The organism is Fodinicola feengrottensis (assembly GCF_010993775.1).
GTDB lineage: Bacteria > Actinomycetota > Actinomycetes > Mycobacteriales > HKI-0501 > Fodinicola > Fodinicola feengrottensis.
The window spans coordinates 1-56008 of record NZ_WOTO01000029.1; the positions used below are offsets into that span (position 1 = coordinate 1).

A 56008-nucleotide genomic window follows, 5' to 3' on the forward strand; every position below is an offset into this window, starting at 1 on the left:
GCGAAAGCATCGTGGCCTCTGGTTGCGATAATATGGCACGCAGATCTCCGCCCTCACGTGCTAGCATCATTAAGGAGTTACCAGGATGCGGGCGCACCTGCGTAGCTGGACCTGGCAGCGATGACCAACCGGTGTCGATTGACACTAGTTTCGTGGCTATCAGTCGCATGTGGAATTGCTCCGGGTTTTCCCGTCTAACCTCAAAATTCACGATAGGGCTTTGTGTTCCCGTGATTTGTCTGTCCATTGTGGACATCGTTTGCGGGATGGGGGTGATGGGCTTTTTGTGGTTTGGGTGTGCCGGGGCGGAGCCGTTGTCGCTGGCCGGACACCGAAACCTACTAACCGAACACGCCAGAAACACCGTTCGTGTTAGGGACCCCTCCTGGCAGGAGGGAATGACCTGGGCAGGATGGTCCGGATCGCCGCTGAACCCGTCGAACGGTTACTGAACGCTCCCGCCGGACCTGGCGAAGTCTTCGAGGTCGAGATCCTCTGCATCCAAGAACCGCGAGTGGATTCTTCGGCCGGGCAACGGTGGGCGACATGGTCGGACCGGCTGCGATGCGAGTGCGAGTTGGCGCCGTCAGTGTCCGTCCGGTCGTTCTGCGCCACCACGTCAACAGCGCGACCGGCCGTCCAGACACTTCGAATCTGACGGGCCGCAGAGACGTCGGACACCGGGTCGCCGGTGACCAGAAGCAGGTCGGCGCGCAGGCCGGGGCGGATGCGGCCGCGGTCATGGAGGGCGAACGCGGTGGCGGGAACGCTAGTCGCGGACCGCAGTGCCTGACGTGGGCTCAGACCGGCTTCCACCAGCAGGTCCAGTTCGTCGTGCAGGCTGCTGCCATGAGGTACCGCAGCGGGAACTCCGGGAGCGTTGTTGGCGTCCGTGCCAGCGATGATGGTGGCACCGGCCCGGTGCAGCGCTGTGACCGTGTTGCGCGCGTGATCGTAGGACAGGGCTGGGTTGCCGAGGTTGTGGGCGCTGCCGCGCATCATGATCAGTGTGGGCACCACGATGAGCTCCGTGTCGGTGATTGCCCGTACGAGATCCTCGTGGAGGACGGCGTCGAGTGGGGCGTGGGTGAGGACGTCGACTCCAGCCTGGAGGCCAAGGGCCACGGCGCCGGTGTGGCTGGCATGCGCCACTACCCGCAGCCCGGCCGCGTGGGCCGCCTCGACGCGCAGCGGTCGCGGTGTCCAGGCGGGGGGGCCTCCCGCCCCGGGCCGCTCGAGAACCAGCTTGCTGTAGTCGACTCCTTCGGCGGCTTGCTGGGCGACGCAGCGGCGGGCCTGTTCCGGGGTCGCGACCAGGTTCTCGGCGGGAAAGCCCGGGATCCGAGAGTGTGGGCCGCCCACACCGGCCAGCGGTGCGCCGCTGCTGCGAATGTCGGTGCCTTGTCCGGCTGTGCGCAGGGTGGCGACGAGGGTCGGGGGCCAGGTGCCCATGTCCAGAGCTGTAGTCACGCCGAATCGAGCGAGCGTTGAGAGCTCATCGGGGCCGCTGAAGTGCACGTGGGCGTCGAGCAGGCCGGGCAGCAGGGTCGCCCCGGCACCGTCGACGGTCGGTCCGGGGGGCGGGGCTGTGTCCGCCGGGCTGATGGCGGTGATCGTGGACTCTCCGATGGAGACGTTGTAGCGACCGTCGAGCAGGTCTGTCCCGTTGAAGACGGCGACGTCGGTCACCGTGGTGCCTGTCGTGACCATCACGCTTCCCCCTTTCGCAGCAGCCAATCCGTCGCTGATTGTTTGATGTCGCGCTCCAGTTCGCTGCCTTTGGTCGCGAAGGTGCGCTGGACCGGGAAATCGCTCACCTCCAACAGGTATCAGTGGCGAGATCGGCGCGGTACGAATCGGGTTCTCCGGTGTCACTGTCCTGCAGGGCGTCCTGACCGCGGACTTGCACCGTGTCCACCGGGCCCATCCACGCGTGGAACTGAACCTGGTCGAGCTTGCCCCAGCCGCGCAGCTCCAAGGCGTCCGCGAGGGCGCACTCGACGACATCGGCTACAGCCTCGACCTTGGCCTTGACCACACTGGCGACCTCGTGGTCACCTGTCGCGCGAGGACGACGCTGTCGATCGCCATGCGACCTGACCATGAGCTGGCCACCGGCGCGTCGGTGACCGTCGCCGACCTGGTCGACAGGAACCTCATTGTGTTCGCGTCCCGCGAGGACGACGAGACCGTACTCACCCGGCTCGGACCAGGCCTCCATGCGCACCGCTCTCGCGTCCACCTGGTGAGTGGCACCCTCGGCGTCCTCGCGCTCGCCTCGGCCGGAGTGGGCGTGGCCATCGTCCCCACCGCCACAGAACGCATCACCCTGCCCGACATCACTTACCGGCCCTGCGCGACAGCGCCACGGGGCCGAACGTGGTGACCATCAGCAGACCCGACGAACTGTCAGGACCCGTCCGCGCGTTCACCTCGCAGTGAACGCAGAAAATCGACAGCGACAAGACCATGCCTTCTATTACAGGTGCGCGAAACAGCGATGATGTCGTGGTGAACAACACAGGCTAGTACCAGGAGGTCTCACTTTGGCGGCTACCGGATCTATTCATGATTTGGTGACGACTTCCGCGAGGCGGCACGCACTTTCGGCGAGGTCGGCTTCGTCAGTGGCGGCGCCGAAGCCGATCCGAAGATACGCGGCGCTCGGTTCAGCAGGGAAGTAGCGAGTTCCAGCGCTGACGCCGACTCGCTGGCGACGGGCGACGGCCGTGATGTCAATGTCGCTGAGGCCAGCCGGTAGCTGGACCCAGAGGTGGAGTCCTCCGCCGGGAACATGGCGGACCGTCCACGTTGGCAGCTCAGTACGCAATGCCGTCACGAGCGCGGTGCATCGGTTGCGAAGCTGGGCGGACAGTGTCTTGAGGTGTCGTTCCCAGCCGGCCGAGCTCATCAGCTCCAGCGCCGCTTCCTGTAGCGGGCGGCTGACGAAGAAATCACTGACCCGACGCGTCGCTCGCAGCCGTTCCATCACAGGACCGCGCGCGACCATGGCAGCGATTCGGAAGCTCGGCGCGGCCGGTTTCGTCAATGAGGTGATGTAGACGACCGTGCCGTGGCGGTCATCATGGATCAACGGCGGCGGAACCGTCGGGGTGTGGCCGAGGAACCTAGCGAAGTCGTCCTCGATGACGAAAGCGCCGGCCGTACGGGCTATTTCAAGCACCCGTTGGCGGCGTTCGGATGACAATACGGCACCAGTCGGGTTGTGATAGGTGGGCTGGCAGTAAAGCAGCCGAGCGCCACTAAGCGCGAACGCCTCCTCGAGGAATTCCGGCGTCAGGCCATCATCATCGAGTGGCACCGGGACGGGGCGAAGACCGGCACTACGGATCGCGGCCAACGCGCCGTGATAGGTAGGAGACTCGACCAGTACGGCACTGCCCGGTACCGCTATCGCCCGGAATGCGATCGACAGGGCGTCCTGTCCGCCGGCAGTGATCAGCACATCGTCGGCTGACGCGCCCGTCAATGTCGCGAAAACCGAAACGCAATGCGGCGAGCCCGTTGATGGGTGCGCGATCCCAGGAACCTGGGCGACGTGCCGCCCGTACGAGTGCACCGGTGAGAAGGCTGGTCGGCTGCAACGCGGGGTGTAGGTAACCGCCGTCCAGCATGATCGTTCCATCCGTGGGCGGACCCAACTGGTCTGACAGTGAACGCGTGTCGACGACTCGATCCGCCAACGCCATGGCCTGCCAGCCGGTGTCGATGGGCCGATTCGGGGTGGCCTTGGTCGCCGACACGAAGGTCCCGCTGCCGGGCCGCGTAGTCAGCACGCCTTCCAGGGCCAATATGCCAATGGCGCGGCTCACCGTCCCGGGGCCGACATGGTGCTGTTCCATCAGCTCGCGGCTGGTCGGCAACTGATCACCAGGCGCGAGACCCGCAATCAATTGCCGCAGGTCCCGCGTAAGCCGCGATACGGCAGTGTTATTCCCACTCACGGTGTCTAACAATAGCGCTACCAGCTGCCCGTGGGCGTGAGACGGGAACGCCGAGCCCTTGGCCTGGGCTCAGACTGGTCTTGCGACCGATGTCGACCAATGGGGCCGATTCCTACCCGCACGTACCGCCGCAGTCAGCCTGTTCGACCGACTCAAACCGTTCAGGTCCGCGCGCTAGGTCAATGTCAACCGCGTAGGTGATCTGGTCAAGCAATTGGCGGCGTCGCCGTGCCTCTTCGTGCGTTAGGTCTCCTGCCATTATCTGCTTCTCAGTCCGACACCGGACTCGGGGCGAGATCCTCGACGAACCCGACGACCATGTCAACCTCTTCCTCGGTGTTGTAGTAGTGCGGGGACAGGCGCAGGCACCAGTCGACGTTCTTGTCGCCGAAGTCGTACTGCGCCAGGCCGCGGAAGCTGAGTGCGGAGTTCACTTTGCGCTCGTCCATGGCTCGTTTGAACGACTGTGGTCCCCACCCGGCAACGTCGAATGTGACCAGGGCCGCTGGGGTCGGACCGCGGTCGAGGGTGCGTACGCCGGGTATCGAGGCCAGTTGGTCACGTAGGTAGGCACCAAGCACCGGTGTGCGCGCCGCGATGCTGTCCAATCCCACGTGCAGCGCGTAGCGCGCGCGCGGCCGCGCACCCCAGGACCACCGAGTACGGGAACTCCCATTCTTCGAATCGCTGTGCGCTATTCACTGGCCGATATTGCCCGGGCGCCACCCAGCGCGCGCCGTACATGTCAATGAACAGCGGCTCGTAGCCATCGTTCAGGACGCGGTCGGACACATACAGGAAACCCGAGCCGCGCGGTCCGCGGAGAAACTTGCGGCAAGTCGCTGTCAGCAGGTCGCAGCCGATCTGGTGCACGTCAATCGGATACTGGCCTACCGACTGGCACGCGTCGACCAGGTAGAGCAGATCCAACTCGCGGACGTGTCGACCGATAGCCTCAACAGGTTGAACCAGACCTGAGTTAGTGGGTACATGGGTCACCGCGACCAGCCGCGGGCGCAGCTCTCGCATCAGTTTCACCATCGCTGCTACGTCGACACCACTGCCGTCGGGATGATCAGGCGCGTGCACGACATCCACGCCGAACCGTTTCCGCAGTGACAGGAACGCGATCTGGTTCGAGATGAAGTCGTTACGAGTGGTGAGGATGACATCCCCGCGCTGAAATGGAATCGCGGACAACGCGTTAGTGTACGCCTGGGTAGCGCTTCCGGCGAACGCGATGTTCCGAGCGTGGCAACCGATCAGCTCGGCGATCGACGCATGAAAGTCGCTAACGCGTTCCGCCTGTGCTGCGGCGGCTTCGTAACCGCCTATCCGCGACTCAAGGACGAGATGGTCAATCATAGCCTTGAGGACTGGACGTGCGAGCAGCCCGCACCCCGAGTTGTTGAAGTGGATCACCGATTCGCAGCCGGGAGTGTCCGCCCGCAACGCATTGACGTCCAGAAGTGCTTCCGACATTTGGTTGGTAGCGCTATTCAATGTATTCACGTTTCACAGTATCAGTTTCTAGGCGCCAGGAAAGCGTTCTGCATATTGTCGAGCGCCGCGAGAGGCTGGTAGAGCGCGGCGTAATGATGAACGTTATCCAGTAGGTGTGCAGTGTGGGCCACGAGAATGCCGCCAGGGTGGTTCCGGCGAGTTCGCCGACCACCGTGCTGGTCTGGCTCAGCGAGTTGGCCCGCCCCTGGTCCTTGGCATGCACGATCACCTGCAGCAGCGCCATGCCCGCCGGCTCGAAGAACGTGCCCACGGCCGCCTTGGGCAACGCGACGACGTAGATCACGGCTCGCGCGGTCGGATGCGCGGCGACGACGACCAGCGCGAGCAGCAACGCTCGCCATCGCACAGTCGCCGGTGCCCCCGCCGCTGGTGCCGGCGCCGGCCAGCCACCCTGTCGCGTTCAGGCCACGCGCCGCGTTGTCGGCGGTCGGGTCACTCCGGCTGTCGACCGCCGGCTGTCGGCCGACGGTCGCGCTCGTCAAGCGGCGGGCATCATGATTACCGGACTGCGTAGATTCTCAACGAGTCGGGGTGAATTTTGCGTAGCAGATAGCGACCGGGTTTTCTGCCGTCGACGTCTTGGACACCGCCACCTTTCCGTCGACCGTGACCGTGCATGTAGCCGCTTTTGTGCTCTGGACCAGCAACTGGACGACCTGCAGGGGCTGGTTGGCCGGCCACCTGTACTCGTCGTGCCAAGGTAGCGCGATGCTGTTTTCGCGGCGTACCAAGCCTGTTCCGGTGGTGTCGTACGCGATGGACACCGGGCCGCTGCCGGTCACGGTCAGCTGGATGTGCCGGGTCGGTGTCGACTTTGCCGCCGGCTGGCCACCTTTGGCCGCGGCGTGTCCGGCCTGCCCTTGCTGTTGTTCTGGATTTGCCGGCGCCTGTGCGGCAGCTGGGGAGTTGATCCACCGTGGGCGGTGGTGCCGAGCCATCCGGCGACTCCAGCGACGACCACTACTACTGCAGCGCCAGCCGCGATCAGAACCTTGTGCCGTTTAGTCAGGGTTGTCATGACCTCAGCAGACCGAGTCGGTGGGTTTTGGGTTGGTCAGGCCGAAAAGCGGCCGCAGTCGGAGGCCGGCGTAGGTGCCGGCGATGGCCAGCACACCCCAGAGCCAGCCGTGCAGGCTGAAAGATGCGATGCCAGAGAAGTACGCCCCGATGTTGCAGCCGCCCGCCAGCCTGGCGCCGTAGCCCATCAGAATCCCGCCGAGCACCGCGCCGAGCGCGAGTTTCCACGGGATCCGCCGGTGCAGGACAAAAGCGCCGGCAGCCGCGGACGCGATCAGGGCGCCGAGAATGATACCGAAATCCATCACGGAGGTTTTGTCCAGCAACACCGAGGAGTCCAGGGCTGCGGCGTTTTTCGGGACCATCCAGTATGCCCAGTGCGCCACATCGACGCCGAAGAGCTGCAGGATTTTTGAGCCCCACAAGGCGAAGGCGAAGGTGATTCCCCACGGGCTGCCGGAGAAGAACAGGGTGGCGCCGTTGAGTACGGCCAGCCCGATGGCGCCGACCCACAGTGGCCACGCGCCGCGGATCGCCCGGAGCAGGCCGTGGGTGGTGGGCGGTTCCTCGATGGCCGGCGGCTTCCGGCGCCGCTCGACCCGGAACGACACGGCGACAATCGCGGCCATCACTACCAGCGAAATGACCAGCGCGCCGGGATAGCCCAGTGGCGTCTTGGCCAGCGAAACGATCGGGCCGGGTGGGACTGTCTTGGTCCAGAAGGTAAAGTTCGCCGCGCCGAGCACCGAGCCGGCGACAAATCCGGTGAGCGTGATGAGGATCGCGCTCTGCCCGCTGCCGATCGCGAAACAACGTGCCGGACGCGCAGGAGCCACCAAGTTGCATGCCGACGCCGAAAAGAAAGGCGCCGACCACCACACCGGCGCCGACCGGCTGCAGCAGCGGCTGTGGGGTCACGCCGAACCCGATGCCGCCGCCGAGCAGGATCGCGAACAGCAGGCAGGCAATGGCCAGCATCAACATGTGCGCGCCAAAAAGCCCGCGGTTGACCGACCGCCACCAACTGCCGCCAGGCCGAGGTGAAACCGAAACGCGAATGGAAGAGTACGACGCCGAGCAGCAGCCCGAGAGCGTACAGAATCACCGTCTTCACGCCGCCAACCTGCGAAATCCAGGCGCCCAATGCGACCGTGAGGACGGCGCCGATCGCGACCACCGTCCATTTCACCGGTGGTGCCTGCGCGGCGGGCCTGGCCGCGCGGCTGGGCAACGTCGGTGCGGCGGGAAGTCCTTCGTCCGCGACCGCCATGGAAACCTCCGAAAGTAGGAAATGCTCAGGATTTTGCCGGCCCGGCGAGCGGGCCGCTGATCGGGACGACGGTGCCGTTCGGCAGCCAGCCGAGTGCCTGGCCGGCCATGTGCATGTCAAACTCCGCAGGTAAAAACGCCACCGGCGCGGCTGCGTAGAGTTGGGTCGGGTCGGTGTCCGTGCCGGTCTTGCCGGGCTGGCCACCGGCGGCCAGCCAGCTGAGATAGCCAGCAGTGGTAGGAAAGTCAGTGTTGAAGCCGTGCGCAAGCGCGGTGGCGTAACGTTCCGGCAGAGATTCGTGTGGGTTGAAGCGCAGCGGCAGGATCGAGCCGGCGTTCATGCTCAGGACCGGCGCTTCCAACAGCCACGGCGCCAGCCAGACGCCGGCCGTGTACGCCGTCGACCCCGCTTTTCCGGTGCCGGTCACCCGAAGTTTCTGGGCGGCCGGTGACCATCCGGATACGACAACCAGTGCGCCCGGCAGGTTTCCGGGCTTTTCCGGCGCAACAGGCAGTTGCAGAGCCGCGGCCGCCGATCGTACGAGCGATGAAGCGGCCGCCGCTCGTACCGAAGTGTCTGCGACTATCGTGATGGCTGGTACGTGCCGACTTGCCAGGAACGTCACCATCGATCGCAGGGAATCCGCGTCCGTGCTGGAAAGCTGGTTGGTTGGGCAAGCCGCGAGCGGCAAGTTTTTCGGCCGGTCATCAGGGTTCCCAGTGCCGCGCTAGCGCATTCGGCCGCGTCCGGACCGACCGAGCCGGCGATCGTGCGCTGGGAGAAGCCTGCGTCCGCTCGTACCGACGCCTGTTGGGTTTGGTACGAGAGTGTGACAGTGCTCCGGCCGGCGGGGAGTGTCAGGACCGCCCAGCCGCCAGCGGCACCCGGCTCAGCCTTTGCGTGTACTGGCGAGGAACCGTTCACCGCCACCGAAATCTGACCGGCGTGTTCGCCTCCCACGTGGACTATGTTCTTTCCCGGCAATCCAGGGGTTACCAGTACCGGCGTTGCGGAGCCTGCGAGATTTACCTCCCTGAGCAAGGGGGTTCCGGGAGTCGGCAACGGATCGGGCGCGGGCAAAGCCGCCAGGCTCGCCCAGGCCGCGATCGCCACAGCCAGGCCGATCGCCTGGTATTTCGCTAATTTTTCCGTTTGGAATTGCGCTGCCGTCCCGGCGACAACCAAGACGGTCTCGATGGTGATCGCCCAGCCGTACGATGTCCGTACCATTCGCTCGTCGAGGCCCAAACCGTTCAATACGGCCAAAGCCAGCGCGCTGACCAGCACGACGGCGGCCGCCACGGTGGACAAGACACTGGTCCGGGCGGCCACCTCCCGACGATCCGCGGCGGTGGCCGTAGCGGTCGCCGTGCCGAGCCACACCGCCAGCGCGGCGACGTGGGCAAATCCGACCCCACACCACCGCACCGCCGGCGTCGGCAACCGCCTCCCAAGCGATGACGGCGGCCAGTGCGGCACCGCCGAAAACGCTCCACCTTGACAGGTTTTCAATCGTGGGCAAGGAAGCGATCACCAGGGTGAAAGCAACCTGCGCCATCGCGATCGGCATGGCGGTGCCATCGCCAACCGAGGTGAGGCAGGCCAGCGCAGCCACTGCGGCCGCTGCCCATCCGATCCGTCGAGCCACCGGCGACGGTGGGCCGGCCAGTGGACGCACCAGTGCGCCACCGGCCACCGCTGCGGTGCCAAGGACAAGCAGCATCCGAGCGATAGCGGCCAAAGTGAACTCGCCGGCGCCGGTTGCGCCGGCGTGCGCCATTTCAGTGATCATCGGCTATTTCAGATCCGCATCCGCGACGACAAAGAGCTCCGAGTGCGGTTTTGCGTTGCCCAGCTTGCCGTGTGGCCACGACACTCGGTTGAAGTCGACGCAGGGCGTACCTTCGTTCTCGTCCCGGAAACTGGCGTCCAATGAGAGCGAGCCGGTCTTCGGGTTGGAGTTGACGATGCAGACCTTGTGGTTGCCGTCGATTCCGGTACGGGCCACAAAATAGTTCGACGTGGCGATCCGGGTGGTCTGGTCGGTCTCGTGGTAGTAACCGTCGCTGCCCAGTGTGAAGTTGTCGAGTGTGCCCCAGTGCGGCCCGCCGTCGATCTTCTGGATCCCGGCGATCGTGGGTGCGTCCGACTCGTTCCCGCCGCCGGTGATCTCGTCCGCGGTGTCGATGCTGACCTTCGGGTTGTTGCCAGAAGCCAGCAGCTTTTCGATGTTGAGCGAAACGACGTAACCGGGAGAGCCAGGATCGCTGGCGCCGTAGATCCCGGCCGGCCGGCCGATCACCGCGTGATACAGGTATTTGTCGTCGAGACTCGTCTGCACCCAGCCGCCGCCGTCGTTGCCGGCCGGGAACTGGGAAGATCCCAGTGCGGCCGCCGCCGTGGTGTCGTCGAAGACCTCGCGCCATTTCGGTTGCGGCGCGGTGATGTCCGGCGTATAGAAAATCGCGCCACCGGACATGGTCTCGGCAAAAGCTCCCTTGTGGTTCGGGAGATTGGTCACGGTCGTCTCCATGACCGCCCGGTTTTCGTTGCGCAGCGGGTCATCCGGATTGGACCGCGGTCCCTTGGGCAGGTAGTCCACGGATGTGACCCTCGGATGGTTGCGGTCACTGATGTCCCAGATGCGTACGGTCGGCCGGCGCAGGAACGGCGACGGCGCTTTCACCGGATCCAGAATGATGTTCCGAGGTTCGGCGTAGTCACTGGTGACCATCCGGTTCAGGTCCTCGCGTACCTGGATGCCGTGCGGATTGGCGCAGGTGGTGGTCACCGTGGTCGGCAGATCGAGGCACTGGCTGGCATCCTCGGACTGCCCGGTCGCGGCCGGCGCCTGGGTGAGCACCTTGCCCTGCTGGTCGAAATGCACGACCTCACCGGGGGAGCCGGCGAATCCGTTGCCTATCGCCGTTTTCCCGTTCGGATAGATGTACGGGCCAGGAACCACCGGCCCGCCCATGTAGGTCCCGTACGCCGTACCGTCCTTCAGCACCCAATAGGCGTCCGGCACCGAGCCACCCAGCGTCTGGGTCGGCAGGCTGATGCCACTGATGCTGACTTCCGGCAGCTTCTTCACGTCAAAAACATAGGTCGCCGCACTGAAAAGGCCGCCGGCGTAGATCTTGTCGCCCTTGTGCCAGATGTACTGCATGTGGTGCGGCTCGTTCTCCACCAGCGGCCCGACTGTCACCGTGTTGACCACCTTGCCGTAGCTTGGCGAGCCCTTGGTGGCGTCGATGACAGCCAGGAAATCCGGACCTGGCAAGGCATCCGTGACCGTCTTGCCGAGGCCGCCGAGGTCAACGGAAAGCCCGCCGGGGAGGCCTTTCACGGTTTTCACCGCGGTGTCAGCGATATTCTCGTCGCCGGCCCAGACCAGCAGCCATTCCTTGCGTTTGGCACCGCTGGTCGCGGTGTTCGCCAGCTGGCGGTCCAGATGGTTGGTGACCGAATAGGTCTTGCCGTCCGCGCCCGTCAGGCTCGAGACGAGTTGGTCGATACCGGCACCGGAAGCCGCCTGGGTGGCGGGAACAACCAGTGCCGCGACCGACAATCCGAGGACTGCCGCAAAAACAGCAGGCCTTCGTTGTCGGAGGCGAAAAGGTAGGGGCATGCCAGCTCCTCATGAGGGGAGAAAAGAAAAGGGGGCGTGGAAAGAAGCGCATTCGCAGCGCTGGCCCAAGCTGGTCCAGTCGAGGGCATGGCGAAGCCAAGGGTGGCTGCGACGCCGATGCACACGCGCGCCGGAAAGGACACGAGTTGGCACTCGGAAAGGAGGCCGTCCGTACGGACGGAGTCAGAAAATGACCGCCAGATTACCGGGGGTCAGAAAAGAAGGGTCAGCGCCGTCAACGCGCTCTACGAGCCCGGACAGACACTGCTGGCCTGCCGTACGAGATCGACGTATCGGCAGGCGACCAAGAGTAGGCGCCGTTCCACGGATAGGAGTATTCAGACGCGGACAAGTCTATGTCAAGTCAAGTCCGACCAAAACGCTCACTATGCGGGAACTTTTTCCATGTCACTTTCGATCAGGGCTCACACCGGGCTTGACCGGCCGCGGGAATGTTGTGAGAGTGCCGCACGGGTACGTCCGCGCGCAAGGAGAATGGCGATGCGGATCGGTGCTGCTCAGAGGTGGGTTTTCGGTAAGATGACAGTAGTCTGGTGATGCTTGCCGGCAACGTGCCCGGAACGGCCGCGATACGGCTCGATGCGACATGAATTTCGCAAGTTCCGAAGACTGAGCCGACTACTGGAAGACGAGTCGACCTCCTTGAGTACGTCGAGGCAGTCGAGACTGGTTCTTCTGGCATTCTGTCGCACTGAGGCGGCACGATCAGCCGAGGGTCACCGTCCACATTCCTCGCCCGTGGGTGGCTGCCAGCACGGCGTTACCGCCAGGCTGGGTCCGTACGTTGGTCACGGCGACGTTGGGCAGCACGCCAAGCCGGGACCAGCGGGTGGGCGATCGTCGGTCGGCGGTGAACAGGCCGATGTCGGTGCCAAGGACAAGTTTCCCGCCGGCGATCGCGAGGCCGTCGCCGGGGGCGTCTGGCAGGTTTGCGGTGATGTTGCGCCAGGTCGAGCCGCCGTCGACGGATTCGAACAGGACACCGATGCCGCCGCCGGGGATCCATCGGCGGGAGTAGCCGTTGTAGACGGCGTAAACGTGGGCGGGGTTGGCGGGGTCGACGGTGAGGCCGGCTGTAGCGGTTGGGAAGTACGGGTGAGCTGATCCGGTGCCAGCTGCCGCCGTAGTTGGTGTCGATTCCACTGGCGAACGACGGTGAGGGGTTGGCGCCGCTGTCGACCCATGCCGCGTACGTCACGACACCGCTGACGGCGACCGCGGTGCCGATGTTGTAGCCGCCGGCCGCGTCGGTGCCGAAACTGTGCACGGGGGTCCAGTCGCAGTTGGTCGCGCAGACTGTATTCCAGCCCTTGACCGTGTCCCAGACCTTGTTGCCCGCCGCCACCCAGTGATTGGCGTTGTGGATATCGGCTTGGAACGGCGCGATGAACCGGGCGGATGGGTCGCATGCGGTCGCATCTGTGTAGTAGCCGCATTCGGGGCTGATGGTGGTGAACGTGTGGCCGCCGTCGCTGGTGCGGTACATCGCCAGGTTGGTGTACTCGCCGACTGCCTGCTGACCGTTGGCGGGATTCACCAGGACCATCCCACCGTCCCCGTCCCCGCCCGCAGGCTCGATGTTCTTGGCGTTACCGGGGAAAAGGGCCGAGGTGCCGTTGTCCTGCAGGCCGCCCCAGTACGCCGTCCCGTGGCCGGATCGCCCGGCGGCGGCGTCGTAGTATTGCAGCGTCCGTACGGTGTCGTTCAGATCCACCCAGCTGCCGTATCCGGTCACCGACATCGGGCGCCGATAGGTGCCGCCGTCGTTGCCGATCACCACCTGCCGGTCGGCGGTCAGCGCCAGCGCGCGTGCTGGGTGGGGGGGGTGGGTGGCCGGCGGGCACGCTGCGGTGCCGCAGGTCAGGCCGTAGTTCCAGTATTGGCTGGCGGTCTGGAATGTGCTGCCGCCGTCGTTGGTCTGGAAGACCTCCTCCAGGCTGACGTAGGCGTGCATCGGGGTTTTTGGGGTCCACCGCGAGAACCTGGTTGTACCAGGACTGAATCCCGACGTGGTAGCCCGCCAGGTTCTGCAGTGCGGAGCCGGACGCCCCGAGTGAGTCCGAGTCGGCGATCCGGGTGTACGGACCCGCCGGATTTCCTGACGCGGAAGCGAAAACGCCTTGCAGGTTGGTGTCGTCGTTAGCCAGGAGCTTCTTTGGGGACTGGACGATCGCGTAAAGCCGCGACCCGTCCGCCGCGTACGCCAAGGTCGTACGACCGATGTCGGTGGCGTCAATGTCCCCGGCTGGGGTGACGCGCTGGAAGGACCCCGGTCCGCCGCCGGTGGTGGACAGGTAGAACCCGTTGTACGCGGTGCCGTTGCGCCACCCCAGCACGGCCAGTACGGACTGGCCGCCGGTTCCCGGCCGGATGGCCACGTCGGAAATGAACGAGGTGTCGTACGGGGAACCCGTCGGGTTCGGATCCGGCTTGAGCACTAGCGTCCAGCCACCGTTGCTGGTGTGGAGCGAATGCCGGTACAAGCCCTGATTGGTGGCCGCGTACACCTGCCCCTGACCATCGGCGACGAGCCGGAACGTCTGGTGATCCAGCAACTCGTCGCCGCCGACGCGGGTGAAACTGCTGCGGCCTCCGTTGGTTGAGCGGTACACACCCGTTCCGAGGTACGAGTCGCTGCTGGTGTTCGACTCGCCGGTTCCCACCCAGAGCGAATGATCCGGGCCGACCAGCAGCGCGCCGATCGACAGTGTGTTCTGGCCGTCCCAGATGGAATGCCAGGTCTGGCCGCGGTCGGTCGACTTCCACACGCCACCGTCAGCTGCGCCCTGGTAGTAGGTGTTCCCATCGACCGCAAGAGCTGTCGTACGTCCAGCGACCGTACGAAAACCCGCGCCGTCGTTGGACCAGGTGGGATCGGTGTATCCGGCCGGCTCAGCATCCAGCGGCTGCCCGGTGACCTCGCTCGCACGGCCACGTGCCAGCGGAAGTGCCGCCGCCTGACCGCGCGCGGCGACCAGCGCAGCTGCCGACACCGAGTCACCCGGAGCGCTGCGCTGACCGGCGTACTGCTCCGCCTGATCGGCAACCTCCAGAGCGTCGCCCTCGCCCTCACCGCGCTCCAGCGGTCTCAGCCCCGACGACCGAGCGTGCTGCTGCACCTGGATTTTCGCCACCCCACGCAACGGATCCGGGTGGGGAGGCGCCGCCGAGGCAGGTGTGGTGAGCGCCACGGTGGTCACCGCCACCACTGCCAGGGCCACTGCCGGGCGAGTGAAGATCGACTTGTTGGATAACGCGAACAACATCGCCGCACCGATCCCTTCGCACCGCACCTCGGCGCAGCCGAATGCTGGCACAGCACCGCACAGCCGTCCACGGTTTGCCAATAAAAAAAAAACGGGAAAGGTCCGTCGCAATCGAACAAACAGCCAAATCGATCACAAAACGCCTTATGGCGAGGTTAAATCCTTGCATTGCTAACGAACCGGTGACGACGATCGCGGTGACGCCCGCGCGCTGACGCCGATCACGTTGCGGCCGGTACGCGCCGGCCCCTGATCATCGCGACAGCGGCGGGCACACTGCCGATCACCACCAACCCCAAGGCGACGGCACCAACGACCAGCCGGTAAGGGAAAACGAACGCGGTCAGGGTCAACGGGCTGCTCGCAGCCAGCATCCAGGTGGCCCACCACGAGATGATCCGACCGCGGCCCAAAGCGATGCCGAACAGGACGTACGACGTCAAGTGACCGACGACGTAAACAACAAGATACGAAAGCATCACCGGATCATTGGTGAAATGATCCCAAAAACCTCCGTACGAGGCGCTGTCCGGAAGCTGCGCCAGGGCATTGGTGACATCGTCCTGCGCTGTCAGTGCGGAGAACGGGAGCCAGCCGATCACCGCCAGCAGGCCTGCGATGGAGGCCAGCCACGGCGTCCGCGGATAGGCCAGCCACGCCAACCCGATCGCGCCGAATGGCAGGAGGTAGGAAGCCACCACAAACGCGACCAGATGAATCGCATTGGTGACCGGGCTCGCGTGAGCATTATGTGTGAGGCTCAGGACACCAGACTCATGAATGGAAGGGTTGAAAACTCCGCCGATCAGAAATGCAGCAGCGGTCCGCCAACGATCCCCACCGCCAACACCCACCGCAGGAGTCGTTCGGACGGCGCAGCCGCGGCGGACGAGGTATCCGACTCGGACATGGGACTCGCCTCCTTGGATTTTCTTCTCAGGTGCAGCATTCCAGCCAGACTCCGGCCCGTCGCCCGCGGCCAGGAGATACCGTAGAGATGCCCATGAAAAGAGAAAACGTTGCCGGCGAACCACGGACCTTCGGTGACGCCGTACGGCCGCACCACGGTCGACACACAGGCGCTGTTTTTCGTCTCGTACGACGGCCTGGTCAACAACAACTCGTTCCAGAAGAACGGGCTGCTGACCTACCGGAGCTACCAGTACGCGGTCTGGTACGCCGCTGACCGCAACGCCGTGGTTGGCCGTCGGGCGCTCGGCGAGAGCAGTTGGGCGACCGTCAAGGTTGGCCACACACTCAAAAGCGACGACTCCCACAACGTGATGTCCATGGGCGTCTCCACAATCGACGGCCGGTTGCACCTCAACATGGACTCGCACAGCGACAGTTTCACGTACGTCAGGTCGGTGTCGGGCCTGCTCGACAACCCCAGCGGCCTGAGTTGGACCGCAAACCGCTTCGGCGCCGCGCAGCCGACCCTTGACGGACTCGCGTTGACCACGCTGTTCACGTATCCCCAGTTCATCTCGACGCCTGAGGGCAACCTTCAGCTCAGCTACCGGGCAGGGATCTCCGGTAACGGGCGAAACGCTCTCGCCGAATACGACGGCACCTCATGGACCAACCTGGGTGAGTGGACCAGCTCAACCGGCGTATACCGCAGCGAGCACGGCTCGAGCGCGGCGCGCAACATGTACCTGCACGGCATCGACTACGACCTCGACGGCCGAGTGCACTCCTTTTTCACCTGGCGCGAGCAAAACGGCGCCGTGATGGGCGCCAGCGGCGGCATCGCCAATCACGACACCGGCTACGTCTACTCGACCGACCGCGGCCGCACCTGGCGCAACGACGCGGGAATCGTCGTCGGCGCCACTGGCAGCACCTCCGGCTGCCCGGGCCCGATCGCCGTCACCGACAGCGGGCTCGTCATCGATTCGCTCGACGCCGACCACTCGCTCATGAACCAGGAGAGCCAGGCAGTGGACTCCACTGGCCTGCCGCATGCGATCGTCAGCTACGTACCCGGTCGCTTCGGCCAATGCACCACGAACTATGTCGCGGACCGCACCAACCACGGCCGTGCCTTCCACCTCCGCAAGAACTCGTCGGGCACTTGGACCAAGACCGAGATACCGATCGCGCTCCGTTCCAGCCAACGCACCAGGCTGGTCCTGGACAAGTACGACAATGCGTACGCGGTGCTGCCGAGAGGGCGGATCGCCGGCGCCTCGAAATCCTCCGGATACCGGGACTGGACGCTACTGTATTCCGGGAGCGGTCTGAACGCCTTCGGCGGCGAGGTCGTGATCGACGAGACGCGGATCAGGCAGGACAACGTCCTGTCCGTGCTGTACCAGGAGAAATCAACCGGCACCACGACCCCATCGGCACTGCACGTCATGGACTTCGCACTGCCATCGTGACCGGATCCGCTTGCTTCGGTGCTTTCTTATGGTGGATCTACTTGTACGCGACGGCGACGATGTTGGCCTGCACCGAGTTTTCGGTGGTGGTCGACGGATAGCCGGAAGTCATCACGCCTTCGTAGAAGGTGCCCGCGGAACTCTTGCCGTTGCCGGTGTCGTTGTTGCTCGTTTCGGCGTTTCCGTAGTCGAAGCAGCAGCCGCCGTTGTCATGCGTACCGTCCAGAATCGCGTACATCCCCTCTGGTTGGTCACCGGTCGCGATGCCAGCGGTGTTGTCGTTGCGATAGCCGGTGCCGGGTGCCACGTAGACGCCGTACACCTTGTGGCCGTTGACTGTGGTCGGTGCCGCGGTCGCGTTCGCGAGGTTGTCAGGGCCGCCGGCCGCGCCGCCACCCCCGGGCTTGGGTGAGATCGTTGTGGGCGGGCTGGTCTGGTCGTAGATCCTGGTGATCACGCAGCTGGTGCGCGCGCAGAACGAATCCTGGGTGGCCGCGTTGGCGTAGCCGCCTGCGGCAAGCGGGGCGATGCTCTTGTACGTGTTGTCCGATGAGCGTCGCACCTGATACAGCGGCCCGTTGTACGACGCCCACACCGTCGGGTCACTTGCCACCGAACCGAACAACGCAGGCTGGGCCCGCACCACCGCCAGATCAGCCACACAGTCACCACCCAACGCGACCGCGGTCGCGATATCACCCACGATCTTCCCCGGATCATGACTGGCCCGACGCCACCGACACGCCCGCCTGACCCCGCACAACCCGATCGTCTGGCCCAACAACAACCCACCAGCCCAGGAGACCAACGACTCGCGACCAGGATCCAAAACCAACCCGCCAACCCTGTTACCCTTCACCTCCGGAGTGCCTTCCTGACGCAGTGACTTGAGACATCGCAATCCCAAGTTTCCCGCACCGGATAGGCACTTCCGTGCATTTGACCGTGTCACTCGCCAACAGATGAAATCCCGAGGCTAGGCGAATGATTCCTGTCCTATCGTGTTCAGGAGACGAAATATACGACCGCGAGTACGATCCCGATGACGACGGAGGCGGCGAGCACCACCAGTGAGAGCACCCAGGCGGCGCGCATCAGGAGACCAGGTTTATTCGTTCTGTTGTTCATAACGCCCACCACGAGCAGGGCCGTACACACGATGCCGAGGACGATCCAGGGAGTCCAGGACATTGCTATTCCTCCGAGCGGCATTAGCGTTGATCGCTGATTCAGCTCAGTGACAGATTACTTCGCCAGTTTGCTGGATCATTATCCCGTGTAGGTGTCGCCACAGAATCGGTCGCCAGTGACCAGGCATACCTGCGTACGCCAGCCGGGGCCGTTCCAGTAGAAGCCAGTTTGATATCGGTCGGTCGCTTCCATCGTCCTGGAGATGTCAAAGCTCTTTCGCCACTTTCCCTGCAGGTAGTGCCACCGTAGGTAGTGCACGGTACATAGTGCATGGCCCCAGGTTTCGAATTCGGCTTGCGTGTATTGGTAGTGTCCGCCGGACGCGTTGGTCCAGTCAGTGCCATTCATCCACACCTTGCATTCGCCCGCCGACGCGCTGTAGGCGTTGCCCAGATAATTACCGACGGCGCCGGCCGGTTGGCCGGGATCAGTGCTCGAGGCCACGGCCGGACTCGCCGGGCCGACCGTCGCTGTGAGTACGGCTGCCACGCCAACGACAGTGACCACCGCCGTGTTCAGTCGTGCTTTCATCATGGGCTATCTCTTTCTTTGAGTTCACATTTCGGCGATTTCCACCCATCCGACGTGCCAGGACCACCTTGATTGAGGGGTCTTAACGAAATCTTGTCGCCCCCGGCTGGATCAATGAAGATGGCGGTGAGTCACGAGTCAGCGCATCGTGACGATGCCGCAACGGGACAACGGCCTGGCGAGATACTGCTGCTGCGCTTGGGCGGTGCCGGCACTGTCGCCGGCCTCGTCGAAGATGTCCACCGCTTCCTTCCAACAGGTCCGGGCGGCGGTGAGTTGTCCTTTGTGTTGTAGGGCATTTCCGAGTTCGGTGAGAGTTGTCGCGGTGCCCCAACGGTCGCCGAGTGAGCGCCGGATGGTGAGAGAGCTGCGATGGAGGTCGATGGCTCGGTCGTACTGACGCAGGCCTTGGTAGACCCGGCCGAGGCTGTCCAGAGTGAGTCGTTGGCTGTGGTGGTCGTCGGTACGTTGCTGGATGTCCAGCGCTCGCCGCAAATGCTGGTCGGCTGGGCCGAAAATGCCTTGCCTGCGGCAGGCATCGCCAAGGCTGTTGAGCACCAGGCCTTCACCTCGCAGGTTGCCAAGGCCGCGGTAGGTCTTCAGTGCCTTCCGGTAGCAGTCGGTGGCTTCGGCATACTGCCGCCGGTCGGCGTACGCAGCGCCGAGTACGTTGAGGGTGACCGCCTGCCCTCGTCGATCGCCAGTTCGTCGGCGGATCGCCAACGACTGTCGGCAACAGTCGATTGCCTGCCGGAACCTGCGCTGGTCCGTGTAGGCGATGCCCAGGACATTGAGGGTCAGCGCCTCGCCGGCCTGGTCACCGTCCAGGCGAGCGGCCTCGAGAGCGATTTGATGCGTGCTGATCCAGTCGTCCCAGTGCTTGCGCAGGTGGAAGAATCCCCACATCGTCGCGGGCAACTGCCATGCCACGGTGTGCAGGCCGTGGTCGGCGGCCACACCGGTGGCGGCCACCAGGTTCGCGTGTTCGCGATCGAACCAGTCCAGGGCCGCTTGGTGGGTGCGGAACTCCGTTTCTCGCGCTGCCGCTGGCCGGTTGAGCGAAAGGTGTTCACCGAGCGGGAAGACCGCGCGGTTCGCGGCCTGTGCACTGTGCAAATACCAGGTCATCAGACGTTCGACAGCGGCGGTTCGCTGCTGCGCCGGGTGGCTGGTGTCTGTGCACTCGGCGGCGTAGACCCGCAACAGGTCGTGCAGCTGGTAACGGCCCGGGCTGGGCGACCGCAGCAGGTCCGTGTCGACGAGCGTCTCCAGCCCTCGTTCGGTGCGGTCCGTCGGTTTGTCGAGCAGCGCTGCCAGCGCCGGCAAGCTCGCATCCCGGCCGCCGTGCAGGCTGAGCAGGGGGAAGAACCGAGCCGGATCCCCGGTCGGCGGCAGGCCTGTGTATGTCACCTGGAACCTGGCCCGGACCGCCAGATCACCGCTGACCAGCTCGTCCAGGCGGTGGTGCTCGTCAGTCAGCCGGTCGGCGAGCGTCCGCATACTCCACGCCGGCCGTCCAGCCAGTCGCGAGCCGGCGATCCTGACCGCGAGCGGCAGACCACCGCAGGCGGCAATCACCTCAGCGCTCGCGGCCGGCTCGGCCCGTACTCGCTCGGTGCCAGCGAGCCGGCCGAGCAGGGTGAGCGCGTCGGCTTCACCGAACAAGCCCAGGTGCACCGGACTCGCGCCTTCCAATCCGACCAGCCGAGCGCGCGGTTGGTGACCAGCACTCGGCAGCCTCCGCTGCCCGGCAACAGCGGCCGTACCTGTGCCGCGTCGCGGGCGTTGTCCAGCAGGATCAGCATTCGGCGACCAGCCAGCAGGCTGCGATAACGGCAGCCGAGTTCCGGGGCGGCGGCCGGGACGTACGCATCCTCGCCTGCGCACGCTCGAAGAAAGCCAGCGAGGATGTCGTACGCGCAAGCCGGCGTCGGGTCGGTGCCTCGCAGGTCCGCATAGAGCTGCCCGTCCGGAAACTCGTCCTTGAGCTGGTGCGACAGCCGTGCCGCCAGCGCGGTCTTACCGAGGCCACCCATGCCGCTGACGGTGACGATTCGTACGCCGTCGCTGTCCGCACCATCGATGAGCAACCTGGTGAGCAGGGCGAGTTCGGTCGTACGCCCAGTGAAGTCGGACAGGCTGGCAGGCAACTGCGCGGGTGGGCGGCTCACGGTCGGCTGCCTAGGTGTGGTCGCCGACGGCACGCCACGCAGCAGCGTCGCCTGATAGAGCTCCTGCAGTGCGGGGGATGGGTCGACGCCCAGCTCGTCGGCCAGGCGGTGCCGGGTCACCGCATAACACTGGATCGCCTCGGACCCACGACCAGCCGCGAGCAACGCCCGGAACAGCGTGAGCGCGATCTTCTCATCAAGCGGGTGTTCGTCGGCCAACGGCCGAACGCGGCGCAGTGCCGCAGCGGCGTCGCCCAGCGCCAACTGCGCGTTCACCCAGTCCAGCACCGCCTCGACGTGCTGCTCGCGGCAGTGTTGTCGAACCGTACCGACCCAGTCGCCGGTGAGGCTGGCCAGCGGCTCGCCCTGCCAGAGTTCGAGTGCTTCGGTGAGCAGCGTCGCGCGTTGTTCGTCGCCGCATTCCGGTCGCCTCGACCGCTCGGCGAGCCGCTGGAAGCGGTGGAAATCGACATCGTCCGGGTCCACGGTGAGTTGATACCCGCCACCGGTCCGTTCCAGCCGCGCGACCGGGCCGTCGCATGCCGCGGCTTCGGCCAGCACCCGCCGGATCCGCGTGATGTGGACGTACAAAGCGTTCCGTGGTTGTCCCGGCGGCCGCTGATCCCAGACCCGGTCCACCAATGTGTCGATCGTGACCGTACGCCCGGCGTCGACCAGCAGGGCCACCAACACAGCCCGTTGCTTGGGTGGCCCGAGGTCCAGCACCCGCCCGCCGGTCGATAACCGCACAGGGCCGAGCATCCGGATGTAGGCCATTTTCTCCCCAAGCTACCGAATAACCGGCAGGACACATACACCAAACCACACCCACACAAGGCAGACGTGCGATCGGCCGTATCGGTCGGCAAGACATCGGCAAGGTTTTCCACCAAACCGCGGTGCCAGTGTGCTGTCCAAGCGAAGGCCGGAGCGGACATCCAAGCACCAGCACCGGAAAACAGTGAAAAACGCCCTCGGCGGGCTTCGTCTTCCCATCGCCCGGACACAGGAGATGCCATTGTTCGGCAACGAATTCCTCAAGATTCACCCACGACGATCAAGGGAGCCGTGACCGTAGCGCGTTACCCCTAACTACCGCACGGGGTTGCATAGCCGAGCGGCAGCGAGGCGTTGTGGCCGTACCAGAGCCGGACCTCGCCCGCCCAGCGATCTGGTGATTACGCCGTCAACATGGGCGAAGCGCCATCCCCTTGAAAGCTATACAGGTTAACAAAAGGAGACTGTGATGCACCAGCTCAATCGAACGACGACCAAAATCGGACTTGCCGTAGCGGTCACACTCGCACTCCTCGCCGTTGCCGCGCCTTCCTCGGCTGCTCCCGCGGCCCGGACCGAAAAGGTGTCGAATCCACCACTCTCGATCAGCCCGCAATCAGCCTCCGGCTGCCACGACGGCAACGTCACGCAGACCTGTATCGACATCGAGGGCAAAGGGCTCTACACGAGGTCAATCGAGGGATATGTAGCCTCGCTAAACGGAAGCAAATACGACTTCTACCTGAGCGTATACGGACCGTGGGGGCACTGGTTCAACTCGGCCGCCGCACGTGGCACGTACCTCGATCACCATTGGACGATTGACAAGAACTTGCCGGCAGGAAATTACTGCGTGTTCGGCTACGTATATACTACGGCGACGCTTGGCACCACGACGCCACCGCATGCAAAAACGTTCACAAATAGCTCACGCCAAACGACCCCGCGCTGGGCTTGGAGCTGCTGCCCATTCTGGATCTGTGAGATCTCATCCCATGCAAACGGGACCCTCTACGGCGACTGGGTACTTCGGCTGTGGGCAAGCAATTTCGGTTCAGGCCGAAAACTCTTGACCGATGCGTTCAGTGCCGCAAGCATCCTCATGAGAGCACGGTCTGGGGCAAGGACGGCTTGTGACCTTGTTCTAGCCATGTAGGGCAGGCTCCCTTCCTACTTGGCGTCTCACGCTATTCTTCTATCGCGGAAGGGCTCATCATGTCTCGTTGTCGCGGGGTCAGTCGGCTGCTTGCCGTTATTGGAGCGGCTGTGATGGCACTTGGAACAGGTGTTGTCTTGCCGCAATCGGCAAGTGCGACCACAATCGGCTATTCCTGTCTGAAATACCAGGGCGAGGCGCATAACTACTGCGGCGGTTATTACAAATTGCTGCCGACGCAAAGCCTCGATGCGGGCGGCGGATACAGCCTCCGCATGGACCCCCACGGGTATTTACTGCTGCTCCACAACGGGTCGGCGCACTGCTGGCAGTCGGGGGGCAACGTTGCAGGTTCGTACGCCGTCTATCAGGGCGACTTCAACTTTGTGATATACCCGGACGGCAGCAATCATGCAACTTGGGCCTCGGGTAAACATTCGGGCCAGACCGTAAATATCAACAGCAGCGGCCAGCTCTATGTTGGAACGTACGAATATTTTTCAAATCCGCACAACTGTTAACTCGTCTCTGAGAGGAGGTGTTGCCAGACCTCTCCTCTCCTCACATCAGGTGATCTGCTGTCATGGGTCGGATGCTTTTGCTAACTCTGGTGAACGACGACGCAAGACTATGAATGTAGGACGCGCGAAGTGACGGATCGTCGATCGCCCGTTGACACGGGCGATCGACGATCCGTCACCCGCTTCTTGTTGACCATTTCGTAGCCGGCTGCCACGATTTGGTGCCGTCGGTGCAGAGCGACTGCGCCGCGTAGTGTCCTCCACCGACACGTCCCGACCGAAACCGATCCCAACGGTGGACACGTACCCGGAGTCGAAATACCCGGCCGGCAGCGCGAGCAGGTGGCCGTTGGTGTCGAAAATATCGTTGACCACCGCAGTGGCGGGGTCGCCGACGAACACGCATGACACCAGGCCCTTGCGGACCAGCCGTTCGTCCCAGTTCTTCAGGTCTCCCAATTCTCGCCGGAGTTTCCGGCCTTTCATGATCAACATCGACGAATCCGCTGGTCAATGGGCATGACTCGGACGCCCCGTCGTATTACCCAAGTCGCCAGATTCTCGTCATGACGTACCTGCAGGGCCTGCACCATGGACGCGATGTTGCGCAGGCCCAGTTCGTTGGATGGTGCGGCCGGAGAACCCGGGAGGTGGTCCGGCCGGGCGAGGCTCGAGAGCTCCTACGTCGTTCCTCCATCGGGTGACTGCAGCATGACGATCTCGGTCGCCGCGCCGGTCATAACGATCACCGTGTCCAGGAACTCGCCGTCCACCCTCATTTTCTGGCCGGCCTCCAAGCCGATGCTCACGAAGTGAGCCGTTACAGCGTCAAGATCGGCAACGGTGATGCCGACGTGCCGGACCGGCCGATGCCGCCGACACCCGCCAATACCTCGAGCGACTCGGGCATCGTCTGCTCACCGGCCTGCTGGAACCGGAGGTGCTCCGGTTGCGCCGGCTCATCATCGGCGAGTCCAGCAGATTCCCCGACCTCGGCCGGCTCTACTGGGAGCAAGGTTTCACCAAAGGACTCACCACCCTGGCAAACGCAGTGCGAGACCTCTCAAAAGCGGGGCACCTGACAGTCGCGGACACCGATCAGGCCGCCAGCCAGTTCGCCGCCCTCATTCTCAGGATACCCGTCAACCAAGCACTCCTGCGCGGCCACGACACGATCACCGACACCGAAATCGCCGGCCATATCCAACGCGGCACCGACGCGTTCCTCACCCTCTACCACCGCAACACAAACAGATCGCCTGGCACACACCAGCATCCGTCCACTTCGGCACCGCCGACGCCATCGACCAAAACCGTCAGAACCCCCTGAACGCCGCCGACCACGCCCACCAGTCATGCCCAACCAAACCTGGATCAACCAACCAACACCCGAACCCAAACTAACTCTTTTTCCTGCCTGGGTGACTAACTGAGTGACTATGCAGCGTCGCCACCCTCGCGGACCGACCGCCAGACGTAGATGCCGAAGCGTTCGTGACTCCAGCCGATCTCCGTCACCGGAGCCATGCTTTGCCTTTTCGCCGTACGCCACGACGTGCGTCCACTCAAGGGCGCGCAGCTCCTCCGTACGAGCGCCGGTCAGCAGCGACAGCACGACGTACGCGTGCAGCCTGGACCATTCCGCCGCGACGAGGACGCCTTCCGCCTGGTCGAGGATGAGTGACTTGGATGGCCGACCGTCTTGGCCGGTCGGGATCTCCGCCAGCTCCCCAAGCCGCCGAGGGATAAATGGCACTGTCAGGTATTCCAACTGTCGGAATAGGTCGCCTATCCGAACGCTCGGGCGGGCGGGCGGGCGGGCGACGGTGGACGGTTGACGGTTGATGTTGGCAAGCTGACGGCATGACAGGTTTGATCGCCGAACTCGTGGTCGATGGTCGCATCCCGCAGACCCCAGCTCTTGCTCCGAACGGGCATCTGCTCTGTTACGTTCTCGCCCCCACCAGCCAAATCGGTGATCACCTGGACACCGCACTCTGGCTCGCCGACATCAAAGGCGACGGTGTGTGGCGCCGGGCGACCGCCGACACCGCGACGGAGTCCCGGCCTCGCTGGTCCGCGGACTCTCGCACGCTGTGCTTCCTGTCCGACCGCGCCGAGCGTGGTACCGCGCAGCTGCAGCGGCTTACTCGCACGAATCACGTGGTGATCGCGTTGACCAGCTGGCGTGCTGGCATCATCGATCACCTGCCGCTCGCCGATCCCAACCTGGTTGCTTTGCTGGCCGAGGACGAGCCCACCGAGCAGGACACGCGCCGCGTCCAGGACCGCGACGACGCCATTGTCGTCGGTGAGCGCGAACCCGGTGCCCGGTTGCGCCTGCTCGACCTGCGCACCGGCCACGTCACCACCCCGAACGTGTTCGGGGACCGGCACGTCGTGGAACTGCGGCAACGACCTGACGGCGGCCCGCTCGCCGTACTCACCCAAGCCAGCGCCGACCCTGACTATGGCCCCCGCACCGGCCAACTGCACCTGTTCGACCCCACAACGGGGACCGCGGAGGACCTCGGACCGGTCGAGGCCGACGCACACTCTCTGGCCTGGTGGCCGGGCGAGGACGGTTGGCACCTCGGTTACATCGCACTCACCCCGCCGGTCCTGCAAGCCGGTACGGCCGTGTTCGACCTGGCTATGGACAGCTGCGTCCGCCGCAACCGCACCGCCGACCTTCCCATGTGCCCCACCGAACTGTGCCAAACCGGCGCCGCACCGCTGGTGGTGTTTGCCGACGGCCTGAACGCGACCCTGGCCCGGCTCGACCCCGACGGTCCCACGCCGCTGTCGCAGCACCCCGGCCATCTCGACGACCTCACCGCCCACCCCCGCCGGCACCGCGATCGCGGCAGTGACCGGCACCCGCTACCAACCCGCAAACGTTCACGTAGGGCCGCCCACCGGGCCACTGCGCAAGGTCACGGACACCCGTCCGGAACTGAACGGCGTCACCTTCGGCACCCAGCGACCGCTGGCCTACCGTGCCGCCGACGGCCTCGATCTGGATGGCCTGCTCGTACTGCCGGTCGGGAAATCCGTGTCGGACGGCCCGTCCCCGCTCGTCACGATCGTGCACGGAGGCCCCTACGGCCGGTACGCCGATTGCCTGCAGCTGTTCTGGCACCCCAGCGCGCAGTGGCTGGCCGCTGCTGGATACGCGGTGTTCCTGCCCAATCCGCGCGGCGGCCAGGGCCACGGTCACGAGTTCGCGGCCAGCGTCGCTGGCCGGGTCGGTCAGCAGGAGTGGACCGACATCCTGACCGGCATCGACCTGCTCATCGCGGAGGGCGTCGCTGACCCCGATCGGCTGGGCATCGCCGGCGGGAGCCACGGCGGGTTCATGGCCGCCTGGGCCGTCGGGCAGACCGATCGGTTTCGCGCGGCGTTGGTCAGCGCCGGTGTCACCGACTGGGGAATGCTCGCCGCGACCGGGGAGAACGGCCAGTTCGAGGCCGCGCTCGGCGGGCAGCACCGGGTGGGAGGGAATCGGCCCACACCCACACGATGCGGTCAGCCCGGTCTCCTTCGCCGGCCGCGTCCGCACCCCGGTGCTCATCCTGCATGGCGCCGAGGACACCAACGTTCCTCTCGGGCAGGCCGTGTACTTCCACCGGGCACTGCGCCACTTCGGCGCCGAGCACGAGTTCGTGATCTACCCCAGAGAGGGCCACTCGATCCAGGAACGCAACCACCAACTCGACTTCCTGCGCCGCACCCGCTCCTGGTTCGACCGCTGGCTCCGACCGGCGGACGACGGTGCAGATAACTGAGCAGAAGCGGACACGGCGCCGCTTGCCCCTTCGTCGCACCCTCCCTCTGAAGAAGACCAACTTGCGAAGCTGATGAGCAAATCGGTCAGCAAAATCCGCTACTCCGACACCAGGATCGCGTACCGACCACCGCGGCCATCTTCGTTTCCGCGTTTCTCGCGGCGGCGACTGGTATCACCGCGATCGCCGTCTGGTCGTTCGATCGTACGGACAGCTTCAGGGCATCAGCGGGCTGCACTCTGACGCAGTGGCCGAAGACGTGAACAACTCGGCCCGCACTGTAGATGTCATGGTGGTCGTGTGGCGCCGCTTTCATCCGTCGGGGATGGGAGCGTGCTGGGCGGCTCGTACGATTCGCGCCGCGTCGGGCGGCAACAAGACCCCAGTGGTCACGTCAAGCTGTTGGATTCAGGCATAGAGACGCTCGTGCCGCTAAAGACCTCCGCCCGGCAGTCGATCGGCAGTTTGGGGGTGCGGCCGGCTTGCCGTACATGATCGCGACGAACGGCGGAGGCCCTGTCGACACGTGGCGCCAAGACTTTCGGCCGTCCTCTACATCCCGCCATCGTTATATGCTGGACGGAGTATATTGATGGCGACGAAGGGATCAGGTGGATGAACGAGGGTGTTGTCGAAGAGCGGGACGGCATGGTGACCTTCCGGTACGAGCGCCGGTTGCGCAAGCCGACCGAGGTGGTCTGGAAGGCGATCACCGATCCGGACGAGGTAGGGAAGTGGGCCGGGTCTCGACCGGATATCGACCTGCGGCCGGGTGGCGAGTACGTCTCGTATCATGGCGAGGGCATCGATCCGGTGGTCGACCGGATCGTACGCGTGGAGCCGCCGCGACTCTTCGAGCACACCTTCTGGGTGCACATCAATCCGTCCGCGCTGGTGGCCTGGGAGCTGACGTCCACCGAGGCCGGCTGCGAGTTGGTGCTGACGCACACGATCTCAGTGGCTGACCTGCGCGCGGCCTCGGAGACGCTCGCGGCTGGCGACTCGATCGCGGTGATCATGTCCCGCAACGGCGCCGGTTGGCACCACCTCCTGGACCTGTTGGAGGCGAGTTTCGACGGCAGTGCCGTGGCGTGGAGTCCGGAGATGCGCAAGGACCTGCAGGATGCGTACGCCGCGATGTTGTCCTAGGTCCCGCAGCGGTCGGTCAGATCTCCGCCGGGCATCGGCGCATCACTGTCGAGAAGCAGTCCGCCGTGGCCCCGTCGTCGGTGGCACGGGCGTCACTGTGGCGCTGGACCGCGAGGACCCGAGCGGCAGCGCGGGCTGGACCATGCCCGGCTCGCGCTGGCGGCTGCGCGTCGGCGATGCTGTGGACGTGGAGTACGTGTCCCAGAGTGCCGCGATCGCCGCTGGACGGGCTGATCGACGACCTTTACTACCTGGAGGGTGCGTCGCCGTACGCCCGGTTGACGCTGCCGCCGATGCCGGGGGCGTTCCTCATCATCAACCTCGGGGCGCCGTTCCGCATCCGCGCCGGCACCGACATCGAGACGGCCGAGTACGCAGACGGCTGCGTGGTCACCACGCCCACTCGCGCGTTGGAGTTCGGCTACCCACGCTGGACCCGGTCCGTCGGCGTGCACTTCAAGCCGTGGGGACCGGCGCCCTTCCTGCCGATGCCCGCGGCCGAGCTGTGCGACCGGCCGGTCACGGTAGAGCAGGTTTGGGGTCGGCCTGCCGTTGCTGAGCTGCGAGACCGGCTGGCCACGGCGGACGGACCGCACGAGATGCTGACGCTGCTCGAGGAGGAGCTGATGCGACGGCTGCGCGAGACCGCCGGCCTGGGGCTGGTCCGCCATACGAGCAGCGTCCTCGCGGCGACCAGCGGCGCGGTGGCGATCGGCGACCTGAGCGTGACAGCCGGTGTCAGCAGCACTCATCTGGCACAGCGGTTCAAGGAACTCATCGGCGTCACACCGAAGCGACTGGCCCGTACCTACCGCTTCGCCGCCACCGTGTTCGCGATCGACCCCACCAGACCGGTCGACTGGGCCGACCTCGCCGGTGGCGCAGGCTACTTCGACCAGGCCCACTTCGGTCACGAGTTCCGGGCGTTCACCGGGCTCACGCCGACCCGGTACGTCGAAGTCCGGCGGCAGTTCCTGCGTGAACATCCCGGCCACGCACTGGACAGCTGGCCCCTGCCGACCGATTGATTTCTTACAAGAGCGACAGCTCACGACACGCTATTTTGGAGGCACCCAAAGCAAAGGAGAGCCTCGTGGGCAAGGTGGTCATGTACAGCTCGGTGTCAGTGGACGGCTTCGTCGCGGACGAGAATGACCAACCCGGACCGCTGTTCGACTGGCTGTCCACCGGTGACGTCCCGTTGGACGAGAGCGGCGCCTTGAAGGTGTCGCAGACCTCCTACGACTACACCCGGCCGTACTGGGACCAGATCGGGACGACACTCGTCGGCCGCCACGTCTTCGACATCACGGACGGCTGGGACGGGAAGCCTCCGGGCGGGATCGACCACGTAGTCGTCGTGACGCACCGGCCGCACCCCGAGGGCTGGGACCCCGAGGCACCGTTTTTCACTTCGTCGACGGCGTCGAGGCAGCCATGGCCAAGGCACAGGAGCTCGCAGGTGACCGCATGGTCGAGGTCGCCGCTGGCGACGTCGGTGGCCAAGTGCTTGCCGCGGGCTTGATCGACGAGGTACGCATGGACGTAGTACCCGTCGTGTTCGGGTCCGGCAAGCGCTACTTCGGATCGGTCCACGCGCAGCACCTGTTGGAGGATCCTGACGTGGCGATTCGCGGCAACCGAGTGCTTCACCTGCGCTATCAGGTGCGCCGTTGACCGATCTGAGCGGGCACGCGAAGAAATCCACCGCGAACGGTGACACAAGACCCTGGACGGGCAATGTGGCGTCAAGACCTCGACACGCTAACTTGACAGGGAACAGCATCGCCTCGACCACGGCGTCCATACAGGTCAATCAGCGCGTCTAGAACAAAGTCGAGTAGTAGGTTCTAACTGCGCTCTTCGCCAGGCAATCAGCATTTTCACGCCCACCTGATGCAATTCCCGAGTGTTGTCGTACCTCCCTGCCACGCGCAGACAGAGGTCACCGGCAGTCCAGAATGCGAGACATCCGCGGCCAATATCCCCGGAATGCGTACGTACCCCGCACCCGGCCACCAACACACCTGAACCGTCCTGCGGACAGCACGGTCTTGGCTGTCTCCGCTATTTTCGGCGGGCCAGGGCAACGGCGATAATGATGATGACGCCGCGGATGATTTGTTGTTGGGCTGTGTCGAGGCCGGCGAGGATGAGTGCGTTGTTGATCAGCCCAATCAGCAGGGCGCCGAAGAGCGAGCCGACGATTTTGCCGCTGCCACCGAAAAGGCTGGTTCCGCCGAGGATGACCGCGGCGATCACGGAGAGCTCGTCGCCGGTTCCCCATTGAAACCGGCCGGACTGCAGACGGCCGGCGTAGAGCATACCGGCCACACTCGCGACCAAGGACATGAGGACCATGACGGTGAACTTGACGCGGCGGGTGTTGACGCCGCTAAAACGGGCGGCGACCGGATTTCCGCCGGTGGCGAGGACTTGGCGGCCGAATCGTGTCTTGGCCATCACCACGGCGCCGACAACGACGGCGATCACGGCCCACAGGAGCAGGCCCGGGATGGGCCCGAGGTCGCCGGAGCCGAAAATGGTGTTGAAGGTGTCGTTGAGGATCGGCTGCGGCGCGGACGAGGTGATCCATTGCGCCACGCCGACGGCGATTCCGAGCATCCCGAGTGTCACCAGGAACGAGGGAATGTTCAAGAGGGTCACCAATCCTCCGTTGATCACACCGACGAGCAGCCCAACGCCGAGACCGGCCGCGATGCCGGCGAACAGTCCGCCGTGGGTGACGGACATCGCGGCGACCACGCTGGCCAGGCCCGCGACTGAGCCGACGGACAGGTCGATTTCGGCGGACGCGATCACAAAGGTCATCGCGACGGCCATCACCGAGATGGTGGCCGTCTGCCGAAAGATGTTGAGCAGGTTGTTGCTGCTCAGAAAGCCACTGCCGTGCAGCAGAATGGCGAACAGCAGAAAGATGACGACGAAACCGACATAGATGACGTACGAATGCCAGTCTTCGCGGACTCTCGCCCATGCCCGCAGGTACGCCGGTTGGGATCTTGTCTCCCCGGCCAGATCCGATGGCAGGCCACGGGTGGTGGTCATGGCTGGTCGACTCCTTGGACGGCGGCTTGGAGGGTTTCTTCGCTCGAGATGTCCTCGCGCGGCAGGAGGATGCGTTCGACCGTTCCATCGCGCAGAATCAGGACGCGGTCACTAATCGCGAGTAGTTCGGGGAGTTCTGAGGAGATGACGATCACACCGAGTCCCTCGTCGGCGGCTTGGCGAATCATGGCGATGATGTCGGTTTTCGTGCCGATATCCACGCCGGCAGTGGGTTCGTCCATGATCAGCACAGCCGGTTTGGTCGCGAGCCACTTGGCGATGACCACTTTCTGCTGGTTGCCGCCGGACAGCAGTTTCACCGGACTGGTGGATGAGTTGAGCCGGACCTGCAGATCCTGGATGAGGTCGCCAGCGATTTTCCTGCCCTTGCGGTCATCGATCAGCGGACCGCGGTTCAACCGCGGCAGCAACGGCAACAGCAGGTTGTCCCGGACCGAGTGTTCGAGTACGAGTCCCTGTGCGCGCCTGTCCTCGGGGATAAGGGCGAGACCCGCTGAGATGGCCGCGCGCGGACTGGTCAGTTTGACTCGTTGACCGCGCAGGAAGACGTCGCCCTTGGTCGCTCTGTCTATACCGAACAGGCAACGGGCGAGTTCGGTGCGTCCGCTGCCCATCAATCCGGCGAGGCCGACGATTTCGCCGGGCGCCAGCGTGAATGTGACGTCACGTACGCGCGGGCCCGCGGTGAGGTTCCGCACTTCCAGCAGCGGCGCGGCGGCGTGATCGATCTTGCGTGGTCGCCACACCAGCGCGCCGTCGAGGCGCCGCCCGACGATGTGTTCGACGAGTTCGGCCGCGGTCAGCTCGCCGCAGGTGGCCGTGATTACGTTGCGTCCATCGCGAAGCACGGTCACCCGATCGGCGATCCGGTAGATCTCGTTCATCCGGTGGCTGATGTAGATGACCGAGATGCCGCGCGCCTTCAGCCGCTCGAGCAAGGCGAACAGCGCGTCTGCCTCGGTTTTCGCGAGGCTCGCGGTCGGCTCGTCCATGATCAGTACACGCGCCTTCTGGGCCAGCGCCTTCGCGATTTCGGTGAGCTGCCAGTACGCCGTACCAACGGAACCGAGCATGGCGTTCGGGTCGAGATCCACTCCCATGTCGGCGAACAGTTCCCGCGTTCGGCGAACAGACTCCCGGTCGCGCAGCAGCCCGAACCGATCGCGCGGCTCGCGGTTGAGGAAGATGTTCCGAGCCACGCTGAGCGTCGGGATCAGACTGAACTCCTGAAAAACCATCCCGATCCCGGCGGCCCGCGCGTCCTGCGTCGACCGGAGCCGGACTGTCTTCCCGTCGATTCGAATGTCCCCGGACTCGAGTTGATAGACCCCCTGAAGGATCTTCATCAACGTCGACTTGCCGGCACCGTTCTCACCGACCAGAGCGTGCGTTTCCCCGTGCCGCAAAGCGAAGTCGACACCAGCGAGGACCGGTACGCCGTTGAACGCCTTGCGAACACCGCGCATCTCGACCGCGAAGCGCGCCGCATTGTCGTTCATGCGGGATCAGCGCGCATGTGCCGCGGCCCGACTACGGTCCAGCATCGGCACGTCAACCCAGGCATCGGATTCCGCCGACGCGACGATCGCGTCGGAAATCAACGCGACCTGATAGCCATCTCCGAAGTCCGGGCTTACCGGTGTACCATCCACAATCGCCCGGAAAAGGTCGTTGGCCTCGATGATTTTCGTGTCGCCGTAGCCGATACCCAGCGCGGGGATGGGCCATAAGGCATCTCCGTACGGGTGCGCGGGTCCTGTGTGGACGGTGCGAAAACCTCGGCGATCATCCGGGTCGTCGGCGAAACACACCTGAAGTTCGTCACGCCGCTCGTAGTTGAACACGATCGAACCCTCAGTGCCATGCAGCTCAAATGTGAGGAAGTTGTTACGCCCGTACGCGTTGCGGGTGGCCTCGATGGATCCCACCGCGCCATTGCCGAAGCGAAGCAACGTCGACACCTCATCATCGACATCGACGATGCCCCAGGGCGTACCTGCCAGTCGACCGGCGCCCAGCCTGTCGAGACCTCCCGCGCCGGTCGGCCGTTTGGGAATGTACGTCCGCAGCATCGAGTTGACGGACGCGACTTCGCCGACCAGATAGCGAGCGAGGTCAAGCACGTGCGTGCCGATGTCGCCGAGCGCGCCCGATCCGGCAATCGACTTCTGGAATCGCCATGACAAGGGCGACTCTGGATCGGCCGACCAGTCCTGCAGGTAGGTGCCGCGAAAGTTCAGCACTTGCCCGATCGCACCTTCGTCGATATAGCGTTTAGCCAGGGCCACGGCCGGCGTACGCCGGTAGTTGAACGCCACCATGTTGACGATGCCGGCGGCACATCCGGCTTCGTACATTCCGCGTGCCTCCTCGCCAGTGCGGGCAAGCGGTTTCTCGCAGATGATGTGCTTACCCACGGTGGGCCGCCGCAACAGCAATCTCGGCGTGCAGGTCGTTCGGGGTGGCGATGTCGATGACGTCAATGTTCGGGTCATCGACAACACGCCGCCAGTCGCCAGTTGATCGCTCGTAGCCGTATCGAACGGCGGCCTCCGCCGCCAGTTCCGCGTTGACATCCGCGATCACGGATCGTATCGGCATCGCCGGGGGCGGCCAGAAGTACATTGGCAGGGCGGCGTACGCCAGCGAATGTGCCTTGCCCATGAATCCGGCGCCGATCAGCCCGATTCTGAGTGTGTTTTCACAGCGGTTCCTTACTTCTTGTAGGAGTTGGCGATCGCCGCCGGAGGCGGTGCGTGATAGACCTGCCCCCAGGCCTGAAGTACGTTCGTGTGGTCGACGGGCAGTGCATTGAGCGCCACGTACGGCGGCGCCGTCTTGCCGAGCAGCCCGTACGCGGCCAGTTTGGCTTCCACCGTCCCCTGGTCGAAGGGGCGCTGCGCGCCAAGCCCGGCGATCAGCGAGTCCTTTGCCAGCGCGATTGCCACATTGGTGCCCAGATCCTCGGTCGCGATAACAAGGTCGTTGCGGCCGTTCGCGCGCGCGGCGGCCATCACGCCTTCTGCCGGCACATCCCATACCGCCCAGAGATCCCGGTCAGGTCCGGATGTTTGGTGAGCATCGCATCGGCGGCTTTCTGCGCGTCGCCAGCGAAGTCCGGTCCAGCGATCCCGGTTGACTCGACGATCTGCAGATTCGGGTAGTCGTTCTTGAGTGTGGTCCTGAAACCGTCGTACCGCTGCTGGGTGACGAAGAAGTCCGCATTGTGGAAGACGACACCGATCTTGCCTTTGCCGCCGACGGCCTTCGCGAGCTCGTGTGCGGACACCACTCCATTGCCGTAGTTGTCCGCCGAGACCACACTGACGTAGCCGTGTCCCGCGGTCATCCCTTTGGGGACGTTGTCCATGAAAACAAGCTTGATGCCGGCGTCGGCGACTTTTTGGTACTGGGCCGCGGTCGCGACCGGATCGGTGGGAATCGAGACAATGACTTTGGGACGTAGCGCCATCACGGTCTCAAGATCAGAGACCTGTTTGCCGGGATCGAAGTTCGCGTCCGTAACGGCAAGGACCTTGATGCCGAGCTGGGCGAACTCGTTCTTCAGTCCGGCGATCTGGGCCACCGCCCAGTCGTTGCCCCCATAGTGCATCACGATCGCGGCGGTCGCGTGCATGGCCTTGACCCGCGCTATTTCCTGCGCGGTCAACGTCACCACACTCGCCGGGGAGGCCGTTTCTGCGTTCGGTCCCTTGCTGAGCACCGCGCCAGAGGCAATCTTGCGCAGCGCGGCGTCCGCTTGAGCGGTGATCGTGGAGTTCGTTCGACCGCCGTCGCCAGCCGACGATGAGGAACAGGCACTGGTGAACAGAACCAATGTCGCTGCCGCGGCGGCCAGCAAGCGCAGTGTTGACTGCTTCATGGCCGTTCTCCCTGGTTTGGAGGCCGAACATAGGAAAGTTCGTCGAGGTAGGTCTTGCTGAACTCCGCCGCTATCCGCGGATCCCCGTCGTAGTCATCCAGTTCAACCATCAGCCAACCGTCATAGGCTGCCTCCGTAATCGCCGTCATGATGGCGGGGAAGTCAAAGATCGCCGTCACCGAGTGGAAGGAACTGATGTGTGGCGAGCCGTACGTCCTTGAGATGGATGTGGCTGATCCGATCCGCATAGCGGCGGATGAGCGCAGCCGGATCCCCGCCTCCAGCGGCAAGATGTGCGGTATCTGGACAGAACCCGATCCTGGTGTCCTTCAACAGACGTTCGATGTCCTGCGGTCCTTCGACGATCGTCGACAGGTGAGGGTGGTAGGTGGCGGCGAGTCCCACGGACTCGGCAATGTCCACGACTCTGTCCAGAGCATCGGCGAGCCGGCCGTAGTCCTGGTCCGTCGTACCACTCGCCCGTTTTGCCCCCCGCCGCCAACGACAAATTGCTCAGCACCGAAAGTGGCGGCCAGTTCAGCGGCGCACTGCAACCGATAAAGCTCGTCGGGCAGGATGTCGTTGTAGATGAAATTCGCGCCGCTGTAGACACTGACCAGGCTTACGTTGGCACCGGCGAGCAGCTCGTGCAGCACTTCCGGTTTGTCCGCGTAGGCCGCGACATTACCGTCGAACATCTCCGTTCCCGCATATCCGGCCGCGGCAATGTCCCGCACCGCCTGCTCCGTCGAGCCGTTGGCGCGGTAGTAAAGATCCTTCACGCTGGTGACGCCGACCGGATGGCCGACAACCCCGCCCCACGTGATCGAGTGGTAACCGAGACGCATTTTCCAGGCCCTTCGGTGAGAATTCGATATCAGGCGACAATCAGCGGTCGCAAATCTCTGGTAAACCACCCGCAGGCCAGTTCTTCCGCCCGGCCCACCCCTGGCTGATCACCACCGTGCCGAGCGCACCGCGGGCCGTCCCGAAAAGCACCGTCGCGGCGTTCTCTATCGGGCCGTGACCAGCCACCTGCCGCGACGACTGCACGGGCGGCACCTCATGGATGGCACCGACACCGGCAATGCCGACACGCAATCTGTCTGTCATAAGAGTTCCTCGGACCGTCGTTGAGCGGTCATTCGGCTGGGCAGTCTGCCCGACAGGGCCGCAGCAGCTGCGGCCGGATGTGATCTAGGTTGCTCACGGTTACGCTAATGCTTGTGGTAAACAGAAGTCAACACGTTAGACTTCTAAGTCTGGCTACTGGAGGTCTAAATGGGGGCACTGATGGCAGAACCGGATGGCCAACCGCTGCTGGCCGAACAACTGGACACGCTGGTCACGGTGCTCGACCTGGCACGGTCAGGGACTGCGCGGACCCGCCCGGAGATCATCCGCCATTCCGGACTGGGACGTACCGTTGTCACCCAGCGCGTTGCGCACCTGATCGACGCGGGCCTGCTCGAAGAGGGAACACTCGGCCCTTCCAACGGCGGGCGGGCGCCACGACAGCTTCACTTTCGCGCCAACGCCGGACATCTGCTGGTCGCCGAGCTCGGCGCTACCAGCATCAGCGTCGGCATCGCCGACCTGGCCGGTCAACTTGTCGCCCAACAGGAAGAACCGTGGACCATAGCGAGCGGCGCAGAAGCGACGCTGATGAGGTCGGTCGAGCGAATGTTCGACACCATGCTCGACACCAGAAACCCTAACGATCCGCAGATCTGGGGCATCGGCGTCGGCGTACCCGGCCCGGTCGAGTTTGCCACCGGACGCCCGGTCGCGCCGCCGATCATGCCGGGTTGGGACGGCTATCAGGTACGCGATCGACTCGCTGAGCGCTACGACGTACCTGTCTGGGTCGACAACGAGGTCAACCTGATGGCGCTGGGCGAGTTCCGTGGCGGATTGGCGCGCGGCGAACGAGACCTGGTCTACCTGAAGATTGGTACGGGCATTGGAGCAGGCCTCATTTCCGCGGGACAACTTCACCGCGGCAACAAAGGATGCGCCGGCGATGTCGGCCACGTCGCCATCCTCGACGACGCCTCGGTGATCTGCCGCTGCGGCAACATTGGCTGCCTGGAAGCCTTCGCCGGCGGTGCCGCCCTGGCCCGGGACGGCTTGGCGGCAGCCACCGACGGTCGCAGCCCGTATTTAGCCAGATTATTATTAACGAAAGGCCATTCCATCGAGGCCCGCGACGTTGCGAAAGCAGCGACCCACGGCGACCTGGCCAGCGTCGAGCTGCTCACCCGATCCGGTCGGCTGGTCGGCGAGATGCTCGCCACCCTGGTGAACTTCTTCAACCCCTCACTCGTCCTGGTCGGGGGGGGCGGCGTCGCCGGCGCCGGCGATCTTCTGCTCGCCACCATCAAACAAACCGTCTACCGCAGATCCTTGCCATTGGCCACCAGAGACCTCCGCATCGCCCGCTCCCCGCTGGACGACCGGGCAGGGCTCATGGGCGCCGCATTCATGGTCATCGACGAACTCATGTCCCGCGAACGACTCACCGCGTGGATCGGACACAAATCACCGATAGGACGCTCGGATGTCGTACACCCGGTGCCCGTCCAATAGGATTCATCACCGACAGATCAGACACACACCCACAACGTCGCCCCAAAACGACGAATACCCAGCACCGCCGTTTCAGGCTCGTACGGCCAACGGCCCACGGGTTTATGCAGCATTGAAAAGAGGCGGTCGGCGACCAGCCGATCACTCATGAACCCGCAATACGGCCGGGAACTCACTCGTGTCGAGTTGTTTGGTACGCATAGCAAACATCTTCAACATTGCGGCGACCGGTGGGGTTTGGAACGGTTGCGCGACTGCGGCGGCATAGAGCGTCCGCGTTGGCAGTTCCGGGTGGGTACGGCGTACCGCCACGTCGGTGCGGATCGCCATCATCGCCGAAGCTGCGACGAGCGCAATGCCTACGCCGGCAGCGACCAACGCCTGTTTGCTGTTCCAGTCGTCACAGACGAAACCAATCTGCGGCGCGGATCCCAAGCCGTCGGCAAGTTGCGGCGCCGGGCCCAGGCAGTCCGGATGACCGCCCTCGATCCACGTTTCATCGCGTAGATCCCGCAGCCGCACGCGCTTCCGACCGGCCAGACGGTGCCCTACCGGCAACGCCACCAGCAACTCATCGTCGAGCAGTCTGTGCAGCTCAATGCCGTCGACGGGCGCAGCCAAATCCCAGGCTGTGAGCAGGGCGATGTCGGTACGACCGGCGCGTACCGCGGCAAGCGGTCCGGCTGGGTCGGGATGCGTGAGGCTGACCGATACGCCCGGATAGGCCGCGCGGAAACGACGGATCGCCGCGGGCACAAACGACGAGTTCACGCTCGGAAAGGCGGTCAGTCTGAGCTGCCCGGTGTCGAGCGTCGCGTACGCCGTCAGGTGAACTTCCATGGCTTTCAACCGCGCCAAAATCTCGTCGGCGAGGTCCACCGCCGCGGCGCCGGCGGCGGTGCTGCGTACGCCGCGCGGCACTCTTTGGAACAGGCTTACGCCGACGCGTTTCTCCAGGCCCGCGATCTGCCGGGAGACCGCCGGCTGCGTCATTGACAGGGCCCGCGCGGCCGCCGAGAAGGACCCCCGCCGAGCCACTTCGACCAGTACGCGCAGTGTCCACGGATCAAGCATGCATCGAGCGTATGTCAGACCCAAGCAACCTGCAGTTGTCCTGAAAGCCTGATCGGCAAACAGTAGACGGCATGATCCAGACGCAGATCGCGTACGTGACCGAACATCTCCCGGAGCCGGTACGGCTGCTTGACGCCGGCTGCGGCTCAGGCGACCTCGCCGCCGCGTTGACGGCCCGTGGCTACGACGTCACGGCCATCGACATCGATCCGAACGCAGTCGCGTCCGCGCGCAGCAAGGGGGTCGCCGCATTCGTTGCCGACATTGCCGACTATGACAACCAACCGTTTGATGCCGTGCTGTTTTCCTTTTCCCTGCATCATGTCGATCGCCTTGACGCCGCCATTGAACGAACCCGGGACCTGCTCAAAGCCGGCGGCACTCTGCTCGCCGACGAATTCGCCTGGGAACGCGCTGACGCCAAGACCGCCGGCTGGTTTTACGACATCCGTGTCCTGCTGGGAAAGGCGGGCGCGCTGGAAGGGCATCAGGACGAAGATCCAGTGGTGGAGCCACTGCGCAAATGGCAGCATCGACACGGCGTCGAGGATCCGATGCATCCGGGCGAACAGCTGGTCAAGGCGATCCGACGTCACTTCGACCTCGTCGAGTCAAGCCCAGCGCCCTACCTGCACCGCTACATTAACCCCACCGACCAAAGCGTATTTGCCGCTCTCAAGGAGATCGAACATCACCAGGTGAGCACCGGCGCGATTGCCGAGGTCGGCCTTCGACTCCGCGCCCTGCCAGCGTCACCGCTCACGGGACAAAGCAGCTGAGGCAGCGATCGGAGGCGGCCAACATTGGCTGCGCTGAACACGAAGACCATATCCCGCCACAGAGCACAGCGACGATCCCGACGTCGGCCAGCGTGATCTGACCATGCCCGCGGCCATTCACGGTCGCACCACCATCGCAGCAACCAGGATCCAGCATGAACCCGCCACAACCGCGAGACTAAACGGCACAATGCGGTTCTCCCGGAATCGTGGAGGACTTCCCATGCGCGGCTTCTGGGGGAACCGCAGGAGGCTGGTGTGTCTTGGTCAGGTCGCGGCGATCCATCCGCGTACGGCGGCGGCAGCGATTGCTTTGGCGGCGGCGGCGGCTGGGCAGGTGGGCGGGGTCGATGGCGGCTTCCATGGCTGCGCCGTTGATCAGGGCGATGATGCTGAAGGTGATGTGGCGAACTGACAGGTCCGGCTGTGGTGTGCAGGATCTGAGCAGCCTGGTGAGGTGTTCGCGCCACACGTCGAGGGCTTGTCTGTGGTCGTCCATGCCGGCGCCGTGGTCGCGGATGTGTGGGGCGACCACGGCGCCAACGACGACGACAAGGGCGCGCAGAGACGGGTCGGTACGGAGTTTGACAAGATAGTTGGCGATGAAGTTGGTCAGTCGTTGCTGTGGTGTGTGGCTGTCGTCCAGAAGTGGCGCCAGTAGTCGGTCCGACTGCTCGGCCCAGCCTTCGACCAGGGTGGCTCGTAGCAGGGAGCTTTTGTCACCGAAGTGGTGGACCACGGCTCCCCGGGTGAGGCCGACCCGTTGCGCGATTCCTTCGATGGTGGAGGAATCCCAGCCGTTCTCGGCGAAAGAGTCGAGGGCTGCTGCCAATACGGCCGCGCGGGTCCGCGCGGCCTCTTCCGCGGTCTTTCTCATGCGTGGATTATGTCGTGTGCCAGTGCGGCGGAGTGCTGGCTCCGCGGGTGTCGTGTACGACAGTTCCGCCGATGGCAGTGAGTACGACCTCGGTATCGCGGATCTCATCGATGGGGCAGGTGAGGATGTCGTGGTCCAGAGCCACGAAATCAGCGAGCTTGCCGGCTTCGACGGAGCCGAGCCGATCTTCCCACTGGACGAGTGCGGCGCCGTTGATGGTATGGATTTGGATGGCTTCCGCGCGGGTGATCTTCTTCGATGGTGTCATCATGTCGCGGCCAGTCTCGCCGTCCACTCGGCGAAGTGAGGCCCAGATCTGGAACATCGGCTCCGGGTGGGCACCGTCGCAGCTTGCGCTATCGGTACGCCCGCGTCGATCCACCACCGCAGGGGGACCACGTTCTGCCAGCGATCGCCAGTCAACCGGTTGACATAGAGGCGTACGCCTTTGGTGAAGTCGGTGCTTGAGCAGGTTTGGGCGAGAATTCCCATGTCCTTGAGCTGGCCGAGTTGTTCCCGAGTCGGGTAGAGGGCATGTTGCAGAATCCAGCCGCGGCCGGCGATCGGTGTCGATGCGTTGATGATCGCGAGTGCCTCGGTGGCCATGGCGCACGCTCGGTCGCCGCCGGCGAGGATGTTGAGCCGCAGGTGGTGTTTGTGGGCGAGGTGGCCGATTTCCACGAGTTGGTCCGTCGACACGGTCGGTTCGCCGTTGCAGGGCTGGTCGTACATGTCAAGGTACGGCTCGAACATCACCAGGCCACCGAAGGCAGGGCCGCCTGAATCGACGGACAGCGTTGCGCCGACGACTTTGAAGTGATCGTCGCCGGTGCCGGCGCCTAGCGCGTCGGTACGGCTGGCCATCCAGGCGTCGAGCTCGTCGATCGACCGGGTGTTGGGGAATTCGTACGCGCTGACGACACGATTCGCGAGTCGTGCCTCGGCGTGTAGTTGGCGCAACTCTGGAATGAAGAAATTGCTGTGTGCCTCGTAAATGGTCGTGACGCCGAAGGTGAGGTTTTCGCGGACCGCGACTTCGATGGCGTCCCGCCGTGTGTGCGGTGACATTTGGGGTAACAGGGACTGAAGTCGGGTGTTGAGCGCGCTGCTGGTGAAGATGGTGAGGCCGTAGATCAGGCCGGTGGCCTCGCCGTCATCATCTCTGGCGATGTGCATCATGCCTTCATCCGGCGTGTTCCGGTCGACGCCGAGCAGCCGCAGGGCGACGCTGTTGAAAATCGCCGGGTGCGGCCAGAACGCCGAGGTGCAGATGTAGACCGGATGCTCGGGCGCCGCGGCGTCCAGGTCCTCGCGAGTGGGCCAGCGGTGCTCGGTCAGCGCCTCGGGGAGACCGAAATAGTCTGGAGGCTCGCCGATCGGGGTGGTGGCGATCCATTGCCCTGGCGGGACTTTCGCCGCTTCCTTGGCAATGGTCGCGGCGATCTCGGCGACGGAACGAAGGCCGACGAGCGACGGCTCGATTGTGTTCCATAGTCCGCGCAGGATGGTATGGGGGTGACCGTCGACGAATCCAGGCAGAACCATTCGCCCCTCGAGATCGACGACGGTGGCACCAGTACGCCGGGCGTACTCTCGCAGCCGCCGGTTCGTGCCGACCTTGACAAACCGTCCGTCTTGGACGGCAAACGCCTCGGCGATACTGAATTTTTTGTCGACGGTGACGACTTTGGCGTTGACATAAACAGTGGGCTTTTCCATGGTGATCCTTTGTGGATAGCGCGGGTCAGCGTTCGTATGAGACAGCCGTCGAATGGGCGAAATGCATAATTGCTTTTCCGATCCCGTCGTACGATGGCCAATCGGGTATGCCGTCGTGAGTCGGATTTCCGTTACGGGTGAAGGCGATCCAGGCGCCTTGCACGGAATCGACGAGGGGGGAGAGTACGTCCGCGGCCAGGCCGCCGAGCATCGGCGCGTCCGCCCAGGCCGCCAGGTTGCCGAACACGAACGGCAGCTCCAGGCAGTGACAGGCCCCGAACGGGCTGCCCGCCGGACTCCAGTCGAACTGGTAGACCCAGGCCGGGTTTCCGTGTGCGGCCAGTGATTCGGCGAGGCGGATGCTGCCGGACCGGTACATGTGCTCGGTGTTCAGGTCGATCGCCAGTTCCGCCGGCGTACGGCTGTCGCCCGAAGGGACGAGCGACCTGTTGCCGAGCCACCGCGCGGCTGCTTCTTCCAGCCCGGGCCGGGTCAGCCCGTGGACCTGTTCGTCGAAAACATACATGGCGGCGGCTTCGTCGCGGTTGGTGCCGATCATGACCTGGACGCCGCCGGCTGCGCGGGTGCCAACGGTTCCCACCGAATCGGCGGCCACCAGGCCATCGGCCGCGACGAGCTGGAACAGCCGGGTCCGATCCAGGAAATGACTCGGCCGGCTGCGAAGAAGCTGGACTTGCGCGGTCATGATGTCGGCTGCGGAGCGGGCGCGCAGTTCGCTTGCCTGAGCCGGGGAAAGGTCGAGAGCATTGAGGAAACGGACCGCGATCTCCGTCGCTTCCGCTGGGCGCTGGGGCAGCATTCCGGCCGGCGCACTTTGCAGGATGGCCCGCCGGAACAGCCCGGTCGCCGCCGAACCAGACAGCAGGCCGATGATGGAGATGGCCCCGCCGGACTGACCCGCTACCGTCACCGCGTCTGGATCACCGCCGAACGCGGCGATGTTCTCCTTTACCCAACGCAGAGCCTGCGCCTGGTCCAGCAGACCGAAGTTGCCGGCGCCGACATCCGGGTCGAGGTCCGCGAGGAAAAGATAGCCCAGCGCACCTAACCGGAAATTGGCAGTGACAACAACGATGTCCCCACGTCGGGCAAGCTCGGCGCCGTCGTACCAGTCCAGCCCACCGGAGCCGCTGACCATGCCACCGCCGTGCAGGAACACCAAAACCGGCCGGGCGGACTCGGCCGGTTTCGGCGCCCATACGTTCAGAAACAGGCAGTCCTCGGACTGCCGCATTTCGCGGGCTCCCAAAGCCCAGCCCATCACCGCCGGTGGTTGAGGCGCAGCTGCCCCCGGTTCGTACGCGTCGAGGACACCGGCCCACCGCGGTGGTGGTTGTGGTGGCCCAAACCGGTTGGCGCCAACCGCGCGCCCCCGCGTACGGAATTCCGCGAAACGCAGACACCCCTCCAACTCGCTGCCCGTGGACTCGGCCCTGCGCGATCACTACCTCTGATATGGCTTTCCGCATTTCTGGCGCCTCCTTCTAGAGTCAACATACATACATGATGTCACGTATGTATAGAGGCTGGGGCGCAGATCTGCGTAACGCCAACGTTCAGCGGGGCTGCGGGTCGAGGCGATCCTGCTTCGGATCCTGTGTTCGTCAAGTCGATGGGCTTGCCGTCGACCCAGGTCTGAACTCCATCGGCAAGGAAACAGAGGTAGCCAGCAATTTGCAGCGCATCTGGCAAAGGCCGCGGGTAGTACCAGACCGCGTCCGGAATAACTCGGTCGCCGACCCGAAGGTTTCGGTACGATGCGTTTCCCTTGTACGCGCAGGTCGTGTGCGTGGCGCTGGGGCTCAGGAGTTCTCTGTGGACGGCGTCTGCCGGCAAGTAAAACCGGTTGGGCAGACCGGTCTCGGAAACCAGCAACGCCTGGTCACTTTCGGCGATTTCAGTACCGGCCGCGACGACGCGTACGTGCCGGCTGGTACGACGGACATCCACTCGATGGTACGGGTCACGGAAGGATCCGAAGATTTCCTCATCCTCGTCGAACCAGGCATCCATCGCGTCCCACCGGATGGTGACGTGTCCGGCGAGCCAGCGGGCCGAGGGGTCAGGTTCGGGACAGCCTTGAACAGCGTTCTCGACAACCCGTTCGCCGATCCGAAGCGACTCATAGACAGCGTCGCCCTTGTACGGCAGTGGTGCCCGATGAGCGCTCGGCACGATCAAGTCTGCCCGAACATCGGTCCGTGGAACGTACAGCTGGGGACCAGCGTGTGACTCGTGCAGGAGTTTCGCGTCAACACTGTCCAGAATCACCTGGTCGCCAAGGATCGCTCGGACCCGCCGCGGGAAGCGCTGCCAGAACAGGCGGTGCACCGGACCATCGATCCGGTAGTTGACGCTCTCCGGAGCGTCTAGTGACAGTGGTCCACCACCAAAGGTCAGGGTCATGACTTGTCACCGGCCGAGGAATCCAGAGCGGCCAGAATCCGGGCCGGTTCGGTACGCGTCGTATAGTCGGGATGCACATCGATGAACTGGATCTTTTTGTGCCTGTCAATGATCAGCACCGTCGGATGCGGAAGCTCCCATTCGCCCGTACCGTTGACCGCGCCGACATCGATTCCGAACCTTCTCGACAGGGTCTGAGCGCCGCTGCCCATGGTGAACACAATTCCCAGCGAGCGGGCGACGCGATTGCTCACATCGGACAGCACCGTGAACTCCAATGCATTGGATTCCTGAGATGACAGCGATCCATCCGGTAGTTGGGGGCTGATGGCAACCAGCCCAATACCGCGCTCCTTCAGCTGAGGGAAAAGCTCCTGCTGGTACGTCCGCAGCGTCAGATTGCAGAATGGGCACCATGCGCCGCGATAGAACACAATGACCGCGGGCCCTTCGGCGATCACGTCGTCGAGCGACACATAGTCGCCTTTGGCGTCGGGCAGTTTGAAGTCCTCGATCCTGGAACCGGCCGCGGCCGGGTTGGCCTGGTCGGCCTGATGGACGATACGAGTGACTTCCGAAGTGACGATGTCACTGACCTCTGTTGGTGCTTGCGCCAGGAAGTTGGTTCGGATCGCGTCAAGTCCCTCATGGAGAGTTTTAGGCACAATATCCCTTTCATTGCAATGGTTGTGGCCTGTTACAACAGCTCTTGGATGAATTCGGTAAAGGAGCGCGCTGGGCTTCCGGTGACCTTCTCGATATCATCTGAGACCTGCGCGCAGTTGCCGGCGCGCACGTGACGGTAGAAATCCAGCAACGCATCGGCAACCAGCGCCGGTGTGCCGCTGGCGAGTATGGATTCCCTGGCCGCTTCCTCGGGCAAGTCGACGTAGCTGACGACTCGTCCGAGCAGAGCGCTAAGCTGGGCGGCCTGTTCGCGGAAGGTCAGCGCTTTCGGACCGGTCAACAGATACGCCCTGTGCTCATGCTGGGGATCAGTCAGAGCACTCGCCGCGACCGCGGCGATATCGCCAGGATGTACGACCGAAACCCGGCCTTCTCCGGCCGGCAGCGCCAACGTCTCCTCCTGGCGGGTCAGGCCGGACGGGCCAACGATGTTGGACATGAATCCGTTGGGCCGCAGAAAGGTCCAGGACATCGGGGTACGCGCCAACGCCCGTTCGGTTCGACCATGCCAGCGAGCGAAGACCGTGTCACCGACATCCGCGCCGGCGACCGACAGATACACCACATGCGAGACTCCGGCATCTGCGGCGGCCTCGATCACATTACTCTCGGCCTCAAATTTCTCCTCACCCGGGAGATCCGGGGAAAGCAGGAATAGCCGGGTCGCACCCTTGAGCGCGCACGACCGAGAGTCGCGGGCCTGGCCATATCTCCCGGGATGATATCCAGGCCCAACTGCCGCAGTGGCTGCGCTCTGCCGAGATCTCTGACGATCGCTCGCGCTGGGTGGCCACGTTCGGCGAGCTTCACGGCCAGGTAACCGCCGACCGTTCCGGTTGCTCCCGTAAGGACGATCACTGGATTCTCCCTCAGCTGTTTCAGTGGAATCGATCGGCAACAACGATATGCCGCGCCAGATGTCGGGCATGGTCCAATTTACGGTGGGATTCGCGTACCAATTCGACGTCATTCTTCGGTAAGAAATCACAGTCATTCGCCGCGCTCCCGCTGACTATCCTGGAGGTCGCTCCGACCGAGACCAATCCCAGGAGGACTTAATGTCCCTCACCATTGCCCACGGCCCGCTGGCATGGAATCCGAGTGCTAGCAACTACCAGCTTGATGGACCCGAGAACCGGTTGTTCGGACACCCGTTTTTCCGCGTCGCGTTCGAGCTCTCTTCGCCGGCCTGGTCGTGGTCGATTCCATTGCGGCCAAGCTCCTGCACGAATCCGAAAGGCTACCGCAACTGTTCATACCTCGTACCGATATCCGCGCGGATCTGCTCCGAAGCAGTCCTCGTCGGGAGCATGATCCATTCAAAGGCGATGCGGGATTCGAGTCAGTCAAAGTGGGGGACCGGGTCGCCGAGGACGCGGTGTGGTCCTACCGGCGCCTGAACGAGCAGGTTGGCTGGCTCTCTGGGCATGTCGGCGTTTCGTGGTCCGCGATGGACTCCTGGTTCGATGAGGACGAGGAGGTTTTCGGCGAGATTCGCGATCCCTATCACCGGGTGGATATCCGCCACACCAGCCGGCACGTTTGCGTCACGGCCGCGGGCGTGGAGATCGCTGAGACCCGTCGTGCGTTGTTGGTCTCGGAGACCGGTCTTCCGAATCGTTTCTACATTCCCGCGGACGACGTACGAAGCGACATTCTTCGGCCCAGCGCGACCCACACCATCTGCCCGTACAAAGGCACCGCGTCATACCGAACGTTGCAGCTTTCGGACAAGGTCGTCGAGGATGCTGCCTGGTTCTACGACGACCCGCTTCCCGAGACCCGGCAAATCGCGGGCTACCTGTGCTTTCTCGGCGATGAGATGCGGACCAGCGTCGATGGAGCGGTCATAGATAGTTAATAGCGCCTCGCCGGTCCGATACCGCCGGACCTGGACGAATTCGCGCCAAGGCCGCTCATCGCCGATGACGTACGGGACAATCCAGCACAGGTGCGCCGCGTCTCAGGGACGCGTTACCGGGCCTCGACGATAGATGGGAACTTCGCGCCAGTCGATGGACTGCCGCAGCTGCGACTTGACGATCTTGCCGGCCGAGTTGCGAGGCAGCGGTTCGGTCATCGCGATGACGAGTTCGGGGATCTTGTAGCCGAGCAGGTGGTGCTGCGCGTGCTCGATGACGGCGGCGGTGTCCAGTGCCGTGCCCGGCTCGGCCACGATAAGCGCACCCACTCGTTCGCCGAGTTCGTCGTCCGGAACGCCGACGACGGCGACCTCCCATACGCCTGGCGCCGCGGCGAGCACGTCCTCGACCTCGCCGGAGAACACCTTCTCGCCGCCGCGGCTGATCATGTCCTTGATGCGGTCGACGACGTAGACGAACCCGTCGCCGTCGATCCGGCCGAGATCGCCCATCCGAAGCCAGCCATCCACGGTGAACGCGTCGCGGGTGGCGTCCGGGCGGTTCCAGTAGCCGGTGGTCACGTTTGGGGGGCCGCGGACGACGAGCTCGCCGACGCCGTGGACGTCCGGGTCATCGACCTTGATGTCGCAGACGGCATGGCGATGCCCACGCTGCTGCTGTGCGACAGCGCGTACTCGTTCGGCAGGGCGGTGTGCAGCCCGGTGCATTCGGTCGACCCGAAGCCGTTCTGCAGGGCGGCCTCCCCGAACGCGGCGCGGATGTCCTCGACCAGCCGCGGCGGGGTAGGGGCGCCGCCGTACGAGATGCTCTTGACGTGGGCGAGTGCCGCTGGTGAGAACGCGGGATCGCGGATGATGCGCCAGTACATCGTCGGTACGCCCACCAGCGCGGTGGCTCGGTGCTCGACGGCGGCCTCAATGAAGGACTCGACGGTGAAGCCGGAACGGATGATGGACGTGCCGCCGTAGTTCACGGTCGACAACATCAGCGAGTTGCAACCGGTGATGTGCGAAAGAGGCACGGCGATGATCGAACGGAGTGGGCTGTCGCCGAGCGCGGCGGCGTACATTCGGCGCTGGTTCTCCGCGTTCTGGATCGCGTTGCGGTGCCTGATGATCACGCCCTTCGGGCGGCCGGTCGTGCCACTGGTGTAGAAGATCGACGCGATGCTGTCCTCGCCCTGGCCCTCGATCACGAACGGCGCGCCCTCGGTCAGCCGGCCCGGATCGTCGAGCACGACCTTCACTTCGCAGTCGGCCACGATGTGGTCGACCTCCGGTGGTGTCGACCGCGAGCTCAGGGTGACCACGACGCCACCGGCCAAGTGGATTGCCCAGTACGCGACCACCCAGTTGACGCAGTTCGGCAGCTGCAGACCCACCCGATCACCGCGACTGACGCCGGCGCCTCTGAGACCGCCCGCCACCCGCGCCGCACGCTCGAAAAGCTGGGCGTAGGTGACGATCTCGTCGTCCGACCCGACCAGAACTGGGGCAGAACTGAATTCTCGGCAACGCGCCACGAGGAGGTCGACAAGAGACGGGGCCAAACCCCGATAGTGGCGGCGCCCGTCGCTGTCGGTTTCGACGTTCGCGGTTCCGTACGGGCTGAAAATCATGGACTTCCCGCCGTTCCGAGCAAGGTGAAGAGCGCCGACGACTCCTGGGAGGCTAGGCCCGCCGAGTAACGTCGGAGCCGACCCGATGGATCGCGTCGCCAAGCTAGATGCGCGTTCTAGATTTGTCAATTGACCGCGGCTCGTCGAGCGAGAACGGTGTGTCGAGCCGCGGTTCGCCCTTGGTCGCTCGTACGCCGTGCAGAATGTGCGTGCAGTCCGGACCACGCGGGCCGAGGTGAGAGGGGTCGGCATGTTCAGAGGACTCGTGAGCCCGGACGAGATGACCACCTCTCAACGCGACAAGCGTGAGCGCGTACTCGAAGCGGCGGTTCGCCTGCTGGTCGACGAGACACCCGACCGGGTGAGTGTCAAGGCGGTCTCGGTCGAGTCGGGTGTCGCCCTCGCGACCATCTATCGGTTCTTCGCGTCGAAGGACCATCTGCTGGCAGCTGCCCTGCTGCACTGGGAGGCGCCGCTGGAGCAGGCGGCGGCCGCACTGGCCGACGCCGACCTCAGCCCGGTCGACCGGCTGGTCGCGATCGTTCGCCGAGGCACCCGCTCGTATTTGCGCATCCCGAACATGCTCGCCTGCATGGTCTATGCGGCGACCTCGACGGACCCGCAGGTCCGCGAGATCATGGTCGAGCTGCGACTGAGCACCGAACGCGCGCTGCGCTCGCAGATGATCGACGTGCCGGCCGATCAGCAGCACTTGCTCAGCGAGATCATCCAGGCGTTGTGGTGGGATCTGCTCGTCGCGTGGCACGGCGGTCGGCAGACGCTGACGCAGGGCCTCGATCAGGTCAATCAGGCGATTCACCTCGTCTTCGCCGGACTTGTCGCGCCCCGCTCGACGCCTCCGGCTGGCGACAGCCGACCCCATCGAGCGCGGGGACGTCGGGCGCCATCGGTTCCGGACTGAATCCGCATTCTAGGATCTTAATCGACTCTATCGTCGGCGCCCTTACGTATTAGTTGACGAAACTGAAATACGGTTCTACCGTTCGCTGCATCCAATGGCGAGGTAGGGGCGATGACGCGAAGCAGCGGTAACTACCAGACCGTCGTCCTCGACCGCGTCGGTACGGACGCCCGAGTCGGCCGGATCACCCTGGATCGGCCGGAGCGGTTGAACGCGCTGTCCGGTGAGATGCTCGACGAGTTGTGGGCGTCGTTGCACGAGTTCGAGGCCGACGAATCGGTTCGGGTGATCATCCTGCGCGGCAACGGCCGGGCCTTCTGCGCCGGCTACGACCTCTCGGATCCGCATCTGACGAAGACGCCCGGCTATCCGGACGTACCGTTGCGTACGAGCACTGACGACGATCAGCCGCTCGCGATGAACTTCGCCAGCAATCTGAAGCGCGGGGCCGAGCTGCAGCTGCACTTCTGGAACATGCCCAAGGTGACCCTCGCCGAGGTCCACGGCTATTGCATCGCCGGCGGCATGGAGTTCGCGATGATGGCCGACCTCGTCGTCGCCGCCTCGGACGCCGTCATCGGCCATCCTGGTAGTCGTGGAGTAGGCGTCGCCCGCAACGCGGCCATGCTGCCTGTCGTCACCAACATGCGTAAGGCGAAGGAGCTGCTGTACACCGGCGGCGCCGTCACCGGGACCCAGGCCGAACAGTTGGGGATGATCAACTACGCCGTCGATCTGGAGACCCTGTCCGAGCGCGCGATCGCCCTGGCCGACCGGGTCGCGAACCTGTCGGCGGATCACCTCGCGGTGCTCAAAGCCGCGGCCAATCGGTTCTACGAAAACGCAGGCATCTACTCCTCCATCCGCTCGGTGACCGAGCTCGACGCCATCGCGCAGAACACTGAGTCCGCACACACCTGGCGCCGCGTGGTCCAGGAGCAGGGCTTCAGGGCGGCGGTGGAATGGCGCGACAAGCCCTATGGCGACTACGGCTTCGCCGAGCGCGGCTGACGATGGACTTCACCGAGCTGGCGGATGAGAGCGCGTTCCGGCACCGCGTACGCGCCTGGTTGGCCGAGCACATCCCCGTTGCCTGGCGCGGGCGGCCAGGTCCGTACGCCGACCCGATGTCGCTCGACGAGCGCCGCGCCTGGAGCAAGCAGCTCTACGCGGCCGGCTTTGTCGGGTTGACCTGGCCTACGCCGTACGGCGGCCAGGGCAAGCCGATCACCTTTCAGAACATCGTCCTGGAGGAGCTGGCCCGCGCCGACGCACCCCAGCACGTCAACGCGTCGATCGGCCTGGCGTTCGCCGGGCCGACCATCTTGCACTGGGGCAGCGAGGAGCAGAAAGCGAGGCTCATCCCGGCGCTGCTGCGCGGCGACGAGATCTGGTGTCAGGGATTCTCCGAGCCGGAGGCGGGATCGGATCTGGCCAACGTACGCACGGCCGCCGTCCTCGACGGCGACACCTGGACGGTCAACGGCAGCAAGATCTGGTCGTCGTTCGCGCACCTGGCCGACCGCTGCATCCTGCTGGCCCGTACCGAGCCCGACGCGCCCAAGCACCGAGGCCTGTCGTTCCTGCTCGCAGACAGACATGCACGCCCCTGGCGTACGGGTCGTGCCGCTGACCCAGATCACCGGCCAGCCCGAGTTCAACGAGATGTTCTTCAGCGACGTCGCTGTTCCGGCCACGAGCATGCTCGGTGAGCGCGGCGACGGCTGGAAGGTCGCGATGACCGTGCTGCGCCACGAGCGCGGCACCTCGGCGATGGGCATGGCGGCCGCCTTGGAGAAGCAGGTCCGCACCTTCGCGCGATTCGTTCGGGGACACCGGGCTGGGCGAGGATCCGCGCGCGCAGGAAGGCCTCCGGTCGGCCTGGATCAGCCTGCAAGCGCTGCGCTACACCAACTACCGCCTGCTCTCGGCCGTTAGCAGGAAGGCCGAGCCCGGTCCGGAGAGCGCGGTCGCCAAACTGGCCTGGTCCGAGGCGAACCAGCAGCTGACGAGACTGGCGCTGGACCTGCTCGGTCCGTACGTGGCGTACGCGAGCTCGCAGTCGGACTGGAGCGCGTTGTGGCGCTGCGAGGCGCTGCGGGCCCGGGGCAACAGCATCGAGGGCGGCACGTCCGAGATCCTCAAGAACGTGGTGGCCGAGCGCGTCCTCGGCCTGCCGAAGGGGCGGTAACAGCGCGATGGACTTCTCTTTCAGCCCCGAGCAGGACGGTCTGCGCAGCGTCGCGCGCGACTTCCTGTCCGACACTCTGCCGGCGCACCGGATGGCCGAACTCGCCAACAGCGCGCCGGGTTGGGACCCGACCAGCTGGCCCCGGCTGGTCGGCTTGGGGTGGCTCGACGCCGACCTGACCTTCCTCGACCGGGTCGTGCTCGCCGAGGAATCCGGAGCGGCCTTGCTCGCTGCGCCGTGGCTCGGCACCGTCACCTTGGCACGTGACCTGCTACCGGAGGGGAACGCGGTCCGCGACGCCATTGCCGAGGGCGGTGTGCGACTGGCCGCCGGGGGGCGACCGACGTGGCGCTCGACGTCGACGACGGAACGGGTACGGCCAGCGCCACGATCGTCGGCATCCCCGATCTGCGCTGGGCGACCCACGCGGTGTTGCCCCTGGCTGGCAGCGACCGCGTGGCCGTCATCGACCTCGACGATGACCGCGCGAGCGCGGTGGCGCTGGACAGCCTCGACGCCACCCGGCCGGTCGGCACCCTGCGGTTGGATCGCTGCCCGGTCGAGCTGGTGGTGAACCCGGCGCGGGCGTCGGCGGTGATGAGTTATCTCGCGGCGTTGGCCTGCGAGGCGCTCGGAGTCGGGCGTACAGCGTTGGCACTCGGTGTCGAGCACGCCGGCACCCGCGTCCAGTTCGGTAAGCCGCTCGGCGTCTATCAGGGCGTTTCGCATCGCTTGGCGCACACCTTCCAGAATCTCGAACTCGCGAGGTCGCTGAGCTATCGCGCCGCCTGGTCGGTCGATGCGCACCCGACCCTGTCCGCCGTCGACCGCGCCCTCATCGCCGGCGCGGCGCTACGGGCCGGTGCGATGGCGGTCGAGGCGTGCGAAGACACCTTGCAGGTGCTGCTCGGCGGCATCGGCATGACCTGGGACCACCCTTTGCACCGCTGGTACAAGCGCGCGGTCAGCTCGTACGGCGTCGCGGCACAACTGGTCAATGACAGCAAGGCATTGGACGGGCTCGGCGACGGGACCATTCCCATCGCAGCGTGATCGTGTGCGCCGACAGCTCACCCAGGCAGGAAAGGAAGGTCATGACGCAGATTCCCACGCTGACCGGAGTCGTCGAGTCGAGCGACCTGGGCCGGGTTCTGGTGCACGAACACGTCTTCGTGATCTCCAGTCACGAGTACGTGAAGAACTACCGCGACGACGTCGACGAGGAAGCACTGATCACCCAGGCGGTGCGGGAGCTGACCGAACTCAAGGCCGCCGGTATCGACACGATCATGGACCCGACTGTGTGGGGCCTCGGCCGCTACATCCCGCTGACCCGGCGGGTCGCCGAACAAGTGCCGATCAACATCATCGCGGCCACCGGCCTGTACACGTACGGCGACGTGCCGTTCCCGATGCTGCACGTCGGGCCCGGCGAGATGTTCGATCAGCCCGACCCGTTGCCCGAACTGTTCGTCCGCGACCTGACCGTCGGGATTGCCGATACCGGGATTCGCGCGGCTTTCCTGAAATGCGCAATCGACACGAAGGGCCTCACCCCGGGGGTGGAACGGGTGATGCGGGCCGTCGGGCAGGCGAGCGTACGCACCGGCGCGCCGATCACCGTGCACACCGACTCGGCGTCGCGGTCCGGTTTGGTCGCGCAACGGGTGCTCGGGGGAGAGGGAGTCGACCTGCGCAAGGTCGTGATCGGCCATTCCGGGGATACCACCGACCTCGGCTATCTGACGGCGGTGGCTGACCAGGGCTCGCTGCTGGGCATGGATCGGTTCGGCCTCGACGCGGTGCTCCCGCTTGCCGACCGGGTCGCCACGATCGCTGAACTCGTCCGGCGCGGCTACACCGAGCAGATCGTGTTGTCGCACGACGCGTTCTGCTTCGCCGACTTCTTTCCACCGTACGAACCGCGCACCAGCATGCCCGAATGGAATTACGTCTACATCTCCCACAAGGTGCTGCCGGCGTTGCTTGAGGCCGGAGTCTCGCAAGCCGATATCGACACGATGCTCGTACACAATCCACGCCGCTATTTCGAGTAGGTCGCATCCATCGCCGACCGAATCACGCGCCGTCAAGATGGCGGCAGTGCTGAATCTGGATCCACGTGCCTGCCGTTGCTCGGTAAACGAGGATCTGCGGCGGCCGGCGAGACGCTGGTCGCGATGACTCTCGGGTTGGCGGCGTGTTCGTCGAGTGGTGGCCGCATTGTGCCGGAATTCCAGTTCGGGATGAGCCGGAGAGCATGCAGGCGGTTCGTGGGCGATATTTTCGGCGCTCCGCTGACAATCGAGGGGCTGCTGGCCTGGGCATGGGTGTTGTAGTGGACTTTCCCGGGCGTCGCTGATGGGCTTGTGATGGGGCTGGTCAAGTGCTAGTCGGACGGTGGGCAAGATGGGCCTGTCGCCGGGGCGACCGTTTGTGGCGTGCAGAGCTGGAAGAGCGACGAATATTCCGCTTTCTTCGCGGCCGCGAAGAAGACCGGTGCGGTGGTGTACGTCGCCCGGCGAGGCCCTGGATCAGGTCCGATTTTCACAGTGGCCCACGTGGGGACGAATGGGCGTCATTACCGCTTCGTTGGAAACAAGCGGTCGAGTATCGGGCGCCAGAGCGTGCTCTGAAACAAGGGTTTTCCACAGGGGGTTAAGTGGTCCGTTTCTTATCCACAGAAACGAAAACTGGCACCCCGACTGTCGGTGGCAGCCGGTAAAATTGGGTCATGAGCAGAAAAAACGACGGCGACCGGAATTCACCGACCCAAACATGCAACCGTGGCGGACCATGCCACCCAGCTGGGTTCCTCTGCAGATGCTGGAGGAACTCGACCGGTACGGCCGAGCCGACGCGGACACCGCGCTGGCCGCGATCGAAACCTTGGATAAGGTGATTTCTTATGCGCAGGCGATGCAGATGCGGTTCATGGACCGCTTCACCAACGCCCGCCCAGCCGTTGGCGCACCGTTCTCCAAATACGCGGCCGGTGAAATCGCCGCAATGCTGACCTGGAGCGTGTCAGCGGCCCAGAAGCGGCTGAATTTGGCGTACCAACTGGTCCATGAGCTGCCGGGCACGATGGCGGGGATGTCTCACGGCGCCCTTGACTTGCGTAAGGCGTTCACGTTCGCGGACCAGGTCGGCCACCTCTCACCCGAGGACGCCCGGAGAGTCGAGGAGAAGGTGCTACCCGGCGCCGACTCGAAAACGCCTCGATCGATCCGGGACAGGGCCCGCCGGGAGGTCATCAAAATCGACCCAGCCGCTGCCGAAGCCCGCCGCAAGAAACTGGTCTCCGAGAGGCGAGTCGAAAAACAACCCTGCGAAGACGGCATGGCTCTACTGGGCGCTCTCCTGCCCGCCGAATCAGCGGAGGCGATCTACCGTCGCATCGACGCGATCGCTCGCAGCCTTAAAGCCAAAGACGAGTCCCGCACCATGGACGCACTACGCGCCGACGCCCTCACCGACCTCTGCCTCGGCGTGCCCAGCAACGTACGCACCAAAATCGAACTCCGCGTCGACGCCACCACGTTGATGGGCCTGGACGACAACCCAGCGATCCTGAGTGGATACGGGCCGATGACCGCGCAACGCGCACGAGAACTCGCCGGCGACGAAAACAGCGAATGGTACCGAATCCTCACCGACCCAGTCAGCGGTGTAGTGATCGACCACGGGCGTACGCGCTACCGCCCGACCAGGGCGCTGCGGGACTTGGTGAACGCACGCGACCAGCGATGCTGCGGCCCCGCCTGCAACCGGCCGGCGGCGACCTGCGAGTTCGACCACACCATTCCCTTTCGCGATCCGGAAGGGAAGACCGCGTATGACAGTGCCGGATCGGCCTGCAAATTCCACAACGACATCAAAGAACACGGCTGGACCCGTCACC

At 64.6% G+C, this 56008-nt stretch carries 63 protein-coding genes and 6 pseudogenes (1 of these 69 cut by a window edge); 25 read left to right on the plus strand and 44 right to left on the minus strand.

Going from position 1 to position 56008, the window contains the following annotated elements; genetic code table 11:
- Positions 1-372: 372 nt before the first annotated feature.
- Positions 373-1710: an amidohydrolase family protein gene (locus GNX96_RS25055; protein WP_279581421.1), complete on the minus strand. Its 1338-nt coding sequence runs from the start codon at positions 1708-1710 to the stop codon at positions 373-375.
- Between the two features lie 130 nt (positions 1711-1840).
- Between GNX96_RS25055 and GNX96_RS25060 the strand changes: the two genes are divergently transcribed.
- A complete protein-coding gene (locus tag GNX96_RS25060; protein ID WP_390624148.1) occupies positions 1841-2386 on the plus strand; it encodes a LysR family substrate-binding domain-containing protein in 546 nt (181 codons plus the stop codon).
- A gap of 180 nt (positions 2387-2566) precedes the next feature.
- Here GNX96_RS25060 and GNX96_RS25065 read toward each other — a convergent pair whose 3' ends face one another.
- From GNX96_RS25065 to GNX96_RS25105, 12 genes and pseudogenes are all read right to left on the minus strand, one after another.
- Complete coding sequence (locus GNX96_RS25065) at positions 2567-3490, minus strand: aminotransferase-like domain-containing protein (protein ID WP_279581422.1); 924 nt, start codon at positions 3488-3490, stop codon at positions 2567-2569.
- Positions 3491-3773: 283 nt separating this feature from the next.
- Positions 3774-3965 (minus strand): annotated as a pseudogene (locus tag GNX96_RS64775) (winged helix-turn-helix domain-containing protein); the annotation flags it as partial.
- A 269-nt stretch (positions 3966-4234) separates the two neighbouring features.
- Positions 4235-4546 carry an aminotransferase class V-fold PLP-dependent enzyme gene (locus tag GNX96_RS55015; protein WP_279581423.1) on the minus strand — a complete coding sequence of 104 codons (312 nt, stop codon included), beginning with the start codon at positions 4544-4546 and terminating at the stop codon, positions 4235-4237.
- Complete coding sequence (locus GNX96_RS25070; RefSeq protein ID WP_279581424.1) at positions 4524-5387, minus strand: aminotransferase class V-fold PLP-dependent enzyme; 864 nt, start codon at positions 5385-5387, stop codon at positions 4524-4526. The genes GNX96_RS55015 and GNX96_RS25070 overlap by 23 nt, the downstream gene beginning before the upstream one ends.
- Positions 5388-5460: 73 nt before the next feature.
- Entirely contained in the window at positions 5461-5820 is a 360-nt protein-coding gene (locus GNX96_RS25075) for an MFS transporter (RefSeq protein ID WP_163569964.1), read from the minus strand.
- Positions 5821-6007: 187 nt separating this feature from the next.
- The gene (locus GNX96_RS25080) at positions 6008-6427 is read right to left on the minus strand and encodes a hypothetical protein (RefSeq protein WP_163569965.1); all 420 of its coding nucleotides are present in this window, start codon (positions 6425-6427) and stop codon (positions 6008-6010) included.
- Between the two features lie 84 nt (positions 6428-6511).
- Positions 6512-7342, minus strand: coding sequence for a YeeE/YedE family protein (locus tag GNX96_RS25085; protein WP_279581425.1), 831 nt, complete (start codon positions 7340-7342; stop codon positions 6512-6514).
- A 28-nt stretch (positions 7343-7370) separates the two neighbouring features.
- A pseudogene (locus GNX96_RS55020) lies at positions 7371-7490 on the minus strand (hypothetical protein); the annotation flags it as partial.
- Positions 7491-7801: 311 nt separating this feature from the next.
- Positions 7802-8404 (minus strand): hypothetical protein, encoded by a 603-nt coding sequence (locus tag GNX96_RS25090; protein ID WP_279581426.1) that lies wholly within the window; start codon positions 8402-8404, stop codon positions 7802-7804.
- On the minus strand, positions 8398-9255 hold the full coding sequence (locus GNX96_RS55025; RefSeq protein WP_279581427.1) for a hypothetical protein: 858 nt from the start codon (positions 9253-9255) through the stop codon (positions 8398-8400). The genes GNX96_RS25090 and GNX96_RS55025 overlap by 7 nt, the downstream gene beginning before the upstream one ends.
- A gap of 316 nt (positions 9256-9571) precedes the next feature.
- The gene (locus GNX96_RS25100; RefSeq protein ID WP_279581428.1) at positions 9572-11347 is read right to left on the minus strand and encodes a hypothetical protein; all 1776 of its coding nucleotides are present in this window, start codon (positions 11345-11347) and stop codon (positions 9572-9574) included.
- A 1670-nt stretch (positions 11348-13017) separates the two neighbouring features.
- On the minus strand, positions 13018-14628 hold the full coding sequence (locus GNX96_RS25105; protein WP_163569969.1) for a WD40/YVTN/BNR-like repeat-containing protein: 1611 nt from the start codon (positions 14626-14628) through the stop codon (positions 13018-13020).
- On the opposite strand from GNX96_RS25105, the gene GNX96_RS25110 reads away from it, so the two are divergent.
- Entirely contained in the window at positions 14609-14869 is a 261-nt protein-coding gene (locus tag GNX96_RS25110; RefSeq protein ID WP_163569970.1) for a hypothetical protein, read from the plus strand. The genes GNX96_RS25105 and GNX96_RS25110 overlap by 20 nt on opposite strands.
- 46 nt (positions 14870-14915) lie before the next feature.
- On the opposite strand, the gene GNX96_RS25115 is transcribed toward GNX96_RS25110, so the two are convergent.
- Positions 14916-15392: a hypothetical protein gene (locus tag GNX96_RS25115; protein WP_163569971.1), complete on the minus strand. Its 477-nt coding sequence runs from the start codon at positions 15390-15392 to the stop codon at positions 14916-14918.
- A 321-nt stretch (positions 15393-15713) separates the two neighbouring features.
- On the opposite strand from GNX96_RS25115, the gene GNX96_RS25120 reads away from it, so the two are divergent.
- Positions 15714-17081 (plus strand): BNR repeat-containing protein, encoded by a 1368-nt coding sequence (locus GNX96_RS25120; protein ID WP_163569972.1) that lies wholly within the window; start codon positions 15714-15716, stop codon positions 17079-17081.
- 37 nt (positions 17082-17118) lie between these two features.
- Here the strand turns inward: GNX96_RS25120 and GNX96_RS25125 are convergent, their stop codons facing one another.
- From GNX96_RS25125 to GNX96_RS25150, 6 genes and pseudogenes are all read right to left on the minus strand, one after another.
- The gene (locus tag GNX96_RS25125; protein WP_313885784.1) at positions 17119-17694 is read right to left on the minus strand and encodes an arabinofuranosidase catalytic domain-containing protein; all 576 of its coding nucleotides are present in this window, start codon (positions 17692-17694) and stop codon (positions 17119-17121) included.
- Positions 17674-17940: pseudogene (locus GNX96_RS55030) on the minus strand (IS1380 family transposase); the annotation flags it as partial. The gene GNX96_RS25125 and the pseudogene GNX96_RS55030, both read right to left, overlap by 21 nt.
- Positions 17941-18086: 146 nt before the next feature.
- On the minus strand, positions 18087-18272 hold the full coding sequence (locus tag GNX96_RS25135) for a hypothetical protein (protein ID WP_163569973.1): 186 nt from the start codon (positions 18270-18272) through the stop codon (positions 18087-18089).
- 78 nt (positions 18273-18350) lie between these two features.
- On the minus strand, positions 18351-18806 hold the full coding sequence (locus GNX96_RS25140; RefSeq protein ID WP_163569974.1) for a hypothetical protein: 456 nt from the start codon (positions 18804-18806) through the stop codon (positions 18351-18353).
- A 135-nt stretch (positions 18807-18941) separates the two neighbouring features.
- Positions 18942-20480: a tetratricopeptide repeat protein gene (locus GNX96_RS25145; RefSeq protein WP_163569975.1), complete on the minus strand. Its 1539-nt coding sequence runs from the start codon at positions 20478-20480 to the stop codon at positions 18942-18944.
- The gene (locus GNX96_RS25150; protein ID WP_163569976.1) at positions 20378-21751 is read right to left on the minus strand and encodes an AfsR/SARP family transcriptional regulator; all 1374 of its coding nucleotides are present in this window, start codon (positions 21749-21751) and stop codon (positions 20378-20380) included. Before GNX96_RS25150 ends, GNX96_RS25145 begins: the two co-directional genes overlap by 103 nt.
- Before the next feature lie 469 nt (positions 21752-22220).
- Here GNX96_RS25150 and GNX96_RS55035 point away from each other — a divergent pair, with 469 nt between their 5' ends.
- Together GNX96_RS55035 and GNX96_RS25155 are read left to right on the plus strand one after the other, a co-directional pair.
- Positions 22221-22907 (plus strand): hypothetical protein, encoded by a 687-nt coding sequence (locus GNX96_RS55035; protein ID WP_279581429.1) that lies wholly within the window; start codon positions 22221-22223, stop codon positions 22905-22907.
- Between the two features lie 113 nt (positions 22908-23020).
- Positions 23021-23428 carry a hypothetical protein gene (locus tag GNX96_RS25155; RefSeq protein ID WP_279581430.1) on the plus strand — a complete coding sequence of 136 codons (408 nt, stop codon included), beginning with the start codon at positions 23021-23023 and terminating at the stop codon, positions 23426-23428.
- Between the two features lie 60 nt (positions 23429-23488).
- On the opposite strand, the gene GNX96_RS25160 is transcribed toward GNX96_RS25155, so the two are convergent.
- A complete protein-coding gene (locus tag GNX96_RS25160) occupies positions 23489-23923 on the minus strand; it encodes a hypothetical protein (RefSeq protein ID WP_163569978.1) in 435 nt (144 codons plus the stop codon).
- A gap of 185 nt (positions 23924-24108) precedes the next feature.
- Positions 24109-24237, minus strand: coding sequence for a VOC family protein (locus GNX96_RS55040; RefSeq protein ID WP_279581431.1), 129 nt, complete (start codon positions 24235-24237; stop codon positions 24109-24111).
- Positions 24238-24368: 131 nt separating this feature from the next.
- On the opposite strand from GNX96_RS55040, the gene GNX96_RS25170 reads away from it, so the two are divergent.
- Positions 24369-24758 carry a TetR/AcrR family transcriptional regulator C-terminal domain-containing protein gene (locus GNX96_RS25170; RefSeq protein WP_279581432.1) on the plus strand — a complete coding sequence of 130 codons (390 nt, stop codon included), beginning with the start codon at positions 24369-24371 and terminating at the stop codon, positions 24756-24758.
- A gap of 195 nt (positions 24759-24953) precedes the next feature.
- Entirely contained in the window at positions 24954-25112 is a 159-nt protein-coding gene (locus GNX96_RS55045) for a hypothetical protein (protein WP_279581433.1), read from the plus strand.
- A 104-nt stretch (positions 25113-25216) separates the two neighbouring features.
- Here GNX96_RS55045 and GNX96_RS55050 read toward each other — a convergent pair whose 3' ends face one another.
- Entirely contained in the window at positions 25217-26284 is a 1068-nt protein-coding gene (locus GNX96_RS55050; RefSeq protein WP_279581434.1) for a hypothetical protein, read from the minus strand.
- A gap of 322 nt (positions 26285-26606) precedes the next feature.
- On the opposite strand from GNX96_RS55050, the pseudogene GNX96_RS64780 reads away from it, so the two are divergent.
- The 5 genes and pseudogenes from GNX96_RS64780 to GNX96_RS25195 form a co-directional block, all read left to right on the plus strand.
- Positions 26607-26816, plus strand: a pseudogene (locus GNX96_RS64780) (prolyl oligopeptidase family serine peptidase); the annotation flags it as partial.
- A gap of 178 nt (positions 26817-26994) precedes the next feature.
- On the plus strand, positions 26995-27216 hold the full coding sequence (locus GNX96_RS55060; protein WP_279581436.1) for an alpha/beta hydrolase family protein: 222 nt from the start codon (positions 26995-26997) through the stop codon (positions 27214-27216).
- A gap of 615 nt (positions 27217-27831) precedes the next feature.
- Entirely contained in the window at positions 27832-28365 is a 534-nt protein-coding gene (locus tag GNX96_RS25185) for an SRPBCC domain-containing protein (protein WP_163569979.1), read from the plus strand.
- A 176-nt stretch (positions 28366-28541) separates the two neighbouring features.
- Positions 28542-29393, plus strand: a complete 852-nt coding sequence (locus GNX96_RS25190; protein ID WP_279581437.1) for a helix-turn-helix domain-containing protein — start codon at positions 28542-28544, stop codon at positions 29391-29393.
- Positions 29394-29458: 65 nt separating this feature from the next.
- Positions 29459-30042 (plus strand): annotated as a pseudogene (locus GNX96_RS25195) (dihydrofolate reductase family protein).
- Positions 30043-30432: 390 nt separating this feature from the next.
- On the opposite strand, the gene GNX96_RS25200 reads toward GNX96_RS25195, so the two are convergent.
- From GNX96_RS25200 to GNX96_RS25225, 10 genes are read right to left on the minus strand one after another with little or no spacing between them, the layout of a single operon-like run.
- Positions 30433-31434, minus strand: a complete 1002-nt coding sequence (locus GNX96_RS25200) for an ABC transporter permease (RefSeq protein ID WP_163569981.1) — start codon at positions 31432-31434, stop codon at positions 30433-30435.
- Entirely contained in the window at positions 31431-32954 is a 1524-nt protein-coding gene (locus GNX96_RS25205) for a sugar ABC transporter ATP-binding protein (RefSeq protein ID WP_279581438.1), read from the minus strand. Before GNX96_RS25205 ends, GNX96_RS25200 begins: the two co-directional genes overlap by 4 nt.
- Before the next feature lie 6 nt (positions 32955-32960).
- Positions 32961-33872, minus strand: a complete 912-nt coding sequence (locus GNX96_RS25210; protein WP_279581439.1) for a Gfo/Idh/MocA family protein — start codon at positions 33870-33872, stop codon at positions 32961-32963.
- On the minus strand, positions 33865-34119 hold the full coding sequence (locus GNX96_RS55065) for a Gfo/Idh/MocA family oxidoreductase (RefSeq protein ID WP_279581440.1): 255 nt from the start codon (positions 34117-34119) through the stop codon (positions 33865-33867). The genes GNX96_RS25210 and GNX96_RS55065 overlap by 8 nt, the downstream gene beginning before the upstream one ends.
- A gap of 50 nt (positions 34120-34169) precedes the next feature.
- The gene (locus GNX96_RS55070; RefSeq protein WP_279581441.1) at positions 34170-34469 is read right to left on the minus strand and encodes a type 1 periplasmic-binding domain-containing protein; all 300 of its coding nucleotides are present in this window, start codon (positions 34467-34469) and stop codon (positions 34170-34172) included.
- Positions 34469-35338, minus strand: a complete 870-nt coding sequence (locus GNX96_RS25215) for a substrate-binding domain-containing protein (RefSeq protein WP_279581442.1) — start codon at positions 35336-35338, stop codon at positions 34469-34471. The genes GNX96_RS55070 and GNX96_RS25215 overlap by 1 nt, the downstream gene beginning before the upstream one ends.
- The gene (locus tag GNX96_RS64785) at positions 35335-35517 is read right to left on the minus strand and encodes a hypothetical protein (RefSeq protein WP_390624140.1); all 183 of its coding nucleotides are present in this window, start codon (positions 35515-35517) and stop codon (positions 35335-35337) included. The genes GNX96_RS25215 and GNX96_RS64785 overlap by 4 nt, the downstream gene beginning before the upstream one ends.
- Entirely contained in the window at positions 35501-35761 is a 261-nt protein-coding gene (locus GNX96_RS64790; protein WP_390624141.1) for a sugar phosphate isomerase/epimerase family protein, read from the minus strand. The genes GNX96_RS64785 and GNX96_RS64790 overlap by 17 nt, the downstream gene beginning before the upstream one ends.
- Positions 35668-36186 carry a hypothetical protein gene (locus tag GNX96_RS55080; RefSeq protein WP_279581444.1) on the minus strand — a complete coding sequence of 173 codons (519 nt, stop codon included), beginning with the start codon at positions 36184-36186 and terminating at the stop codon, positions 35668-35670. Before GNX96_RS55080 ends, GNX96_RS64790 begins: the two co-directional genes overlap by 94 nt.
- A gap of 40 nt (positions 36187-36226) precedes the next feature.
- Positions 36227-36451, minus strand: coding sequence for a hypothetical protein (locus GNX96_RS25225; RefSeq protein ID WP_163569982.1), 225 nt, complete (start codon positions 36449-36451; stop codon positions 36227-36229).
- Between the two features lie 180 nt (positions 36452-36631).
- Between GNX96_RS25225 and GNX96_RS25230 the strand changes: the two genes are divergently transcribed.
- Entirely contained in the window at positions 36632-37927 is a 1296-nt protein-coding gene (locus tag GNX96_RS25230) for an ROK family protein (protein WP_163569983.1), read from the plus strand.
- Positions 37928-38068: 141 nt separating this feature from the next.
- Here GNX96_RS25230 and GNX96_RS25235 read toward each other — a convergent pair whose 3' ends face one another.
- Positions 38069-39001, minus strand: a complete 933-nt coding sequence (locus tag GNX96_RS25235; protein ID WP_163569984.1) for a LysR family transcriptional regulator — start codon at positions 38999-39001, stop codon at positions 38069-38071.
- A gap of 71 nt (positions 39002-39072) precedes the next feature.
- Between GNX96_RS25235 and GNX96_RS25240 the strand changes: the two genes are divergently transcribed.
- Positions 39073-39780, plus strand: coding sequence for a class I SAM-dependent methyltransferase (locus GNX96_RS25240; protein ID WP_163569985.1), 708 nt, complete (start codon positions 39073-39075; stop codon positions 39778-39780).
- A 178-nt stretch (positions 39781-39958) separates the two neighbouring features.
- Here GNX96_RS25240 and GNX96_RS25245 read toward each other — a convergent pair whose 3' ends face one another.
- The 8 genes from GNX96_RS25245 to GNX96_RS64795 all read right to left on the minus strand — a co-directional run bounded on the left by GNX96_RS25245 (position 39959) and on the right by GNX96_RS64795 (position 46348).
- The gene (locus GNX96_RS25245) at positions 39959-40657 is read right to left on the minus strand and encodes a TetR/AcrR family transcriptional regulator (protein ID WP_163569986.1); all 699 of its coding nucleotides are present in this window, start codon (positions 40655-40657) and stop codon (positions 39959-39961) included.
- A 7-nt stretch (positions 40658-40664) separates the two neighbouring features.
- The gene (locus GNX96_RS25250) at positions 40665-40982 is read right to left on the minus strand and encodes an amidohydrolase family protein (RefSeq protein WP_163569987.1); all 318 of its coding nucleotides are present in this window, start codon (positions 40980-40982) and stop codon (positions 40665-40667) included.
- Complete coding sequence (locus GNX96_RS25255; RefSeq protein WP_163569988.1) at positions 40925-42376, minus strand: amidohydrolase; 1452 nt, start codon at positions 42374-42376, stop codon at positions 40925-40927. Before GNX96_RS25255 ends, GNX96_RS25250 begins: the two co-directional genes overlap by 58 nt.
- A 25-nt stretch (positions 42377-42401) precedes the next feature.
- Positions 42402-43808: a carboxylesterase/lipase family protein gene (locus tag GNX96_RS25260; RefSeq protein WP_163569989.1), complete on the minus strand. Its 1407-nt coding sequence runs from the start codon at positions 43806-43808 to the stop codon at positions 42402-42404.
- 98 nt (positions 43809-43906) lie between these two features.
- Positions 43907-44803 (minus strand): DUF427 domain-containing protein, encoded by an 897-nt coding sequence (locus GNX96_RS25265; RefSeq protein ID WP_163569990.1) that lies wholly within the window; start codon positions 44801-44803, stop codon positions 43907-43909.
- Positions 44800-45468: a peroxiredoxin-like family protein gene (locus GNX96_RS25270; RefSeq protein ID WP_163569991.1), complete on the minus strand. Its 669-nt coding sequence runs from the start codon at positions 45466-45468 to the stop codon at positions 44800-44802. The genes GNX96_RS25265 and GNX96_RS25270 overlap by 4 nt, the downstream gene beginning before the upstream one ends.
- 32 nt (positions 45469-45500) lie before the next feature.
- On the minus strand, positions 45501-46142 hold the full coding sequence (locus tag GNX96_RS25275) for an NmrA family NAD(P)-binding protein (protein WP_390624149.1): 642 nt from the start codon (positions 46140-46142) through the stop codon (positions 45501-45503).
- On the minus strand, positions 46088-46348 hold the full coding sequence (locus tag GNX96_RS64795) for an SDR family oxidoreductase (RefSeq protein ID WP_390624150.1): 261 nt from the start codon (positions 46346-46348) through the stop codon (positions 46088-46090). The genes GNX96_RS25275 and GNX96_RS64795 overlap by 55 nt, the downstream gene beginning before the upstream one ends.
- Before the next feature lie 322 nt (positions 46349-46670).
- Here GNX96_RS64795 and GNX96_RS55085 point away from each other — a divergent pair.
- A pseudogene (locus GNX96_RS55085) lies at positions 46671-46916 on the plus strand (DUF427 domain-containing protein); the annotation flags it as partial.
- A 24-nt stretch (positions 46917-46940) separates the two neighbouring features.
- Positions 46941-47351, plus strand: coding sequence for a DUF427 domain-containing protein (locus tag GNX96_RS55090; protein WP_279581473.1), 411 nt, complete (start codon positions 46941-46943; stop codon positions 47349-47351).
- A gap of 102 nt (positions 47352-47453) precedes the next feature.
- Here the strand turns inward: GNX96_RS55090 and GNX96_RS25285 are convergent, their stop codons facing one another.
- Together GNX96_RS25285 and GNX96_RS25290 are read right to left on the minus strand one after the other, a co-directional pair.
- The gene (locus GNX96_RS25285) at positions 47454-47933 is read right to left on the minus strand and encodes a class I adenylate-forming enzyme family protein (protein WP_390624142.1); all 480 of its coding nucleotides are present in this window, start codon (positions 47931-47933) and stop codon (positions 47454-47456) included.
- Entirely contained in the window at positions 47930-48991 is a 1062-nt protein-coding gene (locus tag GNX96_RS25290) for a class I adenylate-forming enzyme family protein (RefSeq protein WP_163569994.1), read from the minus strand. The genes GNX96_RS25285 and GNX96_RS25290 overlap by 4 nt, the downstream gene beginning before the upstream one ends.
- A gap of 250 nt (positions 48992-49241) precedes the next feature.
- On the opposite strand from GNX96_RS25290, the gene GNX96_RS25295 reads away from it, so the two are divergent.
- The 9 genes from GNX96_RS25295 to GNX96_RS25325 form a co-directional block, all read left to right on the plus strand.
- The gene (locus GNX96_RS25295) at positions 49242-49913 is read left to right on the plus strand and encodes a TetR/AcrR family transcriptional regulator (RefSeq protein ID WP_163569995.1); all 672 of its coding nucleotides are present in this window, start codon (positions 49242-49244) and stop codon (positions 49911-49913) included.
- Positions 49914-50024: 111 nt separating this feature from the next.
- Positions 50025-50924 (plus strand): enoyl-CoA hydratase-related protein, encoded by a 900-nt coding sequence (locus tag GNX96_RS25300; RefSeq protein ID WP_279581445.1) that lies wholly within the window; start codon positions 50025-50027, stop codon positions 50922-50924.
- Positions 50925-50926: 2 nt separating this feature from the next.
- A complete protein-coding gene (locus tag GNX96_RS55095; protein WP_279581446.1) occupies positions 50927-51625 on the plus strand; it encodes an acyl-CoA dehydrogenase family protein in 699 nt (232 codons plus the stop codon).
- Positions 51615-51851, plus strand: coding sequence for an acyl-CoA dehydrogenase family protein (locus GNX96_RS55100; protein WP_279581447.1), 237 nt, complete (start codon positions 51615-51617; stop codon positions 51849-51851). The genes GNX96_RS55095 and GNX96_RS55100 overlap by 11 nt, the downstream gene beginning before the upstream one ends.
- Entirely contained in the window at positions 51754-52104 is a 351-nt protein-coding gene (locus GNX96_RS55105) for an acyl-CoA dehydrogenase family protein (protein ID WP_279581475.1), read from the plus strand. The genes GNX96_RS55100 and GNX96_RS55105 overlap by 98 nt, the downstream gene beginning before the upstream one ends.
- 345 nt (positions 52105-52449) lie before the next feature.
- Positions 52450-53157 carry an acyl-CoA dehydrogenase family protein gene (locus tag GNX96_RS25310; protein ID WP_163569997.1) on the plus strand — a complete coding sequence of 236 codons (708 nt, stop codon included), beginning with the start codon at positions 52450-52452 and terminating at the stop codon, positions 53155-53157.
- A gap of 41 nt (positions 53158-53198) precedes the next feature.
- Entirely contained in the window at positions 53199-54161 is a 963-nt protein-coding gene (locus GNX96_RS25315; RefSeq protein ID WP_163569998.1) for a phosphotriesterase family protein, read from the plus strand.
- A 75-nt stretch (positions 54162-54236) separates the two neighbouring features.
- Positions 54237-54443, plus strand: coding sequence for a cytochrome ubiquinol oxidase subunit I (locus tag GNX96_RS64800; RefSeq protein WP_390624143.1), 207 nt, complete (start codon positions 54237-54239; stop codon positions 54441-54443).
- 484 nt (positions 54444-54927) lie between these two features.
- On the plus strand, positions 54928-56008 hold the 5' portion of the coding sequence (locus GNX96_RS25325) for a DUF222 domain-containing protein (RefSeq protein WP_279581448.1). It continues 185 nt past the right edge of the window; only the first 1081 of its 1266 coding nucleotides appear in the window; its start codon is at positions 54928-54930; its stop codon lies off the right edge, out of view.

Excerpts from the sequence above, each read along its gene's own strand:
- GNX96_RS25240 (WP_163569985.1), top strand. The coding sequence starts at position 39,073 with ATGATCCAGACGCAGATCGCGTACGTGACCGAACATCTCCCGGAGCCG.
- GNX96_RS25150 (WP_163569976.1), bottom strand. The coding sequence starts at position 21,751 with ATGGCCTACATCCGGATGCTCGGCCCTGTGCGGTTATCGACCGGCGGG.
- GNX96_RS25265 (WP_163569990.1), bottom strand. The coding sequence starts at position 44,803 with ATGACCCTGACCTTTGGTGGTGGACCACTGTCACTAGACGCTCCGGAG.
- GNX96_RS25190 (WP_279581437.1), top strand. The coding sequence starts at position 28,542 with ATGCTGTGGACGTGGAGTACGTGTCCCAGAGTGCCGCGATCGCCGCTG.
- GNX96_RS55065 (WP_279581440.1), bottom strand. The coding sequence starts at position 34,119 with ATGGGCAAGGCACATTCGCTGGCGTACGCCGCCCTGCCAATGTACTTC.
- GNX96_RS25300 (WP_279581445.1), top strand. The coding sequence starts at position 50,025 with ATGACGCGAAGCAGCGGTAACTACCAGACCGTCGTCCTCGACCGCGTC.
- GNX96_RS55070 (WP_279581441.1), bottom strand. The coding sequence starts at position 34,469 with ATGGCCGCCGCGCGCGCGAACGGCCGCAACGACCTTGTTATCGCGACC.
- GNX96_RS25245 (WP_163569986.1), bottom strand. The coding sequence starts at position 40,657 with ATGAGAAAGACCGCGGAAGAGGCCGCGCGGACCCGCGCGGCCGTATTG.
- GNX96_RS55080 (WP_279581444.1), bottom strand. The coding sequence starts at position 36,186 with ATGCGTCTCGGTTACCACTCGATCACGTGGGGCGGGGTTGTCGGCCAT.
- GNX96_RS25135 (WP_163569973.1), bottom strand. The coding sequence starts at position 18,272 with ATGTCCTGGACTCCCTGGATCGTCCTCGGCATCGTGTGTACGGCCCTG.
- GNX96_RS25250 (WP_163569987.1), bottom strand. The coding sequence starts at position 40,982 with ATGTTCCAGATCTGGGCCTCACTTCGCCGAGTGGACGGCGAGACTGGC.
- GNX96_RS25155 (WP_279581430.1), top strand. The coding sequence starts at position 23,021 with ATGGCACTTGGAACAGGTGTTGTCTTGCCGCAATCGGCAAGTGCGACC.
- GNX96_RS25225 (WP_163569982.1), bottom strand. The coding sequence starts at position 36,451 with ATGACAGACAGATTGCGTGTCGGCATTGCCGGTGTCGGTGCCATCCAT.
- GNX96_RS25205 (WP_279581438.1), bottom strand. The coding sequence starts at position 32,954 with ATGAACGACAATGCGGCGCGCTTCGCGGTCGAGATGCGCGGTGTTCGC.
- GNX96_RS55095 (WP_279581446.1), top strand. The coding sequence starts at position 50,927 with ATGGACTTCACCGAGCTGGCGGATGAGAGCGCGTTCCGGCACCGCGTA.
- GNX96_RS25090 (WP_279581426.1), bottom strand. The coding sequence starts at position 8,404 with ATGGTGACGTTCCTGGCAAGTCGGCACGTACCAGCCATCACGATAGTC.
- GNX96_RS25185 (WP_163569979.1), top strand. The coding sequence starts at position 27,832 with ATGAACGAGGGTGTTGTCGAAGAGCGGGACGGCATGGTGACCTTCCGG.
- GNX96_RS25160 (WP_163569978.1), bottom strand. The coding sequence starts at position 23,923 with ATGTTGATCATGAAAGGCCGGAAACTCCGGCGAGAATTGGGAGACCTG.
- GNX96_RS25315 (WP_163569998.1), top strand. The coding sequence starts at position 53,199 with ATGACGCAGATTCCCACGCTGACCGGAGTCGTCGAGTCGAGCGACCTG.
- GNX96_RS25235 (WP_163569984.1), bottom strand. The coding sequence starts at position 39,001 with ATGCTTGATCCGTGGACACTGCGCGTACTGGTCGAAGTGGCTCGGCGG.
- GNX96_RS55100 (WP_279581447.1), top strand. The coding sequence starts at position 51,615 with ATGCTCGGTGAGCGCGGCGACGGCTGGAAGGTCGCGATGACCGTGCTG.
- GNX96_RS25215 (WP_279581442.1), bottom strand. The coding sequence starts at position 35,338 with ATGAAGCAGTCAACACTGCGCTTGCTGGCCGCCGCGGCAGCGACATTG.
- GNX96_RS25080 (WP_163569965.1), bottom strand. The coding sequence starts at position 6,427 with ATGGCTCGGCACCACCGCCCACGGTGGATCAACTCCCCAGCTGCCGCA.
- GNX96_RS25230 (WP_163569983.1), top strand. The coding sequence starts at position 36,632 with ATGGCAGAACCGGATGGCCAACCGCTGCTGGCCGAACAACTGGACACG.
- GNX96_RS25295 (WP_163569995.1), top strand. The coding sequence starts at position 49,242 with ATGTTCAGAGGACTCGTGAGCCCGGACGAGATGACCACCTCTCAACGC.
- GNX96_RS25200 (WP_163569981.1), bottom strand. The coding sequence starts at position 31,434 with ATGACCACCACCCGTGGCCTGCCATCGGATCTGGCCGGGGAGACAAGA.
- GNX96_RS25140 (WP_163569974.1), bottom strand. The coding sequence starts at position 18,806 with ATGATGAAAGCACGACTGAACACGGCGGTGGTCACTGTCGTTGGCGTG.
- GNX96_RS55045 (WP_279581433.1), top strand. The coding sequence starts at position 24,954 with ATGCTTTGCCTTTTCGCCGTACGCCACGACGTGCGTCCACTCAAGGGC.
- GNX96_RS55035 (WP_279581429.1), top strand. The coding sequence starts at position 22,221 with ATGCACCAGCTCAATCGAACGACGACCAAAATCGGACTTGCCGTAGCG.
- GNX96_RS25290 (WP_163569994.1), bottom strand. The coding sequence starts at position 48,991 with ATGATTTTCAGCCCGTACGGAACCGCGAACGTCGAAACCGACAGCGAC.
- GNX96_RS25255 (WP_163569988.1), bottom strand. The coding sequence starts at position 42,376 with ATGGAAAAGCCCACTGTTTATGTCAACGCCAAAGTCGTCACCGTCGAC.
- GNX96_RS25055 (WP_279581421.1), bottom strand. The coding sequence starts at position 1,710 with ATGGTCACGACAGGCACCACGGTGACCGACGTCGCCGTCTTCAACGGG.
- GNX96_RS55090 (WP_279581473.1), top strand. The coding sequence starts at position 46,941 with ATGGACTCCTGGTTCGATGAGGACGAGGAGGTTTTCGGCGAGATTCGC.